Below are 55,832 nucleotides of genomic sequence, written 5' to 3' on the forward strand. Positions count from 1 at the left end.
GGACACGGGCACCTGGGCGCACCCACTGCGCTTGGCGGCACGCGCGACGGCCGTCACCTGTTCACATCCGGGCGCGGAGCTTCATACGCGGCGGGCGCGGAGCCTCCGTACGCGGCGGAGCTCCACTAGCCCCGACACCGGCTCCCCTTTCCGCGCCGGACACGGGCACCTGGGCGCACCCACTGCGCTTGGCGGCACGCGCGACGGCCGTCACCTGTTCACATCCGGGCGCGGAGCTTCATACGCGGCGGGCGCCGCCCTCGGCTGGACGGACGTACTGCGGTTCGCCGCACGCGGCGGCGGCCATCGGCTCATGGGCGGGCGCGGAGCCTCCGTACGCGGCGGAGTTCCGCCAGCCCCGACACCGGCTCACCGCTCCGTGAACTCCCCATGTCGCCCCGCGCCCGCGGTGAAGCGGGCGGCGCCCTTGGAGGCCTCGGGCAAGGAGTGCAGGCCGTGTCGCAGCTCCGCCGCCAGCGCCTCCTGTTCCGACAGGCCGACCTGTTCGAGGGCGGAGAGCCGGTCGTGCCGCAGGCAGGTCTGCGGGAACGCCGCGATCTCGGCGGCGAGGCGCTCGGCCGTGGTGCGCGAGGTGCCCGTGGGGACCGTGCGGTTGACCAGGCCCATGCCGAGCGCCTCCGCCGCGTCCACCGGGCGGCCCGTCAGGATCAGGTCCATGGCGCGGCCCTCACCGATCAGGCGGGGCAGCCGTACGGTCCCGCCGTCGATGAGCGGGACGCCCCAGCGGCGGCAGAAGACGCCGAGGACGGCGTCCTCGTCGGCGACCCGCAGGTCGCACCAGAGGGCCAGTTCGAGGCCGCCCGCGACGGCGTGTCCGGAGATCGCCGCGATCACCGGCTTGGACAGGCGCATCCGGGTCGGGCCCATGGGGCCGTCACCGGCCCCGTCCTCCGTCACGTCGTTGCCGTCGGCGGTGCCGATGGCCTTGAGGTCCGCGCCCGCGCAGAACGTGCCGCCCTCACCCCACAGGACGGCGACGGCTGCCTCGGGGTCGGCGTCGAAGGCGCGGAAGGCGTCGGCGAGGGCGCGGGCGGTCGGCCCGTCGACGGCGTTCCGCGCGGCGGGGCGGGACAGCACGATGGTGGTGACAGGGCCTTCGCGTTCAGTACGTACGGACATGGGGGCCAGCCGACCACGGGCTCGGACTTCGGACAAGACGACGTATGCGGGACCAGTAGGGCTGGCCGGGCCGGTCGGCCCTACGGAAGAGCCCCACCCCTCTGAGCTTGAGGGGTGGGGCTCTTCCGCGGGCGCCGGTCAGGCCTTGCGGGCCCGCGTCGTCTTCTTCGCGGCGGCCTTCTTGGGAGCGGCCGCCTTCTTGGCGGCGGTGCTCGTCCTGACCGTGGCCGTCTTCTTCGTCGCCGTGGCGCTCGCGGCGACCGCCTTCTTGGTGGTCGCCTTCTTCGTGGTCGCCTTCTTCGCCGGCGCCTTCTTCACCGAGCCCCGCCCCTGCGAGGGCAGCGCGTCGCTGATCCGGTCCGCCGAGATGATCTCCCGGAGGAACTTGCCGGTGTGGCTGGCCGGCACCCCCGCGACCTCCTCGGGCGTGCCCTCGGCGACGACCAGGCCGCCGCCGTTGCCCCCTTCGGGGCCCATGTCGACGACCCAGTCCGCGGTCTTGATGACATCGAGGTTGTGCTCGATGACGATGACCGTGTTGCCCTTGTCGACCAGGCCGGACAGCACCGTGATCAGCTTGCTGATGTCCTCGAAGTGCAGGCCGGTGGTCGGCTCGTCGAGGACGTAGACCGTCCGGCCCGTGGAGCGCTTCTGGAGCTCGGACGCCAGCTTCACGCGCTGGGCCTCGCCTCCGGAGAGGGTGGGCGCGGACTGGCCGAGGCGGACGTACCCGAGGCCGACGTCGTTGAGCGTCCTCAGGTGGCGGGCGATGGCGGGCACGGCCTCGAAGAAGGCGAGCCCCTCCTCGATCGGCATGTCGAGGACCTCGGCGATGGACTTGCCCTTGTAGTGCACGTCCAGCGTCTCGCGGTTGTAGCGCGCGCCGTGGCAGACCTCGCAGGGCACGTACACATCCGGCAGGAAGTTCATCTCGATCTTGATGGTGCCGTCGCCGGAGCAGTTCTCGCAGCGGCCGCCCTTGACGTTGAAGGAGAAGCGTCCGGGGAGATAGCCCCGCACCTTCGCCTCCGTGGTCTCCGCGAAGAGCTTGCGGACGTGGTCGAAGACGCCGGTGTACGTCGCCGGGTTCGACCGCGGGGTGCGGCCGATGGGCGACTGGTCGACGTGCACGACCTTGTCGACGAGGTCGTCGCCCTCCACGCGCGTGTGGCGGCCGGGGACGGACCGGGCGCCGTTCAGCTCCCTGGCCAGGTGCGTGTAGAGGATGTCGTTGACCAGCGTCGACTTGCCGGAGCCCGAGACGCCCGTGACGGCCGTGAGGACGCCGAGCGGGAAGGAGACGTCGATGTCCCGGAGGTTGTTCTCACGGGCCCCGTGCACCGTGAGGTGCCGGGTGGGGTCGACGGGGCGGCGCACGTCCGGAATCGGGATGGCCCTCTTGCCCGAGAGGTACTGCCCGGTGATCGACTTGTCGTTGGCGAGCAGCTCCTTCATGGAGCCGCTGTGTACGACCTCGCCGCCGTGCTCGCCCGCGCCGGGGCCGATGTCGACGACCCAGTCGGCGACCTTGATCGTGTCCTCGTCGTGCTCGACGACGATGAGCGTGTTGCCCATGTCGCGCAGGCGTACGAGGGTCTCGATGAGCCGGTGGTTGTCGCGCTGGTGCAGGCCGATGGAGGGCTCGTCCAGGACGTAGAGCACGCCGACGAGGCCGGAGCCGATCTGGGTGGCCAGGCGGATGCGCTGGGCCTCGCCTCCGGAGAGGGTGCCCGCGGCGCGGTTCAGCGAGAGGTAGTCCAGGCCGACGTCGACCAGGAAGCGCAACCGCTCGTTGACCTCCTTGAGGACCCGCTCGGCGATCTTCTTGTCGCGGACGCCCAGTTTCAGCTCGGCGAGGAAGTCCGCGCAGTCGCTGATGGACATCGCGGAGACCTCGGCGATGGACTTCCCCATGACCGTGACGGCCAGGACGATCGGCTTGAGGCGGGTGCCCTCACAGGTGGGGCAGGGCACCTCTCGCATGTAGCCCTCGAAGCGCTCACGGCTCGCGTCGCTCTCGGCCTCGCTGTGGCGGCGCTTGACGAAGGGCACGGCGCCTTCGAAGGCGGTGGTGTAGACCCGCTCGCGGCCGTACCTGTTGCGGTAGCGCACCTCGATCTGCGTCTTGTGGCCGTACAGCAGGGCCTTCTTGGCGCGCTGCGGCAGGCCGGCCCAGGGCATGTCGGTGGAGAAGCCGAGGGCGTCGGAGAGCGCGTTCACCAGCCGGGCGAAGTAGTCCTTGGTGTGGCCGTGGGACCACGGGTGGATGGCGCCCTCGTCGAGCGACTTGTCCTCGTCCGGGATGATCAGCTCGGGGTCGACCTCCATGCGCGTACCGATGCCCGAGCAGTCGGGGCAGGCGCCGAAGGGCGAGTTGAAGGAGAAGGAGCGCGGCTCCAGCTCCTCGAAGGACAGGTCGTCGTACGTGCAGTAGAGGTGCTCCGAGTACATGCGCTCGCGCTCGGGGTCGTCCTCGGGGAGGTCGACGAAGTCGAGCACGACCATGCCCGCGGAGAGGCCGAGGGCGGTCTCCACGGAGTCGGTCAGGCGGCGCTTGGCGGACTCCTTCACCGTGAGGCGGTCGATGACCACCTCGATGGTGTGCTTCTCCTGCTTCTTGAGCGTGGGCGGCTCGGAGAGCTGGATGGTCTGGCCGTCCACCCGCGCGCGGGAGTAGCCCTTCGTCTGGAGGTCGGCGAAGAGGTCGACGAACTCGCCCTTGCGCTCGCGCACCAGCGGGGACAGGACCTGGAAGCGGCTGCCCTCGGGCAGCTCCAGGACCTTGTCGACGATGGCCTGCGGCGACTGCCGGGTGATGGGGCGGCCGCACTCGGGACAGTGCGGCTTGCCGATGCGCGCGAAGAGCAGGCGCAGGTAGTCGTAGACCTCGGTGATGGTGCCGACCGTCGAGCGGGGGTTGCGCGAGGTCGACTTCTGGTCGATGGAGACCGCCGGGGAGAGGCCTTCGATGAAGTCGACGTCGGGCTTGTCCATCTGGCCGAGGAACTGCCGGGCGTACGAGGACAGCGACTCGACGTACCGTCGCTGGCCCTCGGCGAAGATCGTGTCGAACGCGAGCGAGGACTTGCCCGACCCGGAGAGTCCGGTGAACACGATGAGGGAGTCACGCGGAAGGTCGAGCGAGACGTTCTTGAGATTGTGCTCGCGCGCGCCACGGACGATGAGACGGTCGGCCACGCCGGTCCGCACCTTTCTAGAGAGAGTGACAGGGACGAAACCCCGTCTTTCACAGACTAGGGCGAGCCACTGACAACGCCGGGCTGCTTCCCTGGTTCACCTTCAGAACAAATCCGGACCGTGAAGAATGCCCGATGCCACTCCCGACCATATAGCACGCACATTCGATTTACGGGGTGACCTCGACACCTTCACCCGAACGTGTGACGCAGCTATCGTCGGACACATGATTGATCATGTGCGCGACCTGGCGTCTGTACGTGACGCGACCGAACGGCTGCTCAGCGCAGCCGCGGAACTGAACGACGACTCCGCCGCCGAGCCGTCACGGCTGCCGGGCTGGACCCGTGGTCATGTCCTGGCCCACCTCGCGCGGAACGCGGACGCGCTGGTGAACGTCCTGGCCGGACGCCCGATGTACGTCAGCGCCGAGGCGCGGGACGCCGACATCGAGCGGGACGCCCCGAGGCCCCTGGCCGTGCAGCTCGACGACGTCCGGGAGAGCATGGCCCGCTTCGAGGCTCAGGCCGCGCTGCCCGCCGACTGGTCCCGCACCATCACGATGCGCAATGGAGTGACCGACTCCGCGTCGAGGGTGCCGTTCCGGCGGTGGGTCGAGGTCGAGCTGCACCACGTCGACCTCGGCACCGGCTACGAGCTGGAAGACGTGCCGGAGGAGTTCGTACAGCGAGAGATCGCCTTCCTGGCCGCACGCTTCTCCGGGAACCCCGATGTGCCGCCCACTCGGATCACGGACGGCAGGCACGCGTGGAGCACCGGCCGCGAGGGCGAGCCCGAGGTCACCGTCTCCGGCCCCGCACCGGACCTGGTCGGCTGGCTCTCCGGCCGCCGCGACGGCTCGGCGCTGAAGGCCGAAGAGGGCCTCCTGCCGATCCTGCCCCCGCTATAGGGTGACGGCCATGACGTACAGCGGAGCGGTGAAGGTCGGCGGGGGCGCGGATGTGCACGAGCTGCCGGACCTGATGATTTCCAAGGTCGCGGTCGGCCCGATGGACAACAACGCGTACCTGCTGCGGTGCCGGGCCACCGGCGAGCAGCTTCTGATCGACGCGGCCAATGACGCCGAGACGCTGCTGACGCTGATCGGTGACGACGGCATCGCGTCCGTCGTCACCACGCACCAGCACGGCGACCACTGGCAGGCGCTCGCATCCGTCGTCAAGGCGACCCGCGCGCGGACGTACGCGGGCCGTGAGGACGTCGAGGGCATCCCGGTGCCGACGGACGTGCCGGTCGACGACGGCGACACCATCCGCGTCGGCCGGGTCGAGCTGACCGCCCGCCACCTGGTGGGCCACACGCCGGGTTCCATCGCGCTCGTCTACGACGACCCGCACGGCCATCCGCACGTGTTCACCGGCGACTGCCTCTTCCCGGGTGGCGTCGGCAACACCTGGAAGGACCCGAAGGCCTTCGCGAGCCTCATCGACGACGTCGAGACGAAGATCTTCGGGGCGCTCCCTGACGAGACGTGGGTCTACCCCGGCCACGGCGACGACACGACGCTGGGCGCCGAGCGGCCGCACCTCCCGGAGTGGCGCGCCCGAGGCTGGTGAGCACAGGCGGCGCGGGTCGGCCGAGGGGTACGCGTCACGCCCCGGCGGCGACCAGCGCCGCCACCCGCTGCACGGCGAAGGCGTACCCCTGGACGCCGCAGCCCGCGATGACACCGTCGGCGCGCTGCGAGACGTAGCTGTGGTGCCGGAACGCCTCGCGCTGGTGGATGTTGGAGATGTGCACCTCCACCACGGGCATTCCGTCACAGGTGTTGAGGGCGTCCAGGATCGCGACGGACGTGTGGGAGTAGGCCGCCGGGTTGATGACGATGCCCGCGTGGTGCTCGCGCGCCTCGTGGATCCAGTCGACCAACTCGCCCTCGTGGTTGCTCTGTCGCAGGTCCACCGTCCCGCCGTGCGCGGCCGCCGCCTCGGCGCACAGGGCCTCGACGTCGGCGAGGGTGTCCGAGCCGTAGATCTCGGGCTGGCGCTGCCCGAGGAGGTTCAGGTTCGGGCCGTTCAGGATCATGATCGGGGCGGTGGCGAGGCCACGGGTACCGGTACTGAGGGTCATGGAGGAGGTCTATCACGCCTCCCGCGCGCGGGAACTCGCTGCGCCCCCGGGGAGTACGGCCCTACGCTGCCCCGCATGATCGCCGAGCCGCTGTACCCGCCCAAGCCCTCACCCGGTGACCGCATCGCCGTGATCTCCCCCTCCAGCGGTCTCCCGGAACTCTTCCCGCTCCCCTACGAGCTGGGCCTCGGACGGCTCCGCAAGCAGTTCGGACTCGAACCGGTGGAGTACCCCTCGACACGGAAGATGGGCGCGACACCGCGGGAGCGGGCCGACGACATCCACGCGGCGTTCGCCGATCCGACGATCAAGGCTGTCTTCGCGAGCATCGGAGGCGACGACCAGATCACCGTACTGCCACACCTGGACCGGGAGTTGATCCGCGCGCACCCGAAGCCGTTCTTCGGCTGGAGCGACAACACCAACCTGCTCGCCTGTCTCTGGCAGTGCGGCATCGTCGGCTACCACGGCGCGTCCGTGATGTGCGAGCTCGGCCGGCCCGGCGCGATGGCGCCCCTGACCGAGGAGTCGCTGCGCGCCGCGCTCTTCACCTCGGGGCCCTACGAACTCCGCCCCGCCGACCGCTACCGCGACGTCGACCTGCCCTGGGAGGACCCCGCGACGCTCGCGCAGGAGCCGCCGACCGAGCCGGGCGGCGGCTGGTGCTGGCACCGGCCGGAGCGGGTCGTGGAGGGCCGTTCCTGGGGCGGCAACCTGGAGATCCTCTCGTGGCTCCTGATGGCGGACCGTGAGATCGCGGGGGACCTGTCGGTGTACGACGGGTGCGTGCTGTTCCTGGAGACCTCGGAGGACCTCCCGAGGGCAGAGGACGTGTTCTGGATTCTGCGGAGCATGGGTGAGCGCGGGCTGCTGCGCCGCTTCCCCGCCCTCCTGATGGGCCGCGCCAAGGCGTGGTCCTTCACGCGCCCCCACGACGCGGACGCGAAGGCCGCGTACGCGCGTGAGCAGCGGGAAGCCGTACTGCGGGCGCTCGACGCGTACGCCCCGGACACCATGGCGGTCTTCGACGTGGACCTCGGGCACACCGACCCCCAGGTGGTGATGCCCTACGGAGGCGCCGTACGGGTCGACGGGCCGGGGCGGCGCATCACCGTGACGTACTGAGCGACCCGATCACCTCCGTGCGCCCCCCGTAACCGGTCGTCACTCTGGGTAGTTGTCGCGGCATGCGCACCACTGAACCACCCTCCTTGCCGCGGCTCGCGGCGGCCTCGCTCGCCGGGACCGCCATCGAGTTCTACGACTTCTTCATCTACGGGACGGCTGCGGCGCTGGTCCTGGGCCCGTTGTTCTTTCCGACGTTCTCCCCGCTGGCGGGCACGCTCGCCGCCTTCGCGACCTTCGGCGTGGGCTTCGTGGCGCGGCCGTTGGGGTCGGTCCTCTTCGGGCACATCGGGGACCGGCGCGGGCGGCGGCCCGTACTCGTCGGTTCGCTGCTCCTCACGGGCCTCGCCACGGTCGCCGTCGGCTGCGTACCGACGTACGAGTCGATCGGGATCGCCGCTCCCCTGCTCCTCCTTGTGCTGCGCTTCGTGCAGGGGCTCGGTCTCGGGGGCGAGTGGGGTGGCGCCGTGCTGCTGACGGCGGAGCACGCGCCCGCCGAGCGGCGCGGGCTGTGGGCGAGCTTTCCGCAGATCGGGCCCCCGGTCGGCTTTCTGCTGGCCAACGGCATCATGCTGGTGCTCTCGGTGACCCTCTCCGACGCGCAGTTCGCGGCCTGGGGGTGGCGGGTGCCGTTCTGGGCGGCGGGGGTGCTCGCGGCGGCCGGGCTCGCGCTGCGCACCTCGCTCGCGGAGAGCCCCGACTTCCTGCGGGTGCGCGAGCACGCGCGCGTGCCGCTCGTCGAAGTGGTCCACGGGCACTGGCGCCTGGTGCTCCTGACGGCGGGCGCGCTCGCCGTCGGGTACGCCGTCTTCTACGCGGTGACGACCTGGTCGCTCGCCTACGGAGTGGAGCGGCTCGGCGTGAGCCGCACCGTCATGCTGGCCTGCATCATGGCGGCCGTGGTGGTGCAGGGCGCCCTGACGCCCGTGGTGGCCGTGCTCGGCGACCGGTACGGGCGGCGGCCGCTGTGTCTGCTCGGGTGCGCCGCGTCCGCGCTGTGGATGTTCCCGATGATCGCGCTGCTCTCGACCGGGCAACCACTGCTGATCTTCCTCGGCTTCCTGGTGGCGATGCTCGCCTTCATCACGATGTTCGCCGTGATCGCCGCGTATCTGCCCGAGCTGTACGAGCCACGGGTGCGCTGCACGGGCGCCGCGGTCGGCTACAACCTGGGCGGGGTGCTCGGCGGCGCGCTCACGCCCATCGTGGCGACGGCGGTGGCGCGCGGGGACGGCACTCCCTGGGGCGTGGCCGCGTATCTGTCGTGCATCGCCCTGCTGAGCCTCGGGTGCTTCGCGCTGCTCCCGGAGACACGGCCGGTGCGCGAGGTGGCGGCGCCGGTCGCGGGCTGACCCGGCCTACGGTGTGACCGCCAGTTCCAGGTATGCCGCGAACAGCACCAGGTGGACGCCGCCCTGGAGCGGTGTGGCGCGCCCCGGCACGACCGTGAGCGTGCCGACGATCACCGTGAGGACGAGCAGCACCATGTGGGTCGCGCCCAGGCCGAGCACGAGCGGCCCCGACAGCCAGACGGAGGCGACAGCGACGGCCGGGATGGTGAGGCCGATGCTGGCCATCGCCGAGCCGAGGGCGAGGTTCAGGCTGGTCTGCACGCGGTCGCGGCGGGTGGCGCGCACGGCCGCGATCGTCTCCGGGAGCAGCACGAGCAGCGCGATGATGACGCCGACCACGGCATGCGGCATGCCCGCGTTCTCCACGCCCGTCTCGATCGTCGGTGACACGCCCTTGGCGAGTCCGACCACGCCGATCAGGGCCAGTGCGAGCAGGCCCAGGCTGAGCAGTGCCTGCCGGGAGGAGGGGCCCTCGGCGTGGCTGTCGGCGTCGATGACCTGGCCCTGTTTGGTGAGGGGCAGGAAGTAGTCGCGGTGCCGCACGGTCTGGGTGGTCACGAACAGGCCGTACAGGATGAGCGAGGCGACGGCGGCGAAGGTGAGCTGGCTGGGGGAGAACTCCGGGCCCCGCCTGGTGGTGGTGAACGTCGGCAGGACCAGGCAGAGGGTGGCCAGGGTGGCGACGGTCGCGAGGGCGGCGCCGGTGCCCTCGGGGTTGAAGACGGCGACGCGGTGGCGCAGGGCGCCGATCAGGAGGCAGAGCCCCACGATGCCGTTGCAGGTGATCATCACGGCGGCGAAGACGGTGTCGCGCGCGAGCGTGGAGCTCTTGTCGCCGCCGTCGGCCATGAGGGTGACGATCAACGCCACCTCGATGATCGTCACCGCGATGGCGAGGACGAGTGAGCCGAAGGGCTCTCCGACGCGGTGCGCGATCACCTCGGCGTGGTGGACGGCTGCGAGCACCGCTCCCGCGAGGACCAGTGTCACCACGGCGACGACCACGCCCGGCAGGTCGCGCCCCCAGGTGAGGGCGAGGAGGACGACCGCGAGGATCGGGACCACGGTCGTCCACTGCATGCCGAGCGCCCGGAGCCGAGTGACCATGACTCGATGCTGCCCCGGGCGCTCAGGTGTCGCTACTCGGTGCCGCCCCGCTGAGGAGGCGGCTAGGAGGCGGTCAGGCCTCGATGCTGTCCTTGGAGGTCTCCCCCGCGGCAGCGGCCTCGGCCGCCGCCTTCTGCGCCTGCTTCTTGGAGGCGATGAGGCTGGTGATCGTAGTGATCACCAGGACACCACAGATTACGGAGAGCGAGAGGGGGATGGAGATCTCGGGGACATGCACCCCGGACTCGTGCAGGGCGTGCAGGACGAGCTTCACGCCGATGAAGCCGAGGATCACCGACAGGCCGTAGCTGAGGTGGACCAGCTTCCTGAGCAGTCCGCCGATGAGGAAGTACAGCTGGCGCAGACCCATCAGGGCGAAGGCGTTGGCGGTGAAGACGATGTACGGGTCCTGGGTGAGGCCGAAGATCGCCGGGATGGAGTCCATCGCGAAGAGCACGTCGGTGGTGCCGATGGCGAGCATGACGACCATGAGGGGCGTCATGATCTTCTTGCCGTTCTTCCGGATGAAGAGCTTCGTGCCCTCGTACCGGTCGGAGACGCCGAACTTCTTCTCGACGGACTTCAGGAGGCGGTTCTCCTCCCAGTCCTCTTCGTCCTCGTCGGCACGCGCCTCCTGGATGAGCTTCCAGGCGGTGTAGATCAGGAACGCGCCGAAGATGTAGAAGACCCAGGAGAAGTTGGCGATGACCGCGGCGCCGGCGGCGATGAAGATCGCGCGCAGGACCAGGGCTATCAGCACACCGAACAGCAGGACACGCTGCTGGAGATGGGACGGCACCGAGAACTTCGCCATGATCAGGATGAAGACGAAGAGGTTGTCGACGGAGAGCGACTTCTCGGTGATGAAGCCCGCGAAGAACTCGCCGGACGCCTGGCTCTCACCCGCGACCAGCAGGCCGACGCCGAAGAGCGCCGCGAGGACGATCCAGACGACCGTCCATATTCCGGCTTCCTTGATCGACACGTCATGGGGCTTGCGCCCGATGAAGAAGTCGATCGCGATCAGGGCACACAGACCTAGAACGGTCGTTACCCACAGCATCATTGAAACGTCCACTGCGCCTCCGGCGTCGTACGGCTACTGATCAGCGTCGTCGCTGCCGGAGGTCTCTTCCACCCGAGGCGTCACCGCCGTGAGTCGGGCCGACGCCCCGGGACCGATGGCGGTCCGTATTGACGGGTACGTCGCAGCCGGGAGTACTCCCCTCCGCTGACAGAAGAGTACGTGAAACACCAAGGGTTGGTAAAGGCGATGGCAAATAAAACCCAAGAGCCCAGCTCGGGAGGCGACCAAAGCCGCTTTCCCGTCGGCTTCAGCTGCCCACTTCAACCGTCCGCTCCACCGCTCCACCGCTCTGGCGTTCCACCGCTCCAGCGTTCTTTCTACCCCCGACGCGGGACCCTCAGCGGCCGCCGGTGCGGCGGGCCGCGGCGACCCGGTCCAGGACCTCCCGCAGGACCTGGCTGCCCGGCGGGAAGACCGGCGGGTCGTACGTCCAGGTGTGACCGACCCACGGGTCGGCGAGGTGGTCGTCCGGGACCGGGGTCAGGCGCAGGAGCGCGCGCCATAGGGGGTCGAGCAGCGGGCCGTACTCGGCGGCGTCCTCGCGGTCGGCGACCATCATGAGGTGGACGCCGACGGCCGGGCCCTCGTCCGCGAGGTAGCGCAGCTGGGTCACGGCCCGGTCGTCGAAGCCGTGCGGGAAGTCGTTGACGATCAGGAGCTGCTCGGCGGTGTCCAGGTCCGGGGGGAGCGCGTCGGCGGCGCCGCCGCGGATCGCCATCTGGACCAGGTCGACGCGCTGGGTGAGCGCGGCGAGGACCGCGGAGACACCGGCCGCGCCGGAGGCCGGGGGTCCGGCGAGGACACCGGCCGACACGAGCGGCGCGAACGCGGACGCGGCGGCGCCCGCCGCGTCGATGACGTGCACCTGGAACTCGCCCGCCGGATAGGCCGCGAGCAGCCGGGCCGCGTGGGCGACCGCGGTGTCCACGGCGAGGCGGCGCAGCTCGGCGGAGTCGGTGAAGTGGTTGGTGAGGGCCTTGCCGCTGTCGATCCACAGGCCGCGCTCCAGCGGCAGCCGGACGAGCATGGGGATCCGCAGGTCGGTGCGCTCGGGGAGGTGGAGGTCGCCGAGGCGCAGGGCCATCGGGATCTCCATGGGCGCCCGGTAGGCGTGCCAGACGGGGTTGCTCCATGCCGCGTACGCCGGGGGCAGGGCGGGCTCGACGACGTCGGCCTCGGCGGCGAGCTGCGCGAGGTCGCGGTCGAGGGCCGCCCTGGCCTGGCCGACGAGGTCGCTGTGTTTGGCGCGGGCGCGCTCACGGGCGGCGTCACCGGCGCCGCCGATGCGGCTGCGCGGGTCGTCGAGGACCTTGTCGAGCTCCTGCTCCATGCGGGAGTCGGCGAAGTCGACGGCGCTTCGGTACGCGGCCGTGGCGCGGGCCAGGTCTTCGAACATGCCCCACACCTGGTTGTAGAGCCGCTCCTCCATGGACCAGCCGGTGGCATCACCCGCGACGGGCTGCGCGGACTCCCCGGGCCGGGCCGGGGGCGCGGCGGACGGTGCCGACGACGGGGGCGCGGCGGCCTGTCGTCCCGGGTGGGTGTAGTCGACGGGACCGCTCGGCGGGCCGGCGGGACCGCTCGCCGGTCCGCCGGAGGCGCCGCCGCCGCCCGGCTGTCGCGCGGGTGAGACGGGTTGGCCTTGGGTCGGCAACGGCTGGCCTTGGGTCGACGTGCGCTGGCCCTGGGGCACGGGCGGCTGCCCCTGGGACGCCGGTGTCTGGGGGTGGGGTGGGGTTGGCGTGGCCCGCGGTGCTGTGCGTGGTCGGGGGGCGTCGGAGGAGCGGGGTGGCGGCGTGGCCACGGAGCGGGCCAGGCCCAGGGCCACGGCGTCGTTGATGGCGCCCGCCAGTTCGCGGGCCTCGGGGAGGCCCTGGTCGGCGAGCATCTCGGCGAGGCCGCCCGCGTACCCCTGGCCGACGGCGCGGACCTTCCAGGCGCCCTGGCGGCGGTAGAGCTCCAGGGCGACGACGGCGGACTCGGCGTCGAGGTCGGTGATGGTGTAGCTGGCGACTTCGGTGCCGTCGAGCCCGGTGACCGCGACGAAGGGAGCGGCCAGGGCGCGGAAGCTCGCAGGGCCCGCCACGCCGCCGGGCAGCGCCAGCAGGACGTTGACCCGGTGGACGGTGGCCGGCAGGGCGCCGAGGTCCACGGCGAGGCGGTGGTCGGCCGCCGCCTGCTTGGAGACTTCGAGGCCCGGCAGGGTGGGCGAGCCGGGGTGGGCAACCCATTCCACGCCGCGGACCTTGCCCTGGTCGTCGCCGAGCGTGGCCCCCGCCACGATCGGTCGGCCGGCCGAGACGCGGATCTCCAGGCGGGTCCCGGGCAGCGGATGGTTCTGCCCCCGCACCAGCTCGGCCGTCATCGCGTTCGTTCCCCCTCGTACGTACGGATGGTGCTTACAGGTGCGGCAGGATCGACGGCATCAGGTCCTGGAAGGTGCGGCCGTTGGCGGGGTTGCCGATGGCCGTCATCTGCCAGCCCGCGCCCGCGCGGTGGACCTTCGCCATGATCTGGGCGGTGTACTGGCCGCCGCCGTCGAGGGTGTAGCGCGCGAGCTCCTGGCCGTTGGTCTCGTCGACCAGGCGGCAGAACGCGTTCTGCACCTCCTGGAAGGTCTGGCCGGTGAAGGAGTTCACCGTGAAGACGATCTGGTCGATGTGGACGGGGATCCGCTGCAGGTCGACGAGGATCGCCTCGTCGTCCCCGCCCTGGCCGACACCGCCGACGAGGTTGTCACCGGTGTGCCGCACGGAGCCGTCGTCGCTGACGAGGTGGCGGAAGAAGACGACGTCCACCGGCTGCTTGTCCGCGAACAGGACCGCCGAGGCGTCCAGGTCGACCTCGCGGGTGCGGGTGCCGAACAGACCGCGGCGCGGGGCCGCCTGCCATCCGAGTCCCATGCGCACCGCGGACAGGGCGCCCCCGTCGTCCTTCTGCAGGTTGATGGCCTGACCCTTGGTCATGTTGACCGTCACGCGCTGTCCCCTCTCGAACTACCTGGGCAACCGCCTCTTGCGGTTGCCCAGCACCCTATGCAGTGCGGCTCGCCCGGCCGCACCGCGGGCCGCACATTGTGGCGGTCCTGCAACAGACCGGCCAGTACGCCGTTTCCCCTGCCCCGGGCGTGCTTCTAGGCCTGGCCCGCCTCCTTCATCTGCCGCAGCTCCTTCTTCATCTCCGACACCTCGTCGCGCAGCCGCGCGGCGATCTCGAACTGCAGGTCGGCGGCGGCCGCGCGCATGCGCGCGGTCATCTCCTCGATCTGCTCGGCCAGCTCGGCCGCGGGGCGGTCGGTCGGGACGGTCTGCCCGCCCTTCTTGCCCTTGGCGGAGGTGGCCGCCTTGCCGGCCTTGGCCGTCTCGCCGCCGAGCGAGGGCACCGGCGCCTTGGCGCCCTTGCCGGCCTTCGGCTTGCGGTAGTCGGATCCGAGGAGCTGTTCGGTGTCGACCTCTTCGCGCGCGATCGCCGACACGATGTCGTTGATCTTCTTGCGCAGCGGCTGCGGGTCGATGCCCCGCTCCTTGTTGTACGCGATCTGCTTCTCCCGGCGGCGGTTGGTCTCGTCGATGGCCTTCTCCATCGCCGGGGTGATCTTGTCGGCGTACATATGGACCTGACCGGAGACGTTGCGCGCCGCGCGGCCGATGGTCTGGATCAGGGAGGTCCCCGAGCGCAGGAAGCCCTCCTTGTCGGCGTCGAGGATCGCCACCAGGGAGACCTCGGGCAGGTCGAGGCCCTCACGCAGGAGGTTGATGCCGACCAGGACGTCGTACTCACCGGCGCGCAGCTCGCGCAGCAGCTCGACGCGGCGCAGGGTGTCGACGTCGCTGTGGAGGTAGCGGACCTGGATGCCCAGTTCGAGGAAGTAGTCGGTGAGGTCCTCGGCCATCTTCTTGGTGAGCGTGGTGACCAGGACGCGCTCGTCCTTCTCGGTGCGCGTGCGGATCTCGTGCACCAGGTCGTCGATCTGCCCCTCGGTGGGCTTGACGACGACCTCGGGGTCGATGAGGCCGGTGGGGCGGATGATCTGTTCGACGAAGCCGTCGCCGCGCGAGAGCTCGTACTTCCCCGGGGTCGCCGAGAGGTAGACCGTCTGGTCGATGCGGCCCAGGAACTCCTCCCACTTCAGGGGGCGGTTGTCCAGCGCGGACGGCAGCCGGAAGCCGTGGTCGACGAGGGTGCGCTTGCGGGAGGCGTCGCCCTCGTACATCGCGCCGATCTGCGGGACCGTGACGTGCGACTCGTCCAGGACGAGGAGGAAGTCCTCGGGGAAGTAGTCGAGGAGGGTGTTGGGGGCGGTGCCGGGGGCGCGGTCGTCGAAGTGCATCGAGTAGTTCTCGACGCCGGAGCAGGAGCCGATCTGGCGGAGCATCTCCAGGTCGTACGTGGTGCGCATGCGCAGGCGCTGGGCCTCCAGCATCTTGCCCTGCTTCTCCATCTCGGCGAGGCGGTCGGCGAGCTCCTTCTCGATGCCGTTGACCGCCTTCTCCAGGCGCTCCGGGCCCGCTACGTAGTGCGAGGCCGGGAAGACGTACAGGTGGTCGTCGTCGCTGATGACCTCGCCGGTGAGCGGGTGGAGGGTGGAGAGCGCCTCGATCTCGTCGCCGAACATCTCGATGCGGACGGCCAGCTCCTCGTAGACCGGGAAGATCTCGATGGTGTCGCCGCGGACGCGGAAGGTGCCGCGGGTGAACGCCAGGTCGTTGCGCGTGTACTGGATGTCGACGAAGCGGCGCAGCAGCTGGTCGCGGTCGATCTCGTCGCCGATCTTGAGCGAGACCATCCGGTCCACGTACTCCTGCGGGGTGCCGAGGCCGTAGATGCAGGAGACGGAGGCGACCACGATCACGTCGCGGCGGGTCAGCAGCGAGTTCGTCGCGGAGTGGCGCAGGCGCTCCACCTCCTCGTTGATCGAGGAGTCCTTCTCGATGTAGGTGTCCGACTGCGGGACGTACGCCTCGGGCTGGTAGTAGTCGTAGTACGAGACGAAGTACTCCACCGCGTTGTTCGGCAGCAGCTCGCGGAATTCGTTCGCCAGCTGGGCGGCCAGCGTTTTGTTCGGCGCCATCACGAGCGTGGGGCGCTGGAGCTTCTCGATCATCCACGCGGTGGTGGCCGACTTGCCGGTGCCGGTCGCGCCGAGGAGGACGACATCCTTCTCACCTGCGCGGATGCGTCGCTCCAGCTCGGCGATGGCCGCCGGCTGGTCGCCACTGGGCTGGTACGGACTGACGACCTCGAAAGGTGCCACCGTGCGTTCGATCTTGGATACGGGCCGCATGGAATCCACCGTACGACCCCGCACTGACAACCGGGCCGGATCGGCCGCCGGGCAGCGCTACATCACCGGTTCTGCGGGGTGCGCGAGCCGGGCCGCCGACCGGAGCCGCGGCGGGGCCCCGGGACGTGCCGGTCGCCCGAGCGCGGGACGGGGTAGGGCCGGCCGGGGCGCCCGCCCCTCGCGCCGCTCCTGGTGTTTGTCCGGTGGCCGCCCATCACCATCAGCGGGTCGAACATCACGATCACGCCCGCGAGGAGCAGGAAGGCGAGCGGCCCGATCATCATCGGCGCGAGGATCTCGGCGGACGAGTCGCCGGGCGGCGCGGCGTCCGAGCCGTGCAGATGGACGCTGAGGGCCGCCATCCCGGTGTAGTGCATGCCGCTGACGGCCAGGCCCATGACGAGGCTCGCGCCCAGGCTCCACAGGAAGCCCCGCACCTGCGCGGCCGCCCAGAGCGCGGCGGTGGCGGCGACCATGGCGATCACCACGGACGCGGCGACGGTGAGCGTGTTGTACTCCAGCGTCCCGCGCAGACGCATACCGGCCATTCCCAGGTAGTGCATCGATGCCACGCCGAGGCCCATGATCGTCCCGCCGGTGAACAGGGCCGTGCCGGTCGCGCCGCGGTAGCCGACGATGAAGATGCCGACGCCGACCATGACGATGGCGACGGCGAGGCTGGCGAAGGTCAGCGCCTTGTCGTAGTGGATGGGCGCCTCTTCGACGGTGAAGCCCATCATCGCCACGAAGTGCATGGTCCATATCCCGGAGCCGATCGCGGCCGAGCCGAGCGCGAGCCAGCCGGGCCGCCAGGAGTGCGCGACGAGCAGCGATCTGGTCGTGCAGCGCAGTCCGAGCGCTCCTCCGAGGCAGGCCATGACGTAGGCCACCACCGGTGTGACGACTCCGTAGGTGAACCCGTCGACCGTGCCCTGCATGCGCGGTAGCCCTTCCGCCTGTTGTGCCCAAACGCTCTAAAACGCCGTATTTGCCCCCTACCGTCGGCCATCTGAAAGACCGCCGGCTGAGGCAGAGAGTAAAGCTCACGCCGGGACGTCCGAACGATTTTCCGGCAAAGAATCGCGTTTCCCGCGCGCGGGGTCCTCGACTTTGGTGACTCCGTTCAACCTGTGGCCATCCTGCACCTGTTTCTCGTTGGCCGTGGACTGTCACTCTCGACCGGTCCGCGATCTCACGACGCGAGGAGTACCCGTGTACGCACGCGCTGCCGCTGCCGCCACCGCCGCCCTCCTGGGGGCCGGGGCACTCGTCCTCCCCTCCGCCACCGCCTCCGCGCAGACGCCCGCGGCGACGCGCACCGGTGAGCACGACAGACCGCTGGTCGTCGCCCACCGCGGCGCCTCCGCCTATGCCCCGGAGAACACCTTCGCGGCCATCGACAAGGCCCGCGACATGGGGTTCCGCTGGGTCGAGAACGACGTCCAGCGCACCAAGGACGGCGAGCTCGTGATCATGCACGACGACAACCTGAAGCGGACGACGAACGTCGAGGAGGTCTTCCCCGGCCGTGCCCCGTGGAAGGTCGCCGACTTCACGGCGGCGGAGATCGCGAAGCTCGACGCGGGCAGCTGGTTCAGCCCGAAGTACGCGGGCCAGCGCGTGCCGACCCTGAAGCAGTACATGCGCCGGGTCTCGCACAACCACCAGAAGCTCGTCTTCGAGTTCAAGAAGCCCGAGCTCTACCCGGGCATCGAGAAGCAGGGCCTGCGTGTGCTCCGCGAGACGGGCTGGCTCGACAAGCACCACGTCAAGAGCAAGCTGGTCATCCAGAGCTTCAGCGCCGACAGTGTGAAGACCGTGCACGCGCTGCGGCCCGATGTGAAGACGGGCTTCCTCGGCACCCCCGCGGTCGCCGACCTGCCCGCGTACGCCAAGTTCTCCGACCAGATCAACTCGACGCACACCTCCATATCGGCCGGTTACGTCTCCGCGATCCACGCGCTCAAGGGCCCGCACGGCAAGCCCCTGGAGATCTTCACCTGGACCATCAACGACGCCGCGAACGCGGTGCGCGCGGCGAGCTTCGGCGTGGACGGGATCATCACCAACACGCCCGACGTCGTGCGCGAGGCGCTGCGGGACGACTGACGCACACCGCCGGCGGGCCGCGTTGTCAGTGGGCGGTCGTACGGTGGTCGGCATGGACCAGGACCAGCGTCAGGCCGTGTGGACCGTCGTCGGCAGCGACATCGGCCCCCTGCTTCTCGCCGCGACCGGCGAGGGGCTCGTCACCGTGGCCTTCCACGCCACGGACGACGTGCGGGACAGGACTCTGGAGCGGCTCGGCTCCCGGCTGGGCGCCGAGCCGCTCCGGGCCCCGGACTCGCCGCTGCTCGCCGAGCCGATACGGCAGCTCGCGGCCTACTTCTCGGGCGAGCGGCGCGACTTCGAGCTGCCGCTGGACTGGTCGCTGATATCCGGCTTCAACCGCCAGGCGCTGCGCGAGCTCGCCTCCGGCGTGCCGTACGGCGCGGTGGTGGGCTACGGCGACCTGGCCCGCCGCGTCGGCCGGCCGGGCGCCGCCCAGGCCGTCGGCATCGCGATGGGCGCCAATCCACTGCCGGTCGTGGTGCCGTGCCACCGCGTGGTGGAGAGCGACGGAGGCATCGGCGGCTTCGGCGGGGGCCTGGAGACCAAGCGGCTGCTGCTCGCGCTGGAGGGGGTGCTGCCCCGGCCGCTGTTCTGACGCCACAGCTCGGCTCCCGGCACCGTCCCCCCGTAGCGACCCTGTTTCGTGCACGCGAACGCCCTGGCACACTGCGTCAGTGACTTCGACCCTCGACGCCCCTGACATACCAGGGCCGGAGGCGCTGCCCGCCCTCCGCCGCCGTACGAACGCGGTACTGATCGCCAGTCAGATACTGGGCGGGCTCGGGGTGCCGATCGGCATCGCCCTGGCCCCGATGCTGGCCACCGATGTGAGCGGGACGGAGGCACTGTCCGGCCTCGCCCCGACCGCTTCCGTGGCGGGTACGGCCCTGCTCTCGCTGCCGCTCGCCGCGCTGATGAACTCGCGCGGACGGCGTGCCGGGCTCGTCCTCGCGTATGTGATCGGCGCGCTGGGCGCGGGGCTCGTCGTGCTCGCCTCGGTCGTCGAGAGCTTCGCCCTGCTGCTGCTCGGCATGGCGGCCTTCGGGGCGGGCTCGCTGGCCACGCTGCAGGCGCGGTTCGCCGCGGCCGACCTCGCCGAGCCCGACCGGCGCGGCCGGGCCATCTCGCACGTCATCTGGGCCACCACGATCGGCTCCGTGCTCGGACCGAACATCTCCGCGCCCGCGAGCCGGATCTTCACCGGCACCTCCATTCCCGAGGAGGCCGGCCCGTTCCTCTTCGCCGCCGGGATCTTCGCGGTCGCCGCGCTGGTGGTGGCGGTGCTGCTGCGGCCAGACCCGCTGCTCACCTCCCGCGCGCTGGCCCCGCAGGACAGCGGGACCGCTCAGAGCCGCTCGCTGAAGGCCGGTGTCGCCGCGGTGGCCGCCTCGCCGATGGCCCGCCTCGCGCTGGTGACGGTGGCCGCGTCGCACACGGTGATGGTCTCGATCATGGTGATGACCCCGGTCGACCTGGGGCACCACGGTGCGAGCCTGCAGCTGGTCGGCCTGGTCATCAGCGGCCACATCGCGGGCATGTACGCGTTCTCACCGGTGATGGGCTGGCTCGCCGACCGGTTCGGCCGCCTCTCCGTGATCGGCCTGGCGGTGGGGCTGCTGTGCTGCGCCGCGCTGCTCGCCGGCACGGCGGGACCCAGCCACGGCCAGACCGCCGCCGGGCTCTTCCTGCTGGGCCTCGGCTGGTCCGCCGGCCTGGTCTCCGGCTCGGCGCTGCTCACCGACTCGGTGCCGCAGCCCGCCCGGGCCGCCGTGCAGGGCCTTTCGGACCTGACGATGAACGCGGCGGCGGGCATCGGCGGCGCGGTCGCGGGCCTGATCGTCGCGCGGGCGAGCTACGGCTGGCTCAACCTCGTCGGGGTCTGCGTCCTGCTGCCGATGGCCGCGCTCGCCGTGCGCAGGGCGCTCAAAAAGCCTGACTCCAAGGCCTGACTCTCCGCTCTCGGGGCGCTCAGATCTCAGGGAGGGCGATCAGGTCTCAGGGCGGTCAGGGCGGTCAGGGCAGCGTGATGTGGTACGCCTTGCGCAGCGTCTCGTGCACCGTCCACGTCGTGCGGTCGCCCTCGCGCAGCACGGCCGCGTCGCCGGGGCCGATCTCCAGCGTGTCGCCGCCCTCGACCTCGACGGTGGCGCGGCCGCTGACGACCACGAACAGCTCATTGGCCTCGGTGTCGGTGACCACGCCCGGCGTGATCTGCCAGATGCCGCGCAGCTGCTTGCCGTCGGCGGACTCCCACAGCACCTTGCCCGTCACCACCGGGTCGCCGGAGACGATCTGCTCCGGGTCCAGCGGCTCGGCCTCCAGCTCGACATCCGGAATGTGCACGGCGAAAGACGCGACAGCTTGATCATTCGTGGTCATGGCCGGTCACCCTAGCCGGGGGTCGTACGGAGCCCGCGCGGACCCCCGCCGAGGTCAGCCTCAGGCGCGCCGGAAGGGTTTGGCGGGGTGCGCCGCCCGCCAGGGATGAGGGGAGACCCGACAGGCAGGAGGCAGGCCCGTGCTGGTGGTGTCCGACGAGGTACGGACGGCTGTCGCGCAGCGGCGCCCCGTGGTGGCCCTGGAGTCCACGATCATCGCGCACGGCCTGCCGCGGCCGCGCAACCTCCAGGTGGCGAAGGAGCTCGAAGCGGTCGTACGTGATGAGGGCGCTGTCCCCGCGACGATCGCGGTCCTGGACGGGCGCCCCCTTGTGGGCCTGGACATGGGTCAGTTGGAGCGGGTCGCCAACGAGGAGGGCATCCGCAAGCTGGGCCACCGCGATCTGCCGCTCGCCGTCGCGGCGGGCATCAGCGGGGCGACCACGGTGTCGGCGACGGCGCTGCTGGCCGCGCGCGCCGGGGTACGGGTGTTCGCCACGGGCGGGCTCGGCGGCGTACATCGGGAGTGGACGCAGACGCAGGACGAGTCGGCCGATCTGGGGCTGCTCGCCCGCACCAGGATCACGGTGGTGTGCGCGGGCGTGAAGTCGATCCTGGACGTGGCGGCGACGTTGGAGCGCCTGGAGACGCTGGGGGTCGCGGTCGCGGGGTACCGGACGGACCGTTTCCCCGGCTTCTACCTCGCCGACTCCGGTCACGGCGTGGACTGGACGCTGCGTACGCCCGGGGAGGTCGCCGGGGTGATGCGGGCGCAGGACGCGCTCGGCGGGCCCGACGCGGCGCTGATCGTGGCGAATCCGGTGCCGGAGGCGGAGCAGCTCGATCCCGCGCTCCACGCGCGCGTGCTGGACGAAGCGCTCCGGGCGTGCGAGGAGCGGGGCGTCACGGGGCAGGCGATCACGCCGTTCCTGCTCGACGAGCTGATGCGGCGCACCGCAGGGGCTTCTTTGGAGGCCAACCTCGCGGCGGTGCGCGGCAACGTACGGCTCGCGGGGCGGGTCGCGGCCGCGTGGGCCGGGCAGTGACGGTGCGGCCGGCTCCGCGCCCGGCCGGGGGGCTGCTCGTCGTCGGGGACGTCGTCACGGACATCGTCGCGCGGCACCGTACGCCGCTCGCGCCGGGCACCGACACGGCCGCGGCCATCCGCGCCGTGCCGGGAGGCGCCGGGGCCAACGTGGCGTGCTGGGCCGCGTATTGGGGGTGCCCCGACGTACGCCTCCTGGGGCGGGTCGGCGCCGACTCCGCGGCGTGGCACGAGGCGGCGCTCACGCGCGCGGGGGTGCGGCCGCGGCTCGTCGTCGACCCCGAGGTGCCGACCGGGACGGTGATCTGTCTGGTGGACGGGGGTGCGGGGGCCGAGCGGACGTTCCTCACGGACAGCGGGGCCTCGCTGCGGCTCTCTTCCGCCGACTGGTCGCCCGCGCTGCTCGACGGTGTGGCCTGGCTGCATCTGTCCGGCTACCTCTTCTTCGCCGCGCCGAGCCGGGCGGCGGCCGGCGCCGCGATGGCTGCGGCACGCGCGCGTGGTGTGCCGGTGAGTGTCGATCCGGCGTCGGAGGGGTTCCTCAAGGAGGTGGGTGTGGAGCGGTTTCTCGCGGCGGTGGAGGGAGTGGCGGTGCTGTTGCCCAGCAGGGGGGAGGCGGAGTTGCTCGCGGGGGTGTCCGGGGCGGAGGCCGCCTCGGTGGAGCTGAGCCGCCGCTTCTCCGTGGTGGCGGTCACCTCGGGGGTGAGCGGGGCGGTGGTGGCTCGGGGTGGTGAGGTGCTGGGGCGGGTTTCCGCGGTGCGGGCGGGGGTGCGGGACACCACGGGGGCGGGTGACGCGTTCACCGGTGCGTTTCTTGCCTCGCGGCTGGCGGGGGCGGGGCTCTTGGGGGCGGCGAAGGAGGGGTGTCGGGCGGGGGGTGTGGCTGTGGGGCGGGTGGGGGGTCGGCCGCCGGGCGGGGTGCGGGGGTGTGGTTCTGGGTAGGGGCGGGGCGGGGCGGGGCGGAGGGTGGCGGCCTGCTTTGGGCTGCGGGTTGTGGGGGCGGCTGATCGCGCCGTTCCCCGCGGGCCCTCCGGGGGGCCTGGTCCCGTGTTTGAAGTGCCGGTCGTCTTGGGCTCGTCGCGCAGTTCCCCGCGTGCGCCCTGCCGGGGGGCTGGCCCCGTCTTCACAGTGACGGTCCTCTTGGGCTGGTCGCGCCGTTCCCCGCGCCCCTGCCGAGGGGGCTGGCCCCGTCTTCACAGGACGGTCGCCTTGGGCTGAGCGCGCCGTTCCCCGCGCCCCTGCCGGGGGGCTGGCCCCGTCTTCACAGTGACGGTCGCCTTGGGCTGAGCGCGCCGTTCCCCGCGCCCCTGCCGAGGGGGCTGGCCCCGTCTTCACAGTGACGGTCCTCTTGGGCTGAGCGCGCCGTTCCCCGCGCCCCTGCCGGGGGGCTGGCCCCGTCTTCACAGTGCCGGTTCTCTTGGGCTGAGCGCGACGTTCCCCGCGCCCCTGCCGGGGGTGCGGGGAACGGTTCTTGTGGAGGGTTACTGCTTTCTTCCCCAGGTCGAGATCAGGGGGGAGGTCGCCACGTCCATGGAGGGTGTGGCGATGTTCGACAGGTGGTTGTCGAGGTCGTCGGGGGTGGTGAGGCCCGCTGCGATCAGATCCTGGCGGAGTTGTTGGAGGGTCGTGGTCTCCAGGGCCGCGCAGGCGGGTGAGGCCAGGGGAAAGTACGCGTCGGACTCCACGTGGCGCAGGCCCGCCTCGCGCAGCAGGCGGGGCAGGCGGCGGCCGTACGCGAGGTCGGCGCCGCGTTCCGCGAGCAGCGTGCGCACGGCGCGGCGGAGCCGGTTGGCCAACTCCTGCGCCGGACCGTACTCGTCGGGGCAGGCCAGCGGCTGGAGCGCGGGGTCGGCCTCCTCGATCAGGAGCCTGCCGCCGGGCCGCAGCGCCCTGAGCATCGACTTCAAGGCCCCCTCCTGGTCCGCGACGTCGGCCAGGACGAGCCGCGCGTGCACGAGGTCGAACCCCTCGATGGGCGGCGGGTCGGCGGCGACGTCGTGCGTGCGCACTTCGAGGGGCGAGCGCGCGGCCCGCGTCTGCCAGGACGTGTCGATGTCCGTCGCCAGGACCCTGCCGGTGGGGCCGACCCGCTTGGCGAGCCAGGAGATCACGGAGGTGCCGCCCGCCCCCACCTCCCAGCAGCGCCAGCCGGGGCCGATGCCGAGGCGCTCGATGTGTCCGAAGGTCGTGGGGTCGAAGAGGGCGGCATAGGCGGCGAAGCGCTGCTTGTCCTGGGCCTGCCGGGCGTCGGAGAGCTGACGGGGGTCGGGGAGCTGCCGAGGGTCGAGAAGGTGGCCGTCGATTCGCGTCATGCCAGGATCATCCCAGTTGTCCCGCTTGCTCCCGGGAGGCAGAACCGGTCATTTCGGAGCGGAATGCTCCGTTCCCACAGGCCTCAGCGGAGTTCGCGACCGTCCTGGCAGACTGACACGTCACGTCATCAGCGCGAGGAGCCCCACATGTCGATGGCAGGCAACCTGCGAAAAGTCGGAGGCCTGGGCAAGGTCGGAGGCCTGGGCAAGGTCGGAGGCCTGGGCAAGGTCGGAAGCCTGCGGAAGGTCGGAAGCCTGCGGAAAGTGGCCCGCCTGGGCCGCCGCGGCGCCCGCGTCGACCTGAGCCACCCGGCCCGCTCCCCGCTGGGCTCGTCGGTGGTGAACTGCGTGACGTACCGCGAGGGGGTGCGCCAGCCCCCCGGCCGCGACCTGGTGGAGGCGGTGGAGCGCATCCGCAAGACGGACGACGGCTTCGTCTGGCTGGGTCTGCACGAACCGACGGAGCAGGAGTTCGCCGGCATCGCCGACCTCTTCGACCTGCACCCGCTCGCCGTGGAGGACGCGGTGCACGCGCATCAGCGCCCGAAGGTGGAGCGGTACGACCACACGCTGTTCGCCGTGTTCAAGACCGTCTGCTACGTGGAGCACACGGAACTGACCTCGACCAGTGAGGTGGTGGACACCGGCGAGATCATGGCCTTCGTGGGCCGGGACTTCGTCATCACGGTCCGCCACGGCCGGCACGGCTCGCTCGGCCCGCTGCGCGAGGAGCTGGAGGCGTCGCCCGAGCAGCTGGCCCAAGGACCGGCCGCCGTACTGCACGCGCTCGCCGACCATGTCGTGGACGACTACCTCGCGGCGACGGACGCTGTGCAGTCGGACATAGACCAGGTAGAGACGGCCGTCTTCGCGCCGGACGGCGAGCGGCTCGACCCCGGCCGCATCTACCAGCTCAAGCGTGAACTGCTGGAGCTGAAGCGGGCGGTGGTGCCGCTGGGCCGCCCGCTCCAGGTGCTCGCCACCCAGCCGATGCGGGTCATCGCCCCGGAGATACAGGCGTACTTCCGGGACGTCGACGACCACTTGAAGCGGGTCACCGAGCAGATCGCCGCCTTCGACGAGCTGCTGAACTCGATTCTCCAGGCGCACCTCGCACAGGTGACGGTCGCGCAGAACGAGGACATGCGGAAGATCACCGCCTGGGCGGCGGTCATCGCGGTGCCGACGATGGTCTGCGGTATGTACGGCATGAACTTCGATCACATGCCCGAACTGCACTGGCGGTTCGGGTACCCGCTGATCATGAGCTTCGTCGCGGCGGTCTGTTTCACGCTGTACCGCGGGTTCAGGAGGAGCGGCTGGCTGTGATACCGGGGCGGGGCTACCCCTGGGCGTACACGCTCTCGACCCAGCCCGCGAGCTGGTCGTCGGAGAGGTGCTTGGCCAGGTCGGCCTCGCTGATCATGCCGACGAGCCGTTTGTTCTCGATCACCGGCAGGCGGCGGATCTGGTGGCCCTGCATCTCCCGCAGGACCTCGTCGACATCGGCGCCCGAGTCGATCCAGCGCGGCGTGCCCTTCGCCAGGTCGCCCGCGGTGACCTGTGACGGATCGTGCCCCATGGCCACACAGCCGACCACGATGTCGCGGTCGGTGAGGATGCCGCAGAGCCGTTCGCTCTCGTCGCCGATGGGCAGCGCGCCCACGTCGAGCTCGCGCATCAACTGGGCGGCGCGGTCCAGGGTCTCGTGCCTGGGGATCCACTGGGCCCCCGGGTGCATGATGTCTCCGGCGGTGGTCATCGGTACCTCCCGTTGCCGGGCAGTGTCCGGAGCGGCGCGAGCGCGCCGCTGGTCCCGGCGCCCCCATTCTCCTGGCGCCCCCGACGAGCCGCATCCGGAGCCGGGCGTCGTGAGCACCGAGCGTCGAGCACGGGGCACGGAGCACCGGGCACGGAGCACGGAGCACCGAGTGCCTCAGGGCGCGAACGTGATGACCTTGCGCGGGGTGACGCGGACGATGACGCGAATCTCGTCGTCCTTCTCCGCCGGCGGGTCGATGCCCAGGTACTTGTGCGAGAGCTCGTACGGCAGCCGCTTGCCCTCGTCCGGCAGGATCTCGGCGGTGCCCCGGATCTCGGCCGAGGAGTACGGGTTCGTGAGGTCGTAGACCGAGAGGCTGATCCGTGGGTCGCGTTCGAGGTTGCGGACCTTCTGGCGTCCCGCGGTGGCGGAGAAGAGGATGGCGTCGCCGTCCCGTTGGATCCACACCACCGAGTTCTGCGGGGCGCCGCCGGGGCCCAGGGTGGCGACGCTGGCGAAGTTCTTGCCGTCGAGGAGGGTGCGGACGGATTCGCCGAGGACGACGGGGCTCGCGTTCGTGTTCGCGTTCGTATCGTTCGAAGTCATGGTCGCAGCCTATCTATATGCACGTGCATATAGATAGGGCTTTCGCGGAAGTAATCGGAACCCGCCCCGGAGTCAGCCGCTCCACGCCGGCCGGCGCGGATCGTCCGCCCGTACCACCACGTCGGCCACGGCCGCGGGGTCCGTCTCCGTCTCGTACCGCTCGAAGGCCGGAAGTGTCCATCGCTCCCCCTCCGGCGTACGTCGCCGCAAGGCGCCCGGTGAGAGGCGTACGTGCACCGTCAGGTCGAACGGGAACCAGTGGCCGAGCAGCAGCGGTCCGTGCAGCAGGAGCACGCCGCCGGGCGGGAGTCGGACGTAGGAGCTGCGGGTGGCGCGGTCGGCCGCCGGGTCCCAGAGGTCGGGCAGGACGCGGCCCGTGCCGTCCGGGTCCAGCGGCCCGAGGACCTCGCGCCACAGCGCGCCGGTGTCGAACCACCCGCTGTAGTACGCCTCCACGTCCTGACGCCCGTACTCCAGCCGCAGCGAGGCGGGCCGCAGGAAGCCCTCCGTGGCGACCACGAGCGGGGTCCGCCCACGCAGGCGCAGCGCGTCGCCCACCCGCCGCGCCAGTTCGCCGGTGCCGCTCGCGGGCGCCCCGTCCACGGCGACGCGCGGCCAGGGGCTCCCGTCGTCCGTCTTCAGGTCGAGCAGGCGGTCGGCGAGGGTGTCGGCCAGGCGTTCCCAGGTGATCGGTTCGAGTCGCACAGGTTCATGATGCCGTCACCCCTCCCTACCGGATCGGCAATTGACTTGTGGGGATGCGGACCGCCGTGCAGGATCACTCGCGGCCCGTCCATCCGACGTAACGGCCTTATCCACCGCGGGAGTTGCCATGATCGACGGACCGTACTTCGTCCTCACCGTGCTGGGCGCGCTCGCCTGCGGGCTCACCGCCGGCGCCTTCGCCGCGTTCTCGGCCTTCGTGATGAAGGGCCTGGCAGCCCTGCCCCCGGCGCAGGGCATCGCCGCGATGAAGTCGATGAACGTCACCGCGGTCGGCCCCGCGTTCATGGCCGTGTTCCTGGGCGCGACGGGGCTCTGCGCGGTGCTCGCCGTCGTGACGTTCGTCCTCTGGCCGGAGGAGGGCACCTTCGAACTGCTGCTCGGCTGTGCGCTGCATCTCTTCGGCTCGTTCGGCGTGACCGTCGCCGCCAACGTTCCCCGCAACGACGCCCTCGCCAAGGTCGACGCGGACAGCGAGGCGGGCGCGGCGTACTGGCGTACGTACGTACGTGAATGGAGCGCCTGGAACCACGTGCGCGGCGTGGCCTCGCTCGCCGCGTCGGCGTGTTTCATCCTGGCCCTGACCTGATAACCCCGGCCGGTCTCAGGGCTTGCGCCCCACCGCCCCGTACCCCGGCGTCGGCCCCTCCCCCGCGTCCGGCGCGCGCTCGCCCAGCTCCGGCTTCCACTGGTCGATGATCGCGACTCCGGGGTCCACCATCTCGTACCCCTCGAAGAAGCGGGTCACCTCGGCGCGCGTACGCAGCGCCAGCGTCATGCCGCGCGCCTTGTACAACTCCCCGGCCTGCTGCGCCGTGTCCGGTGTGAACTCGCCCGTGCCGTGCGACAGCATCAGATGGCTGCCGGAGGGCAGTGCCCGCATCAGGCGGTCCACCAGGTCGTACGCGCCGTCCTCGTCCGCGATGAAGTGCAGCAGCGCGACCAGCGACAGGGCGACCGGCCGGTCGAAGTCGAGGACGCGCGCGGCCTCTTCGAGGATCTTCTCGGGCTCGCGGAAGTCCGCCTGGATGTACTCGGTGACGCCCTGCGGCGTCGAGCGGAGCAGCGCCTCGGCGTGGGCGAGGACGATGGGGTCGTTGTCGCAGTAGACGACACGCGTCTCCGGGGCGATGCCCTGGGCGATCTGATGGAGGTTCGGTTCGGTCGGTATGCCCGTGCCGATGTCCAGGAACTGCCGTACGCCCTGGGTCGTGAGCCAGCGCGTGGCGCGCTGCATGAACGCGCGGTTGGCCCGCGCCATCGTCAGGACGCGCCCGTCCATGGCGACGAGCTGGCGGCCCATCTCCTCGTCCACCGGGTAGTTGTCCTTGCCGCCCAGGAACCAGTCGTACATCCGTGCGGGGTGCGGCTTGCTGGTGTCGATGTACGACGGGTCGGTCATGGCAGCTCCACGGGTAAGCGGCGGTCGGAGAGGGACGCGGTGGTCACGGCAGAGGGAGTGGTCATGACAGCAGGAAGTCCGCTTCGCCCGCCTTCGCCCCCTGGATGAACGCGTTGATCTCCCCGTGCGTGTAGATGAGCGCGGGGCCGTCGGGGTCGGCGGACTGGCGCACCGCGACCCTGCCGTCGGCCAGCTTCATGGCCTCCAGGCAGTTGCCGCCGTTGCCGCCGCTCCACGGCTTGTGCCAGCCGTCGTTGCCGAGGTCACGGGCGGGCATGCCGTTGTAGATCCGGGACTCGCCGCGTTCGGTGCGCGAGTCGTCGCGGGCTCCGGGTGAACGCGGACCGGCGGGGCGGCTTCCGGCTCGATGTCGGTCCATGTCACAGCTCCTTGCGGACGTCCCGGAGGATGTCCTTCGTGCGTTGTGCCGTGGCGGCCTGCGCCGCCATGCGGTCCATGACCTCCAGGTGGGTGGCCACCTCTTTGCGCGCGTCCAGGTAGACGGCGCCGGTCAGGTACTCGCTGTAGACCATGTCGGGCAGCTCCGCCATGGCGAAGCGGAAGAGCACGAACGGTCCGTACGTTCCGGGGTGCGGGCCCGCCGCGAACGGCGCGACCTGCAGCGTGATATGGGGCATCTCGGTGGCTTCGAGCAGCCGGTCGAGCTGCTCGCGCATCACCTCGGGGCCGCCCACGGGCCTGCGCAGCGCGGTCTCGTCCATCACGACCCACAGCCGGGGCGCGTCCTCGCGGGCGAGCAGCGCCTGGCGCTCCATGCGCAGCGCCACGTACCGCTCGATGTCCGCGGGGCGGGTCTGGCCGATGGCACCGGAGCGCATCACGCCGTGCGCGTACTCCCTGGTCTGGAGCAGGCCGGGCACGAAGTGCGGTTCGTAGGACCTGATGAGGCTGGCGGCGCCCTCCAGGCTGACGTACATGCTGAACCAGCCCGGCAGGATGTCGTGGAACCGCTGCCACCAGCCCGGCTTGTTGGCCTCCTCGGCGAGCGACACGAAGGCCTCGGCCTCGTCGTCGGCGACGCCGTAGGCCTTCAGGAGCAGCTGGAGATACGGGATCTTCAGCGCGACCTCGGCCGTCTCCATGCGGCGGACGGTGGCCGGGGCGACGCGCAGGATCTTCGCCGCCTCCTCGCGTTTCAGACCCGCGCTCTCGCGCAGATCCTGCAGGCGACGACCGAGGACGACCTGGCCTACCGTCGGCGCGGACCGCGGTTCGCTCACGTCTCCTACCTCCACCTGACTCCGCGTCGCCACTGACTCGCACCGCACCGCGAGCTGTTGCGAACAGTTGCGAGCAGTGTGCCATGCGCCGTCTCGGAGGAACACGCCACTGTGCACATTTCAGAGTGGGTCTTGCCAAGGTGTTCTGGGCGGGGCGATAGTGGAGAGCGTGACTCCGCCCGCGCCGTTAGGAACCGAAGCCGTCGGAGGCCGTCTCGGCGTTCTCGCCGAGACCCGGCCCGAAGACGCCGCCGAGGTCTGCGTCAGTTTCGCCCTCGCCCCGAGACCGGGATCCGTAGCGCAAGCCAGAAGGCTGATGCGCGCACGGCTCGGCGACTGGGCGGTGCGTGACGACGACGCCTGCGACGCGGCGGCACTCATCCTCTCCGAACTGGTCACCAATGCCGTGGTGCACACCGCGAGCCGGCGGATCATCTGCGTGCTCTGCGCGGATTCGGAGAAGCTGCGCATAGCCGTACGTGACGAAGGCTGCGGTTCAGGGATGCCGCGCCCGGTGCACAGGGGGGCCGACGATGAGCACGGGAGGGGATTGCTACTCGTCGACGCGGTGAGCAGTGCGTGGGGCGTCCACGACGCGGGGCCCGGGATCGGGCGAACGGTGTGGGCGGAGTTGCGGCGGACGCCGACGGAAGCGGTGTCGGCGTCCGCGTAGGCCGAAGAAGTTTCGCGTAGACCGAAAGACGTGACGGCACGACCGGTTGCGACGGCGCGGACCAGAACGATGGCGCCGACGTATACGGGGAACACGCGTGCGGAGAACAGGTACGGGTACGGGTGAGTCGAGCGTGGCAGTGACGCGGGCGGGGGGCATGTGAGCGCGGGTACGGTGTGGCCGTTGGATCTGAACACCTTGGTCCGGCTCTCCCGGCGACGACGGCGCGCCGGAGCCCCGCCACCACCGCCCACGCGGCTCGATCTGCCCGAGGGAATGACCCAGCCGCTCGGATGCGACGCGGTGGCGGTGCCCGCGGCGCTCGGGCCCCGGCTGATGTCCCGGCTGCCCCGCGTGGGCTGTGTGTACGAGGACGGGCCGCGCTGGTGGTGGATCGTGCCCGCCGACTCCGACGTCGCCATGGAGTGGCCCGCGCCGGTCGCCTACTCGGCGGGCGCGGTCGTCCGGGACGGCGGGCGACGGCGCCCCGTGCTGATCAATCGTCCGGAGGGTGACGTCCCCTACACGCCGCCGATTCCGCTGTATCTGGCGTTGTGCCGGGCGACGGGGACGACGCCCGGGTGGTCGCGCGTGCGGGGCGCTCCGCTGGGTTGAGCGGTCTCTCGGTCGGTTCCTTCCCTGCGGATCGCCCGTGGCTGGTCGCGCAGTTCCCCGCGCCCCTTACGGGGCCCGTTCGGGTGTCCGAAGGGTGTCGCTCACGCCGCCGCGCGGGTCTCCTCCGGCTCGCGCACGATCACCAGGAAGGCGTCCGAGGCGAGGTCCATCACGACCTCCGCGGGCCGGCCCTCTTGGCGGCGGGCCCGGGCGAACTCCTCCGCGGGCCACGACCCGCGGGGTCCGCCCGCCGGAAACCGCTCCAACACCACTCGTGCGTTCATCATGTTCCTGTCCCCCGTACCGTTCCGGTCCGTACGCGGTCCGAAGACCCTGTACTGAGGAGAACGCGCGCAACCCGTTCGAAGGCTCGCGATGTAACCGGACCGAGACGGAGTTGCGGCATTTCCCAGGGTTCTCCCCGGGAGCGGCCTCCTCCTGCGAGGCGCTGGGGAGTCTCAGTCCTCGTACTCGTCGTGGTACCGCACCCGCTCGCTGCCCGCCGGGGGGCCCAGCGCCGACGCCCGTCCCCTGGGCCGCTCCCACTCCTCCTGCCGGCCGAGCGCGGTCAGGTCGAGGAGGCTGGTGGTGGAGCCGATGCCGTCCAGGCCCCGGGCGAACGTCGCGTACGTGTGGTGGACGCGGTCGCCGGACCGCAGGAAGCAGTTGATCGCGGGCACGTCGTGCGGCTCCTCGGCGAAGGACGCCTGGAAGTCGTGGTTGAAGTCGCCGCCGTTCGTCGAGTACCAGGGCACGGTCCAGCCCATGCGGGCCTTGAAGGTGAGGAGCGCGGTGTACGGGGCGCGGGAGACGGCGACGAAGTTCGTACCGCGGGCCCGCAGATGCGCGAGGTGCCCGATCTGGTCGAGGAAGGCGGAGCAGCTGCGGCAGCCCGCGTCCCACTCGGGGGCGAACATGAAGTGGTAGACGATCAGCTGGTCCCGGCCGTCGAAGAGGTCGAGCAGCGTCGCCTTCCCGTCGGAGCCGTCGAAGTAGTACTCCTTGTCGACCTCCACCATCGGCAGCCCGCGCCGCGCGGCGTTGAGCGCGTCGCGCGCGCGGGTGACGGCCTTCTCCTTGGCCAGCAACTCCTCACGCGCGACGAGCCACTCCTCGCGTGTGACGATGTCCGGAAGTCCCATGGCGTGTCTCCTCCACCCTTCGGGCGTGTACCTCTGTGAAGGGTGGACCGGCGGGGTGTGCGGAACTCATCGCTCGCGGACGCGAAAAGCCGAAAAAAGTTGAGAACACCCCTGCCCCGCAGGTCAGATGCCGGGGCAGGACGCGGCCCGCGATCACCCCTCGTACTCCTGGACGCGTCCGCCACGGCTCCGGTCGACCAGTTCGGGCAAAAGTTCCCCCAACTCCCGTACGGTTTCCCGCACATCGATGGTGAGCAGTTCGCGGTCGCGCAGCAGGACCCTGCCGTCCACGATGGTGGTGCGCACGTCACCGGAGCGCGCGCTGTGTACGAGGGTCGCGGCGAGGTCGTGCACGGGCTGTGTGTGCGGCCCCGTCAGGTCCACGAGGATGATGTCGGCCCGCCGCCCCTCGGCGAGGCTGCCGATCTCCCGGCCGAGTCCGACGGCCCGCGCACTCTGCAGCGTGGCGTGGTCCAGGGCCTGGCGGGCGGTGAGCCAGGTCGGGTCGTTCTCCGCGTGCTTCTGGACGAGGGCGGTGAGCGTCATCGACTCCCATACGTCGAGGGTGTTGTTGGACGCGGCGCCGTCCGTGGCGAGGCCGACGGGGATGCCGGCCTCGCGCAGCGCCCGCACGGGCGTGGTGTCCCAGCCGAACTTCAGATAGCCGCGGGGCGCCGAGGCGACGGCGACGCGTCCGGCGGCACGTTCGGCGGCGCGGCGCAGTACGGGGAGGTCGCGGGCGGTGTCGAGGCCGGTGGCGTGGGCGATGAGGAGATCCACGTCGAGGAGCCCGGCGCGCTCCAGGACCTCGATGGGCGTGCGGCCGTGGCGGGCCAGGCTGTTCTCGGTCTGCTCGCGGTTCTCGGCGGCGTGGATGTGTACCAGCAGATCGTGTTCGCGGGCGAGTTCGGCGGTGGCGGCGAGATCGGTGTCGTCGACGGTGTAGGGGGCGTGCGGGGCCAGGCAGGTGGTGAAGCGCCCGTCGGCGGTGCCGTGCCGGCGCAGCGCGAAGTCGAGGGAGGCGGCTCGCCCTTCGGGCCCCTGGGAGCTGAAGTAGGCCTGGCCGAGGACGGCGCGCAGACCGCTCTCCTCGGTGACGTCGGCCACGGTGTCCATGGCGAAGTAGTGGTCGGCGAAGGTGGTGACGCCGCCGCGGATCATCTCGGCGCAGGCGAGCCGCGCGCCGAGCTCGACCGTGCGTTCGGTCAGATTGGACTCGATGGGCCAGATCCAGTCGTTGAACCACGCGTGGGCGGGCAGATCCTCGGCGAGGCCGCGCAGGGCCACCATCGGCGTGTGCGTGTGGCAGTTGATGAGGCCGGGGAGGGCGACCGTGCCTCGGCCGTCGATTTCCCTGGGGTGGTCGGTGGGGCCCGCGGCAGCCGGGGCGTCCATAAGGGCCGTGGCCTCCGTGGGGGTGATGGAGGCGATGACTCCGTCACGTACGAGGATCGTGGCGTCCTCGATGAAGACGATCTCACCGTACGGGTCGTGGGTCAGGGCGGTGCAGCCGGTGATGCGGAGATCGGCGGGGCCCGGCGCGGGAGGCGGGGAGGGCGGCGGTGTGGGGGGCGACGGTGTGGGGGGCGACGGTGTGGGGGGCGGCGGTGCGGGGGGCGGCGTCATTTCTTCACGGTAGTGCGAGTGCGTACGTCATGGCCTGGGTCAGCTCCGCAAGGAGAAGGCGGAGGGGCCGGAGCTCTTGGCGGGGCCAGTTCCGGGCTCAGCCTCGCGGAAGCACGGTCGACAGCACGCCAGGCAGCGGATACCAGTCCGACGACACGATGCTGGCATGCCGCCCCGCGAGCAGCGCGACCCGCTCCTTCGCCTGCGTCTCGGTCGGACGCGTCCCGTCGATGGCCGGGGCGACACTGTGGGCGTCGGTCATGACGACGAGATAGCGCCGGTCGGCGTACCACCGCGTGTCGATGCCCCCGCCCGCGTACGCGGAGGCGTCCCCGTCGAACAGCACGAACCACGGACGGATCGACGCGTCCGCGTACCGCCCGCGCGGATCACCCGCCTCCGCGCCCAGCACGGCGGGGAAGGCGGCGGCCTCACCGAGGCGGCCCGCCGCGGCGAGGTCGCGCAGATGCGTGGCGTACTCGCGGTCGGTCCACAGGGTGTCGGCGGGGTTGCCCTGCTCGACCGTGCCGGGTATCAACTCGACCACGAACTTCCCGGCCAGCTCGGAACGCCGGGGCCAGCCCTTGGCGCGTACGGCGTCGTCGAGGGTGGCGTGCCCGGCGGCCAACTGGCCCGGCCGGTACAGGGCGTCGCCCAGGGCAGTCGTCAGGAGCGCGTCGAGTTCGGCGGGTCCGCGCCCGCGTCTGCCCTGGAACCCGTCCTTCAGTTCGACCTTGACCAGGATCGGGCGGTGGCCCGGATGGGCGTCGTGCCAGCTGCGCATGTCCCTCAGGCACCCGGCCAGGTTCTGGTCGCGCGGCTTGGTGCGCAGCTCGCCGGGGTTCTGGGCGTTCTCGCAGTTGTTGTCGTTGCCGAGCGGGTTGCTGTGGGACACCCGCCATCCGCTGCCGAACACGTTGGTCCACACGTCGAGTTCCAGCATCCCGGCACCGGAGTCGAGGGCGTCGGCGAAGTAGGGGTACTTCGACTTCTCGTACGCGTTGTGCAGCCCGACGCCGGTCGTGGCCGAGTACGCGGAGCCCGGCGCGGGATCGTCGGCGGCGACCGCGGCGCCGCTCCCGCCCCCCAGGACACCCCACGCGAGGACCGCTCCCGCCACCAGCCCGACCACTCCCCTGCGCACCGCCACGCCCACCGCCCCCTCGCACCCACTCCGGCCAAGTCATGGGCAACGTAGGGGAGTCGAGTGACGTGAGGGAAGACGGCGTCTTACGGCTTTGGGATGCCGGGGTTGATCGTGACACGATGCCGCGCTGTGAGTGAGTACTGGGGGTACGAGGGTCGGCAGGGGTGAGAGCGACGGCTACGACCGTTATGGCTATGGCTACGGCTACGGCTACGGCTGCGGTTGACGCGCCGGAACGGGAATCCGTGCCGCCGGTGGCCGACGGCTGGGCCGACCTGCCCGGCGACACGGCCCTGAGCATCCGCGTCCCCGAGGCGAACCCCCTGGTGAGTGCCGGCTTCCCGGCCCATGTGACGGTGCTCTACCCGTTCCTCAACAAGTCCCGCTTCTCCGCGTCGACCCACGCCGACCTGACGGACCTGTTCGCGGCGCACGCGCCCTTCACGCTCACGTTCACCGGGTTCCGCCGCTACCCGGGCGTCCTCTACCTCCCGCCGGACCCCGACGCCCCGGTCCGCGCCCTCACCACGTCCCTCACCGCCCGCTGGCCCGAGGCGGTCCCCTACCGGGGCATCTTCACCCCGCCCCTCGCACCCCACCTGACACTCGCGAACCACGAGGGCCCGGAGACGTACGAAGCCGCCTACGACGCCCTGGAGGCCCGGCTCGCCCCTCACCTGCCGCTCGTCAGCCAGATCAGCTCGGTGCACCTGATCGTGACGGACGGAGCGGGTGGCGGCTGGCGGGACCTCATGACGTACCGCCTGGGAGGGGCGGACGGACCCGCGCTCTGCGACGAGCGTGCCGAGCGGGCGTGAATCCGCCGGGCGGAATTCAGGACTTACCGCCGGAAGAGCGGCTGGTGGGGCGGGTGCGTCCGCTACGGTTTGCGGCCGATATAGGTCTACGAAGACGACGAGTCCCCAGCGCGTGACAGGGGTTGACGTCCGTACCCTCACCCTCACCTTCCACCGAAAGGGATCGTCCCGTGGCTCTCAGCCTCTCCCGCATCACCCGTACCCGACTCGCCGTAGCCGGCGCCGCGACCGCGGTCCTGGCGGTCGGCGCGCCGGCGGCGTACGCCTCGCTGGACGGCGAGTCGCGTCCGTCGTCCTCGGCGGCGTCCTCCGCGACGTCGTCCTCCGCGTCGACGGTCACCCGGGGCAAGCCTTTCGTCGAGACCCGGCTCTTCTTCGGCACGGAGCGCCCCGACGGCGGCCCCGCCGTCACCGACAAGCAGTTCATGGCCTTCATCGACAAGGAGGTCACGCCGGGCTTCCCCGAAGGGCTGACCATCCAGGACGGGCGCGGGCAGTGGCGCGACTCCAACGGCAGGATCGAGCGCGAACGTTCGTACGAGCTGATCCTGCTGTATCCGACGGGCGAGGCGCGCAAGCGGGACGTGCTGGTCGAGGAGATCCGCAGCGACTACGAGAAGGCGTTCGCGCAGGACTCGGTGGCGCGGCTGGACGAGCGGACCAGGGTGGATTTCTGAGTCTTCTGAGTATTCCGTGACTGACTCCTGAGTCGCCGCGTCACGTGCCGGGTCAGTGACCTGGGGCGGTCGGAGCCGTCGGGGTGACCGTGAAAGCCGACGTGGTCGGGGAGGCCGCACGCACGGCTGTCTCGATCAGCTCCGCCACCTCGTCGAGCGCGGCGACAAGGGTGCCGGCGTCAGGTCCGGCGCCCGCCGCCATCGAGGCCAGCGCACCGTCCACGCCCCGCACCCCGGCGCGCTCCAGGAGCCGCTTCTCATTGGTGACCCATTCGCCGCGCGCCGCGAGGACCGCGTGGGCGCCCTGCATCGCGGCCGTGGCGAGGGCGCCCGCGACCTCGGTGTACCTGCCGCGCGGGGCGTTGTTGTCGCGGGCGTAGCCGAGGGTCATGCGGGCGCGGTCGAGCCAGACGGGCGGAGCCGTGCGGCGCAAGGCGTCGGGATAGGCGGGCCGTGGCAGCTCGCCCCTCAGCACCTGGTTGACGGCGAGCTCGGCGACGACCAGGTAGCTGGGGATCCCGGCGAGGTGGAACATCAGCGGCTCCCAGTGGAACCGCCCCTGCTCGGCCTCCCTCAGCTCGTGCTCGACCACGTCGAGATCGCGGTAGTGCACGTCGACGCGGCGCCCGGCGACGGTGAGCCACGCCCCGCCGTTGAAGACCCCGCCGCCCCACTCGCCGAGCCCGGAGACCTCGCCCTCCCAGCCGAAGTCGCGCAGCGCGGCCGGTTCGAAGGAGGGCCCTCGGTAGTAGACGGCGGTGTCCCAGTCACTGTCGGCCGTGTGCGTGCCCTGCGCGCGGGAGCCGCCGAGGGTGACGGCCTCGACGCCGGGAAGCCCGGCGAGCCGGTCGGCGACATGGTCGAGAAAGGCTCGCTCCGTCATGGCGTGCACGTCCCGAGGCGCCTCAACGCTCTCGGTAACGCTCTCGGTGCTGACCAGTGATGAGCTTTCCCGCCTGGATGACGGTGCCGTGCTGCACACCACCGCTGATGGTGTTGTACGTGACGTCACCCCGAGGCTCTCCCCCGCCACCCTCAGAGGCCAACTCGGCCAGCAGTACCCGCAGTTCCGCGGCAGCGGCCGGATCGGCGGCGAGTCTGCGCCGGAGCCGCGAACGCCACTCCGCCTGCACATCGGCCGCCATGTCCGCGTCTTCGGTCTCCCGCGCGGCGACCAACTCGGCCCGCGCCTCGTCCAACTCCCCGGCGACAGCGTCGTCCGCGCCCCCGGGCTCCTCGCCCCGCGAGAAGAACCCGGCGACCCGGTCCCGGGCCTGCGCCCACCCGTCGGCCACCATCTGCTGCACGAGCGCCGCCGCCCCGGCGGCAGCCAACGCGGTCAACTCAGCGTCCACAAGGCCTCCCTCTCCGCGTCCGAGACCTTCACGGTAACGCGCCCCACCGACAATTCTCCGACTGCCGTGGAACAAGCCGTCCTTCCTCCGGCCTCTGGATGACGTACCGCTGCGGTCACCCCCCGAGCACCCCCGCCACCGCCCCCACCACGTCCTCGTCCGCCTCCCCCTCCGGCCACCAGTCCTCCGCGCCCGGCTCGCTTCGGTACGGGTACCAGCGGGCGTCGTGGCCGTAGCGGATCTGGAGGGAGGCTTCGAGGTTCGTGAGGGTGTTGCGGTGGATCGTCATGCGGGGGAGGTCTGCCGCCGCGAGGGCGCCTCGGGCGCGGTCGAAGGGGCCGGCCGGGGGGTCCCAGAGGGATTCCAGGACCGCCAGGCCCTCCTCGCCGCCCTGGCGCCAGGCCGCTGCCGCCCGTGAGAGGTCGGCGGGGGTGCTGCCCACCGAGCGGGCCAGGTCGGCGAATTGGCGGCTGAAGGTGCGGCGGCCCGTGAGGCCGGGGTGGGAGGCCGCCAGGCGGACCGCGTCGTGCCGGGGGGACGTGGCCGTGAAGGGGTCCGTGCCCGTGGTGAGGAAGGCGTGGGCCCTGGTCGCCGCGTCCGTGATCAGGAACTCCAGGGATGTCGGATCCGGGGCGCCGGGGAGCGAGGGCAGCACCGGGGGCTCACCGGGGCGGGCCGGGGGCGCCTGTGGGGGCGGGAGTGCGGGGCGGTACTCCGTGGCCAGGGCGGACCTGGCCAGGATGCCGGGCAGGGTCGGTACGGACGAGGAAGGTGGGGGTGGGGCGGCCGCCTGCTGTTCCGCCGCCGACTTGTGCGCGTTGCGGCGGGACAGCTCGTCCAGCAGGTCCTGCTCCTCGCCGCCGCGCAGCAGCAGGAGGACGAAGGGGTCGGCGTCCAGGAGGCGGGCCGTCTGGTAGGCCAGTGCGGCCGCGTGCTTGCAGGGGTGGCCCCGGTCCGGGCAGGTGCAGGAAGGTGCCATCTCGCGTGTGCCTGGCAGGAGTTGGACGTCCGCCCGGTTCGCCGCCTCGGCCAGGGCATGCGGCATGTCCTTGTCGAGCAGGGCCGCGATGTGCGCGGGGTCCGTGGCCACCGCGTCCAGGAAGCGGTCCCAGTGTTCGGGGAGCATCGTCCGCAGGCGGATCTCCGCGCGGTAGGGGCGGGGGCGGCTGCCGTGGACGTACGCGACGATGCGGCCCGGTGCGACGGTGATCGTGTCGACCGCGCCTTCGCGGGCGTACGCGCGGCCGCGCGCCAGGCGTGCCGGGTCCAGGGCGCTCTCCTCCAGCGCGTCGATCCACGCGTTCCCCCACCAGGACGTGGCGAAGGGCGCCTGGGGGTCGGCATGCGCCGGCAGGGCGGGGAAGACACGGCCGCTGCCCATGCGGCTGGTCTCGCTCATGCCGCTGGCCCAGCCCAGGCCGCCACGACCGGATCCGGCCCTCGGCTTCACGTCGTCCTCCTCAGCGACACCAGGTCCGCCAAATCCGCGTCGGACAGCTCGGTGAGCGCCGATTCGCCGCCCTCGCCGAGCACCGCGTCCGCCAACGCCTGTTTCGCCGCGAGGAGTTCCGCGATGCGGTCCTCGACCGTGCCCTCCGTGACCAGGCGGTGGACCTGCACCGGCTGGGTCTGGCCGATGCGGTACGCGCGGTCGGTGGCCTGCTCCTCGACGGCCGGGTTCCACCAGCGGTCGTAGTGGACGACGTGGCCCGCCCGGGTCAGGTTCAGGCCCGTGCCCGCCGCCTTCAGGGAGAGGAGGAAGACGGGGATCTCGCCCGACTGGAACCGGTCCACCATCTCCTCGCGCCGCGCGACCGGCGTGCCGCCGTGCAGGAGCTGGGTCCCGATGCCCCTGGACGACAGGTGTGTCTCCAGGAGGCGGGCCATCTCCACGTACTGCGTGAAGATCAGGACAGCGCCCGCGCTCTCCGACTCCGTGAGGATCGTGTCGAGGAGTTCGTCGAGCAGCTCCAGCTTGCCCGAGCGGGGGCGGCCCGACCGGGTGGTGAGCGCGCCGTCCTTCAGATACTGCGCCGGGTGGTTGCAGATCTGCTTCAGCGCCATCAGCAGCTTCATCACCAGGCCGCGGCGGGCGATGCCGTCCGAGGCCTCGATGCGGGCCAGCGTCTCGCGCACCACCGCTTCGTAGAGCGAGGTCTGTTCGCGGGTGAGGGTGACCGGGTGGTCGGTCTCGGTTTTCGGGGGCAGCTCCGGGGCGATTCCCGGGTCCGACTTCTTGCGTCGGAGGAGGAAGGGGCGTACGAGACGGGACAGGCGGGCCAGCGCCTCGTCGTTCTCGGCGGTCTCGCCGCCCTCCACCAGGCGCGCGTGCCGGGCGCGGAATGCCTTCAGGGGGCCGAGAAGCCCGGGAGTCGTCCAGTCGAGCAGGGCCCAGAGCTCGGAGAGGTTGTTCTCCACGGGGGTGCCGGTGAGTGCGACGCGGGCCGGGGAGGGGATCGTGCGCAGCGCCTTCGCCGTCGCCGCGTGCGGGTTCTTGACGTGCTGCGCCTCGTCCGCGACCACCAGCCCCCAGGGCGTGGCGGCCAGTTCGGGAGCGCTCGTACGCATCGTGGCGTACGTGGTGAGGACGAAACCGCCGGTCAGCCCGGCGAGCGTGCGGGCCGGGCCGTGGAAGCGGCGCACCGGTACGCCCGGCGCGAACCGCTCGATCTCCCGCTGCCAGTTGCCGAGCAGCGAGGCCGGACAGACCACGAGCGTCGGCGCGGGGTGGGCGCGGTGGAGGTGGAGGGCGATCAGCGTGATCGTCTTGCCGAGGCCCATGTCGTCGGCGAGGCAGCCGCCGAGGCCGAGCGAGGTCATGCGGTCCAGCCAGGCCAGGCCTCGGAGCTGGTAGTCGCGCAGGGTGGCGTGCAGGCCGGGCGGCTGGTCGACCGTGTCGAGGTCGTCCGTCACACGCTCGCGCAGTCTCGCCAGCGCGCCGATGGGCACGGCGGGGACCTGCTCGCCGTCGACGTCCGCCGTGCCGGTGAGCGCGACCGACAGGGCGTCCACCGGGTCGAGCAGGCCGAGGTCGCGCTTGCGTGCCTTGCGTACGAGTTCGGGGTCGACCAGGACCCATTGGTCGCGGAGGCGGACCACCGGGCGGTGCGCCTCCGCGAGCAGGTCGAGCTCCGCCTCTGTCAGTGGGTCGTCCGGCTGGTCGCCGAGCGCCAGCTGCCAGCGGAACTGGAGGAGTTCCTCCGTCTTGAAGAAGTCGAAGTTGTCGGCGGCGGTGCCGGGTGCGGGGCGGACGACGGCCGTCGCGGTGAGGCCGCGCGTCAGCTCCCGCGGCCAGTGGACGGCCACGCCTGCCGCGCCGAGCCGGCCTGCCGTCACGCCAAGCAGGTCGTACAACTCGTCCTCGCTCAGCGGCAGCACGTCGGGGCGCGGCCGCTCCAGGAGCCTGGCGAGCGGCGGCCATACGCGGGCGGCACGGCGCAGCGCGAGCAGCGTGTCGACCCTGGCCCGCGGGCCGAAGTGGTCGGCGGCGCCGCCCGCCCAGAGTTCGGGGACGTCGGTCACGAGCGAGGGGTCGGCGAGGCTGTGCACCTGCACGATGGCGGCTGCGGGGCTGGAGACGGCTGCGTGGGGGATGCGTTCTTGGGCGGCGGTCGCGGCGCGGGCCTTGGTGCCGGTCGCGGCGCGGGCCTCGGTGCCGGTCGCTGTGCTGGCCTCGGTGCCGGTCGCGGCGCGCGCCTTGATGCCGGTCGCGGCGACGGCCTTGGTGCCGGTCGCTGTGCTGGCCTTGGTGCCGTTCGCGGCGCGCGCCTTGATGCTGTCTGCGGCGGCGGCCTCGGTGCCGGTCGCGGCGCGCGCCTTGATGCCGTTCGCGGTGCTGGCCTCGGTACTGGCCGCGGCGCCGACCTCGATACCGGCCGCGGCACTGGCCTCCGTACCGGTACCGGCCTCGGTATCGGCCGCGGAACCGGCCGCGCCGTCGGAACCGGAGCCGGAGCCGGAGCCCGGCCTCTCCCCCGCGTCGAACACCTCGTGCGCCCGCAGGTCGAGCCGCAGGGACACCCGTACTCCGGCGTCCATCCCGGCCGCGACCTCCGCCGCCCACTCCCGCGCGCCCGGCAGCCGCTGCGGCTCGCGGGCCGCGAAGGGGGCGCCGACCGCGTGCGCGGCCGCGGGGGTGCGCGGCAGGGCGTCCACCACCGCGTCCACGAATGCTCTGACCAGGGCGAGCGGCTCCGGCAGCAGCAGTGATCCGCTCCCCGGCAGGGGTACGGCGTGCGCCTCGGCGGGCAGTGCGGCGGCGATGGCGCGCAGCTGTGCGACATCGGCCTCGTCGAGCGGTCCCGCGCGCCACGCGTCCAGGTCCCCCGCGGTGAGGCCGGGCAGCAGCCTGCCCCGCGCGGCGAGGTGCAGCGCATGCCGGGCGGCCGCGGCCCAACAGGCGGCGGCCGGGTGCGGGTGCCCGTGCGCGGTGCGCAACAGGAGCGGCACGGCGTCGACCACCGGTAGGAACAGCGCGGGCACGGTACGAGGGCGGGCGCCCTTGCCGTGCTTACGGGCGACAACGAGGTCACCCCGCATGGCACCCGTACCGGCCTCGCGGGCCGAGCCCGGCCCGCCCGCGCCGGACTCCCGGACCAGGTCCGGTCCGCCCCGCACACCACCGGTACCTGACTCCTCGCCCCAGCCGTGCTCGCCGTCCTGCCCGCCGCCCTCGCCGGACTCCCGGACCAGAGCCCGCTCGCCCCGCCGGTCACCCCTACCGGACTCCGGTACCGGACCCGGCCCACCCCGCCCGGCGCCCTCACCCGCTGCTCCCCCAGCGGCAGCAAGGCCCTCGCTCCCCGCGTCCTCAAGCGCCGCCACCCCCGGCAGCTCTCCCCCGTCCGGCCGCCAGAATGCGATCCGGCCCTCCCTCGGCACCTCCGCCGGCAGGAAGACGGCCGCGCAGGAACGTACGAGAAGGGCATGGTCAGCCGACTTCACCGCCTCCTCCTCCGCCGCCTCCGACGTCATCGCCGCCACCTCGCTCAGCCCCTGCTCACGCCACCTGTCCCCCACGTTCGCCACCCTAGGCGAGACCACTGACAACCCCCGGCCGGGCAGCCCGACGACCTCTCGCCCGGGCCGTCCCCTCAGCTGCGGCTCCCGACAACCGTGCCCCGCCATAACCCGCGTGAACACTGGAAGGAAAGTTTCCTAACAATAATTCAGCCCACGTTCTTGACGCGCACATGCCGTGTCGCCAGGATTCCCCGAGACGGCCCGGCACCCCCACGCCAACCGAGGAGACGGACATGTCGCCCACCCCCCGCGCCATGAACTCCCGTACGCCCAAATCCCCCGCGCGCAAGGTCCGCTGGGGCATCCCCATCGCCGCAGGCGCCTCGCTCGCCCTGATCGGCGGCGTCCTGCTCTGGTCCCCGGCCGAGAAGGCCGACGCCTCCCCCAACGCCGAGTCCATCGCCGAGTCCAACGCCGAGTCCAGCGCCGGCTTCACCGCGGTCGCCGCCGGTGACATCGCCGAGCAGTGCACCGCGAGCAGCAGCAGCTGCAAGCACCCCAAGACCGCAGCCCTGGTCAAGCAGATCAACCCGTCCTTCGTGATGACCATGGGCGACAACCAGTACGACGACGCCCGCCTGAAGGACTTCAAGAACTACTACGACAAGACCTGGGGCGCCTTCAAGAGCAAGACCCGCCCCGTCCCCGGCAACCACGAGACCTACGACCCGGCCGGTCCGCTCAAGGGCTACAAGTCCTACTTCGGGTCCATCGCCTACCCCGACGGCAAGAGCTACTACAGCTTCGACCAGGGCAACTGGCACTTCATCGCCCTCGACTCCAACAGCCTCGACGACGACGGGCAGATCGACTGGCTGAAGGCCGACCTCGCCGCCAACTCCAAGAAGTGCGTCGCCGCGTACTGGCACCACCCGCTCTTCTCGTCCGGCGGGCACGGCAACGACCCCGTCAGCCGACCCGTCTGGAAGCTCCTCCACGACAACAAGGCGGAGCTGGTCCTCAACGGCCACGACCACCACTACGAGCGGTTCGCCCCGCAGGACCCGGACGGCAAGGCGGACTCGAACGGCATCGTCGAGCTCCTCGGCGGCATGGGCGGCGCCAACCCGTACGACATCGAGGAGGTGCAGCCCAACAGCCAGAAGCGGATCACCAAGACCTTCGGCGTCATCAAGCTGAACTTCACCGACACCGGGTTCTCCTGGAACCTCGTCGCCACGGACGGCTCCATGAAGGACACCAGCCCGTCGTACACCTGCCGCTGAGACGAACGAACGCCATGTATCTGGCCACCACCGCCACCACCGCCACCACCGACGCGGTCGCCAAGGCCTCGAAGAAATCCGAGACCCGGCGCGGCCGCGTCGCCGCACCCGTCCTCGCGCTCGGTGCGGTCAGCCTGGTCACGGACATCTCCTCCGAGATGGTCACCGCCGTCCTGCCGCTCTACTTCGTCCTCCAGCTCGGCCTGACCCCGCTCCAGTTCGGATTCCTCGACGGGCTCTACAACGGCGTCACCGCCCTGGTGCGGCTGGCCGGCGGGTACGCCGCCGACCGCGGCGGACGGCACAAACTCGTCGCCGGCGGCGGTTACGCCCTCTCCGCGCTCTCCCGCCTCGGGCTCCTCCTCGCGGGCGGCGCCACCGCCGGTATCGGCGCGGCACTCGCCGCCGACCGCATCGGCAAGGGCGTACGGACCGCGCCGCGCGACGCGCTCATCTCGCTGAGCAGCCCGCCCGACGCGCTCGGCCGCGCGTTCGGCGTGCACCGGGCCATGGACACCACGGGCGCGCTCCTCGGGCCGCTCGCCGCGTTCGCGCTGCTGTGGGCGACCGCGGACGCCTACGACGCCGTGTTCGTGGTGAGCTTCTGCTTCGGGGTCCTCGGGGTGCTGACGCTGATCGCGTTCGTGCCCGGCCACCGCGAGCAGACGGCCCGCCGAACGAAGCCGCCGGGCCCGGCCGCGCCGCGCCCCAAGGCGCTCGGCCTGCTCCGCGTCCCCGCCTTCCGGCGCGTCCTCGTCGCCGCCTCGCTGCTCGGCGCGGCCACCATCGGCGACGCGTTCCTCTACCTCCTCCTCCAGCGGCGGCTCGACTTCGCCGTGTCGTGGTTCCCGCTGCTGCCGCTGGGCGCCGCCGCGGTCTATCTGCTGCTCGCCGTTCCCGCCGGGCGGCTCGCCGACCGCGTCGGGCGCCGCGTGCCCTTCCTCGCCGGGCACGTGGCACTCCTCGGCGGTTACGTCCTGCTGCTGGCGCCCACCGACGGCTGGCCGCTCCTGATCGGCGTACTGCTCCTCCTCGGCGTGTTCTACGCCTCCACCGACGGCGTCCTGATGGCCCTGGCCACGCCCGTGGTGCCCGGTGAGCGGCGGGCCGGCGGCATGGCCGTGCTGCAGACCGGACAGGCCCTCGCCCGGCTGCTCGCCGCCGCCGGGTTCGGCGCCGCCTGGACGCTGTGGGGCGTCGGCACGGCGCTGACCTGCGCGGTCATCGCATTGGCCGGGGCGCTCGCGGGGGCGGCCGCGCTGCTTCCCCGTACCGAGCCGCACCCCCGCGCTGAGCCGCATCCCCGTACCGCGCCGCATCCCCCTACCGAACCGCTACCCCGTACCGCGCCGCATCCCCCTACCGCGCCGCATCCCCCTACCGCGCCGCATCCCCCTACCGCGCCGCATCCCCCTACCGCGCCGCATCCCCGTACCGAAAGGTCCCCATGACTTCGTCCGCATCCACCGCGCCGCGGTCGCTGCGCTCGCGGATCGTCGCGGTCGCCGTGGCCGCCGCCGTCCTCGCGGGCGTCGCCGTCGCGTACACCCTGCACGCGGCGCAGCGCGCGCAATCCGCCGACGCCGTCTCGGAGTTCGGCCTTGACCGGGGGCAGCTGTACTTCCGCAGCACGGAGGCGGGCGCGGGCCGTGTCGCCCGCCTCCCGGCACCCGGCGAAGCCTCGGCCCGGACGGGCCAGGCGGGCCAGGCGGGCCAGACAGGCCGGGCGGGCCGGACCGCCCGGACCACCGGCGGCCCGTCCTGCGAGCGTTTCTACGCCGCCGCCCGCACCGGCCTGTGCCTGCAGCGCCGCTCCGGGATCCCGCCCAAGTCGTACGCAGTGATCCTCGACGACCGCCTCCGCGAGAAGCGCCGCATCGCGCTGACCGGCATCCCCAACCGGGCCCGCGTCTCCGCGTCGGGCCGGATGCTGTCCTGGACGATGTTCGCCACCGGCGACTCCTACGCGGGCTCCTCCTTCTCCACCCGCACCTCGATCCTGGACACCCGTACCGGCTACCTCATCAAGAACATGGAGGAGATCCCCCTCACCCTCGACGGCCGCCGCTACCACTCCCCCGACGTCAACTACTGGGGCGTTACCTTCACCAGGGACGACAACCGCTTCTACGCGACCGTCTCGACCAAGGGCAAGACGTACCTCGTACGCGGCGACATGAAGAAGTGGGCGGCGACCTCCGTGCGCGAGAACGTCGAATGCCCCTCCCTCTCCCCCGACAACACGCGCCTCGCCTTCAAGAAGCGCGTACGGGAGGGGACGCGCGATCCGTGGCGGCTGTACGTCCTCGACCTTCGTACGATGCGTGAGCAGCCGCTCGCCGAGCGGCGGAGCGTCGACGACCAGGCCGCCTGGCTGGACGACGGCACACTCGCGTATGCCCTGCCGGGCGAGGACGGACGGAAGTCGGACATCTGGTCGACGCCCGCGGACGGTTCGGGGAAGCCGGTTCTGTTGGTACGGGGCGGAAGTTCACCGGCGGCGGTGCGCTGAGAGGTAGACGGCGCGGCGCCTCACCGGGGGCGTCCTAATCCGGATGCGCGCGCGAAGGCGATCACGCATGATCAGCGTCCGTCATCCGTCATTCGTCCCTTGGAGAGCCCTTGACTTCCGTTCCGATCGGCCTGCGCCAGGCCACCGAGCCCGACGGTGCCGCTGTCGCCGACGTCTATCTGCGCTCCTACGACGCCGCGTTGCCGACGGTGCGGCGGGCGCATACCGACGACGAGGTGCGGGAGTTCTTCCAGTACGTCGTCGTGCCGCGCGGCGGAACGTGGATCGCGGAGGCGGCGGGCGAGGCCGTCGGCATGATGGTGCTCGACGGGGACGAGCTGAGCCAGCTCTACCTCGCCCCCCAGTGGCGGGGGCACGGCGTCGGTGACCGTTTCGTGGCGCTGGCCAAGGAGCGCAGCCCCGAGGGGCTCGCGCTGTGGACGTTCCAGGTCAACGCGCCGGCGCGGCGGTTCTACGCACGCCATGGGTTCGTCGAGGCGGAGCGGACGGACGGTTCGGACAACGAGGAGCGGGAGCCGGACATCCGCTGCGTCTGGCGTCCGCGCTAGCCGACGGCCCGTCGGGCGAGGCCCAGTGCGTACTGCGGCCACCACCTGCCGGCCCGCGGCCCGCCCCGGCAGGTTCCGTCGGACTCGCCGGGCCGTTTGATCCACAGGTAGGCGTCGAGTGCGGCGTCGCCGGTGGCGGTGGTGGGCGGGGTGCCGAGCGCGCGGCCGGGCGGATTGCACCAGGCGGCGTCGCCTTGGTAGGGGCCGTTGCCGTTGCGGCTGCTGTCGATGACGAAGTGCTTGCCGCCGCCGAGTGCGGCGGCGAGCCGATGGCCGTACCGTGAACTCGCTTCGTTGGTCTGGAAGTTGGATACGTTCAGCGCGAAGCCGTCGGCTCGGTCCATCCCGGCGCTGCGCAGTGGGGCGACCAGGCGTCGCACATCGGGGATCCAGCCGGCGTTGCCCGCGTCGAGATACACCTTGGTGTTCGGGTGGCTCTTGAGGCGCTGGACCGCGTAGGCGAGCAGCCGGTACCGCTCTCGGGCGTCCGCTCCGCGGCAGCCGGCCACCATGTGCGCGACGGCGTCCGGTTCCACGATCACGTACGTGCCCGTGGCGCCGAGGCCCTTGGCGAACTCGTCGATCCACCGACGGTAGTGGGCGGCGTCGCGGGCACCGCCGGACGAGTAGGCGCCGCAGTCCCGGTGCGGGATGAAATAGGCGACGAGAACCGGGATGCGCCCCGCCTTGGCCGCCGCCTCGACATGGGTCCGTACGACGGCACCGGGCCCGCCCTCATTCAGCCACACGGCCTGCGGCCGCCCGGCGATGCGCTCAATGAGCAGAGCATCATCAACCCGCCCTCGCGCACGCCACTCGGCGACCTGCCTCACGGCGGCACTATCCGGGTCGACCCAGAAGAGAGATGCGTCTTTGGGTGGGGCGGTGGGCTTGGGTGTGATGGTGGGCTCGGGGGAGGTGGTGGGTGCCGGTGTGGTGGTGGGCTCGGGGGAGGTGATGGGCGCAGGTGTGGTGGTGGGCTCGGGGGAGGTGATGGGCGCAGGTGTGGTGGTGGGCTCGGGGGAGGTGGTCGCCTCGGGCGGGACTGTGGGCTCGGGCTGGGCTGTGGGCTCGGGCGAGGCGGTGCCTTCCGTCGGAGCAGTGGTCCCGGGCGAGGCAGCGACGTCCGTCGGGGCAGTTGCCCCGGGCGAGGCGGTGGGCTCGGGCGAGGCAGTGGGCTCGGGCGAGGCAGTGGGCTCGGGCGAGGCAGTGACCCCGGGCGGGGCCACAGCCTCAGGCGAGGCAGCAGCCCCAAGTGAGACGGTGGCCCCGGGCACGACACCAGCCGCAGGCAAGACCCCGGCCGCCACCGTGCCCCAAACGGCTCCCACGCCCGAAAGGAGTACGACCGTGAGAACCACCCGAAGAAGCGGGAATCGGCGCCGCGGGCGGAGGCGGCGAGAAGGTGGCTGGGACACCGGACGGCTCCACGTGCTCGGCGCCGGTCCTGCCCGACGCGTTCTCCGGAGTCTGCGGCGGTCGCGACCCGGCGGCGACCCGAACTCCGCCCGAACGGGGGAAGATCACCCTGACGGCAGCGTGTCCCGAGCGGCCCCGTTGACGACGGGCATCCCGCGCTTGGACCACGGTTAGCGGTGGACCAAGCCCGTCCGACAGGACCCGACAGGACCCAGCCGAACCCGCCTGAACCCGACCGGACCTAGCCGAACCTGACTGGACCCAGCTGAACCCAACCGGACCCAGCCGAACCCGACTGGACCCAGCTGAACGCAGCCCGACCGGACCCAGCCGAACCCGACCGAACCCGACCAGACTCAGCCGCACCGCACCGCACCACACCGCATCACACCGCCACACACAACCATCACCCCCGGAACCGATCCGTCACCGCAGCCAGCTCGTCCGCGACCCCGCGAGCGCCCGCGTTGTGCCCCACGTCATTCACAAGGATCAACTCGCTCCCGGGCCACGCCCGCTGAAGCCGCCACGGGATGCCGACAAGGTTGCCGAAGTCCAGACTGCCCTGCACCATCACACCCGGAATCCCCCGGAGGGACCCCGCGGCGCGCAGGACTACCTCGTCGCCGCCCAGCCAGTGGTCGTTGGCGAAGTAGTGCGTGACGGTGCGGGCGAAACCGGCGCGGAAGGCCGCGTCCTCGTAGCGGGGGACGGACCGCGGCGGTGCCGGTTCGAACGCCGTCTCCCAGTCCGTCCAGGCCCGCGCGGCGGCGCTCCGTACCGCAGGGTCCGGTGACTCCAGGAGCCGGTTGTAGGCGGCGGCGAGATCCCCGTCCCGGTCCTCCTTCGGCACACCGTCCCGGAAGGCCCGCCACGCCTCGGGGAAGATCTTCCCCAGCCCCCGGGTCAGGAGACCGACCTCCGCGCGGCTGCCCGTGGCCAGCCCCGTGAGGACCAGCTCCGAGACCCGCTCGGGATGCGTCTGCGCGTACCGCAGCCCGAGCACCGAACCGAACGACGCGCCCCACACCAGCCACCGCTCGATGCCCAGGTGCCGCCGCAGCAGTTCGAGGTCGGCGAGCAGATGCGGGGTCGTGTTGACGCTCATGTCGGTCGCCGGGTCGCTCGCGTGCGGCGTGGAGCGGCCGCTGCCCCGCTGGTCGAGCAGGACGACCCGGTACGCGTCGGGGTCGAAGTACCTGCGGAAGAAGGGCGTACAGCCGGATCCGGGCCCGCCGTGCAGCACCACGGCCGGCTTGCCGCGCGGATTGCCGCAGGCCTCCCAGTACACGCGGTTGCCGTCGCCGACGTCGAGCATGCCGTGGTCGTAGGGTTCGATGTCCGGATAGAGGCCCATCGCGGCACCCTAACCGGGGCCCGCGTCAGACCGCCTTCGGATTCCGCATCCGCCCGTAGGCGTAGACGCAGCCCGCGAGCGCCAGGTCGGAGAGCAGCATGAAGCCGATCGAGTACGAGTCCTTGGCGCTGTGAATGGCGCCCATGAGCAGCGGCGGCAGGAACCCGCCCAGGCCGCCCACCGCGCCCACGATGCCGGTGACGGAGCCGACCTGCGGTTGCGGGGTGACCTGCGAGACTAGGGCGAAGACGCTGCCGCTCGCGGTGCCGAGGCCCGCCGCCATGACGAGGAAGCAGATGGTACCGATCGGGTCCAGCGTCGGGTCGAAGGCCTGTACGACGGCGAAGAACGCGACCACCGCGAGGGCGACGGAGGTGACGGTGGCCGGGTGGAACCGGTCGGAGAGCCAGCCGCCGATGGGCCGGAAGACGACGGTGACGAGCGCGAATCCGGCCGCCTTGGTGCCGGCGTCGGTGGGCGAGAGGTCGTACCAGGTCTTCAGATACGTGGGCAGGTACACCCCGAAGGCGACGATCCCGCCGAAGCCGATGGCGTACAGCGCCGACAGTTCCCAGGTGGCCCGCAGCCGGCCGGCCTGCCCGAGCCGGGTGGTGAGCGCGGTGGTGGGCGCGGGCCGGTCCGGGCGGTCGGTGATGAGCACCGCCGCGAGCAGCGCGAACGCGGCGAGGGCGATGGCCACGATGACGAAGGGCAGATTGGCGCCGTGTTCGGCGATGCGCGGCGTGAAGTAGCCGGAGAGCGCCACTCCGCCCATCCCCATGCCGAAGACGCCGAGCGCGAAGCCTCTGCGGGCGGGCGGGAACCAGGAGTTGACGAGGGGGATGCCGATGGCGAACGTCGTTCCGCCGAGGCCCAGCAGGAAGCCGACGCCGAGCATCGCGACGTAACTGTTCCTGGCCGGGATGATCAGCAGCACCGGCACGATGGTCAGCGCCGAGACCAGCGGGAACATCAGCCGGGCGCCGTAGCGGTCGGTGAGCGCACCGACCGGCACGCGGCCCAGCGAGCCGACGATCACCGGCACGGCGACGAGGAGCGACTGCTCGAAGGAGCTGAGTCCGAGGCGGTCCTTGAAGTCGCTGCCGAGCGGCGCCACCAGGTCCCAGGCCCAGAAGGTCAACGTGAAGCCGACGGTCGCCACGGCCAGGTTGCGGTAGGCGGCGGCGGAGGGTCTGGCCGCGAGAGTCTCGTCCACGCCCTCACGCTAGGAATCACCGTGCGCCGCGGCTCACTCTGCTGGGCCGTCCGGGTGCAGCCCCGCTTCGATGGCCGCCGTACGCAGCACGTCCCGCAGCATCGCGGGCGTGAGCCGTCCGGTGAACGTGTTGCGCTGGCTGACGTGGAAGCAGCCGAAGAGGTCGAGCCCCTCCCCCTCGGGGCCGCCCTCCAGAACCACGTGCGCCCCATGTCCGAACGCCGGCCGGGGCCTCGGCACCTGCCAGCCCGCCGCCGCGAAGGCGGGCAGCGCGGCCTGCCAGCCGAAGCCGCCGAGCACGATCACCGACTTGAGCGTCGGGGCGAGCAGCTTGAGCTCGCTCACCAGCCAGGAGCGGCAGGTGTCGCGCTCTCCGGTGGTGGGCTTGTTCTCGGGCGGGGCGCAGTGCACCGGCGAGGTGATGCGCGTGCCGTAGAGGGTCAGGCCGTCGTCGACGCTCTCGGCCGTGGGGCGCGAGGCCAGGCCGACGTCGTACAGCGCCGGGTAGAGGAACTCCCCCGAGCGGTCGCCGGTGAACATCCGCCCGGTGCGGTTGGCGCCGTGCGCGGCGGGCGCGAGACCGATGATCAGCAGCGAGGCGTCGTGCGGTCCGAATCCGGGCACTGGGCGCCCCCAGTACGTCCAGTCGGCGAAGGCCGCGCGTTTGGTGCGCGCGACCTCCTCGCGCCAGTCGACGAGGCGTGGGCAGGCGCGGCAGCCGGTGATCCGCTCGTCCAGTTCGCTCAGGCCGTCCATGCCCTCCACCGTACGTAACGACCGTACGTAACGTACGAACGTACGCAGGTATGTGCGTACGTTAGGTACTTGACGTACGTACATACGTAAAGTACCTAACGTACCCTCAGGTCATCGCCGCCCCCAGCGCCACGAACCCGCAGATCAGCAGGAACAGCACGGCAAGCAGCGGCCACACGAACCGCATATATCTGTCGTAGCCGACCTTCGCGAGCGCCACGCCGCCGATGGTCACCGCCGTCGTCGGCACCCACAGGTTCATCCAGCCGCTGGCCGCCTGCCAGGCCGTGACGACGACGGCGCGGGAGACCCCGGCGAAGTCGGCGAGCGGGGCGAGGATCGGCATGGCGAGCGTGGCGTGGCCGGAGGTGGAGGGGATCAGGAAGGCGAGCGGCAGGTTCACGATGAAGACGATGACCGCGAAGAGCCCGGACGACGTGCCCTTCACCACCCCCTCGATGGAGTGGAGCACCGTGTCCGTGATCTTCGAGTTGTTCATGATCGTCGTGACGCCGCGGGCCAGCAGGATGACCAGCGCGGGCGAGACGAAGTCGGCGGCGCCCTGGATGATCGTGGAGCTGAGTCTCTGCTCGCCCATCCGCGCGACGAGCCCGACGAGGACGGCCGCGCACAGGAACAGGGCCGCCAGCTGCGGGAAGGACCAGCCGAGTTCGAAACCGTACGGAGTGGCGTCGGCGTCGCCGGTGAGCGCGCTCGACCAGGGGACGACCGAGAAGATCATGAACGCGAAGACGAGCGCCGTCGCGACGAGTACGGCCTTGTGCAGACGGGTCAGCTCCGGCACCTCGCTCGCGCCGGCGGCGGCCCGCTCGCGGTCGCGGTCGCCGGGCAGGAAGCCGGACAGGGAGCGCTCCGGGTCGCGCCGCACGCGCTGGGCGTAGCGGACGACGTACGCGACCGTGACCCCGGTCAGGACGATCCACATGGCGAAGCGGAGCACGATGCCGTCGCCGAGCGAGATGTCGGCGGCGGAGGAGGCGACGCCCGTCGCGAAGGGGTTCACGGTCGAACACAGCACACCGACGCCCGCGCCGAGGATGATGGCGCCGACGGCGGTCATACGGTCGTAGCCGAGGGCGAGCATCAGCGGCACGATCAGCCCGTAGAAGCCGAGCGTCTCCTCGGCGAAGCCCTCGACGGTGCCGAGGACGGAGAAGACGACCATGACACCGGCGATGAGCAGCGCCCCGCGCTCGCGCAGCCGGTGCGCGAGCCGCCCGATGCCCCGGTCGAGCGCCCCGGTCGCGAAGACGACGGTGATGAAGGCGCCGATGGCGAGCACGAAAAGGAACACGCCCGCGCTGCCGTACAGCGAGCCGGCGTTGTCGGGCGCGACGAGCGAGGTTGCCTCGTCCTGGATGCCGTAGAGGCCGTTGACGGGGGACAGGAACAGATCGTTGAGGCGGTCGACGAAGGACTGTCCGGAGTCGACGCGGTGGTAGGTGCCCTGGAGGGGGGCGCCGGAGTCGTTCCGGTCGTACTGCCCGGAGGGGATGAGGAAGGCGAGCAGCCAGACGGCGACGGTGACGACGGCGAGGACGGTCAGAGCGCTGGGGAAGGTGTACTTCCGCTTCCCCCGCTCTCCGGAGGGCCCTTCGTCTCCGGAGGGCCCTTCGGCCGGGTCCCCGCCGACCGGCGTCCCGGTGGCACTCACGCGGCCCCGCCTCCCGGCTGAACGTCGGCCGCGTACTCCCTTACGGCCTCCCCTACGGCCGCGTACTCCCGTACGAAGGCGCACCGCGCGGCATGGTCGGTGAGCGGGACGCCGATGGGCTTGAACGAGCGCAGATCGTGCGCCTCCTCGACCGGCTCGGCCGGAAACCCGGGAAAGGCGATCGAGGGAATCGCGGCGAGCCGTTCGAGGTCGGCCCGCAGTCCGCCCATCAGACCGTCGACGGTCGCTTCGAAAGACGTCATGGGCAGCACCCTTGCGAGTCGTGAGTCGTAGGTCGCATCTGGACCGTTTTATTGTGATTGGCCCGAATTATCGACGGCCGCGCTCAGCGGATTCCGGACGGCTCGCCGGGAGCCGGGCATGCCGCGCCGGAGCCGGACTAAGGTCGGTACATGGCTTCGGAGACTTCAGGAGGCGGCAAGGGCCGCGCCCCGGGCGGCGGCGCGCCGGCGGGCGAGGGCTCGGTGCGCGTCGACAGCTGGATCTGGTCGGTCCGCCTCGTCAAGACACGCCCGATGGGCGCCGCCGCCTGCAAGGGCGGCCATGTGCGGGTCAACGGCGAGCGCGTCAAGCCCGCGTACGGCGTGCGCGTGGGCGACGAGGTGCGGCTGCGGCAGGCGGGCGGCCGGGAGCGGGTCGTCATCGTCAAGCGCGTCATCCGCAAGCGCGTCGGCGCGCCGGTCGCCGCCGAGGCGTACGTCGACAACAGCCCGCCGCCCCCGCCGCGCGAGGCCGTGGCCCCCGCGGGCATCCGCGACCGGGGCGCGGGCCGCCCCACGAAGCGGGACCGCCGCGAGATGGAACGCCTGAGGGGCGCGGAGGGCTAGACCGCCAGGCCTTGCGGCCTAGCGGCCTAGCGGCCTGGCGGCCTTCGGGCCCCGAGGCTGCTGGTCGCGGAAAAGTCCCGGCAACACGCCGTCATGTACGGCGTGTTGCCGGGACTTCTCTGCGATGCGATGCGGTGCGGTGCGGTGCTGGGTGAAGCGAGGCGAGGTGAGGCGATGTGACGCGATGCGCGCCTTGTCGCTGCGGTCGGTCTCGTCTCACGCCCGGACGCGGGCGATCAGCTTCGTCGTCTCGTCGCGCCGCGCCCACGCGATCCACGCCAGCGGCGGGATCAGGATCAGCGGCGTGGCCGCGTTCTCCCCGCCGAGCGCCGTGACGGTCACGATGAACGCGCCGGCCATCAGGCCGATGAACGCCGTCGCGGCCAGCGAGGAGAGCAGCGGGATCAGCAGCGCGATGCCGCCGAGCAGCTCCAGCGCGCCGATGGTGTACATGCCGGGCGCGCCCCAGCCGAGCTTGTCGAAGGACTCGACGGCGGTCGGGTGCGCGATCAGCTTGGGCACGCCGCTCGCGACACCGAAGAACACGGCGAACAGCACCTGCAAGGTACGCAGCGTGATGCGGGCGCCACGGCCACGGGGGCCGGTACGGGCGGTGGTGACTGCGGTGGCGTTGGCCGTGGCGGTGGCGGTGGCGGACATGCTGTCTCCTCGGTGAGCGGATCGGGCGGGCCTCGCCTCCGGGCTGTCGGCCTGCCGCGCTGTTGTGCTGTCACCGGTATAGACAGGACCGCGCCACGAAACTCATCGCTCCCGCCCGAAAATCCTGGTCGTCTCAGCCAGCCGCCACGGCCACCGGCACCGCCCGCACCCAAGTGCCGTCCTCGGTCAGGTACTTGTCGACCTTCAGGCCCTCCTCCGCTAGCGCCGCCTCGAACTGGGCGCGGGTGAGCGGCCGGGCGCGGAACGTCTGCGTCCATACGGCGTCCGGAAAAACGTACTCCGCCCGCACCTCGTTCACACCGTCTCCGACGGGCTCCGCCGAGACGATGCGGATCGTGTAGCCGCCCGGGTCGACGCGCTCCCTCGGCAGATTCGTGTGGTAATCCTCGCCCTCCCGCTGGATCAGCACGCAGCCGCCGTCCGTGACATGGCTTCGGCAGGCCCGCAGCATCCCGCGCCGCACGGCCACGTCTCCCGTGTGCACGAGGAACGACGCGAGCATCACCACGGCGAACTTCTCGTCCAGGTCGAGC

The 55,832-nt window shown here is 71.6% G+C and carries 53 protein-coding genes (1 of these 53 only partly in view); 20 read left to right on the forward strand and 33 right to left on the reverse strand.

Going from position 1 to position 55,832, the window contains the following annotated elements:
- Positions 1-369 precede the first annotated feature (369 nt).
- Positions 370-1,140, reverse strand: coding sequence for a crotonase/enoyl-CoA hydratase family protein (locus ACWDVB_RS22575; protein WP_451516865.1), 771 nt, complete (start codon positions 1,138-1,140; stop codon positions 370-372).
- 138 nt (positions 1,141-1,278) lie between these two features.
- Positions 1,279-4,338: an excinuclease ABC subunit UvrA gene (uvrA, locus tag ACWDVB_RS22580; RefSeq protein WP_451516864.1), complete on the reverse strand. Its 3,060-nt coding sequence runs from the start codon at positions 4,336-4,338 to the stop codon at positions 1,279-1,281.
- A 226-nt stretch (positions 4,339-4,564) separates the two neighbouring features.
- Between uvrA and ACWDVB_RS22585 the strand changes: the two genes are divergently transcribed.
- Positions 4,565-5,248 (forward strand): maleylpyruvate isomerase family mycothiol-dependent enzyme, encoded by a 684-nt coding sequence (locus ACWDVB_RS22585; protein WP_451516863.1) that lies wholly within the window; start codon positions 4,565-4,567, stop codon positions 5,246-5,248.
- Between the two features lie 10 nt (positions 5,249-5,258).
- On the forward strand, positions 5,259-5,915 hold the full coding sequence (locus tag ACWDVB_RS22590) for an MBL fold metallo-hydrolase (RefSeq protein ID WP_451516862.1): 657 nt from the start codon (positions 5,259-5,261) through the stop codon (positions 5,913-5,915).
- Positions 5,916-5,949: 34 nt separating this feature from the next.
- Here ACWDVB_RS22590 and aroQ read toward each other — a convergent pair whose 3' ends face one another.
- Positions 5,950-6,429, reverse strand: a complete 480-nt coding sequence (gene aroQ, locus ACWDVB_RS22595) for a type II 3-dehydroquinate dehydratase (protein WP_451516861.1) — start codon at positions 6,427-6,429, stop codon at positions 5,950-5,952.
- A 75-nt stretch (positions 6,430-6,504) separates the two neighbouring features.
- On the opposite strand from aroQ, the gene ACWDVB_RS22600 reads away from it, so the two are divergent.
- Together ACWDVB_RS22600 and ACWDVB_RS22605 are read left to right on the forward strand one after the other, a co-directional pair.
- Positions 6,505-7,554, forward strand: coding sequence for a S66 family peptidase (locus ACWDVB_RS22600; RefSeq protein WP_451516860.1), 1,050 nt, complete (start codon positions 6,505-6,507; stop codon positions 7,552-7,554).
- 62 nt (positions 7,555-7,616) lie between these two features.
- Entirely contained in the window at positions 7,617-8,906 is a 1,290-nt protein-coding gene (locus tag ACWDVB_RS22605) for an MFS transporter (protein ID WP_451516859.1), read from the forward strand.
- A 6-nt stretch (positions 8,907-8,912) separates the two neighbouring features.
- On the opposite strand, the gene ACWDVB_RS22610 is transcribed toward ACWDVB_RS22605, so the two are convergent.
- The 6 genes from ACWDVB_RS22610 to ACWDVB_RS22635 form a co-directional block, all read right to left on the reverse strand.
- Complete coding sequence (locus ACWDVB_RS22610) at positions 8,913-10,013, reverse strand: calcium:proton antiporter (RefSeq protein WP_451516858.1); 1,101 nt, start codon at positions 10,011-10,013, stop codon at positions 8,913-8,915.
- Positions 10,014-10,086: 73 nt separating this feature from the next.
- Complete coding sequence (locus tag ACWDVB_RS22615; protein ID WP_451516857.1) at positions 10,087-11,091, reverse strand: TerC family protein; 1,005 nt, start codon at positions 11,089-11,091, stop codon at positions 10,087-10,089.
- A gap of 346 nt (positions 11,092-11,437) precedes the next feature.
- Complete coding sequence (locus ACWDVB_RS22620) at positions 11,438-13,465, reverse strand: TerD family protein (RefSeq protein ID WP_451516856.1); 2,028 nt, start codon at positions 13,463-13,465, stop codon at positions 11,438-11,440.
- A gap of 34 nt (positions 13,466-13,499) precedes the next feature.
- Entirely contained in the window at positions 13,500-14,078 is a 579-nt protein-coding gene (locus ACWDVB_RS22625) for a TerD family protein (protein WP_451516855.1), read from the reverse strand.
- 155 nt (positions 14,079-14,233) lie between these two features.
- Entirely contained in the window at positions 14,234-16,384 is a 2,151-nt protein-coding gene (uvrB, locus tag ACWDVB_RS22630) for an excinuclease ABC subunit UvrB (RefSeq protein ID WP_451516854.1), read from the reverse strand.
- Between the two features lie 62 nt (positions 16,385-16,446).
- A complete protein-coding gene (locus tag ACWDVB_RS22635; RefSeq protein WP_451516853.1) occupies positions 16,447-17,322 on the reverse strand; it encodes an MHYT domain-containing protein in 876 nt (291 codons plus the stop codon).
- A 274-nt stretch (positions 17,323-17,596) separates the two neighbouring features.
- Here ACWDVB_RS22635 and ACWDVB_RS22640 point away from each other — a divergent pair, with 274 nt between their 5' ends.
- From ACWDVB_RS22640 to ACWDVB_RS22650, 3 genes are all read left to right on the forward strand, one after another.
- Positions 17,597-18,493: a glycerophosphodiester phosphodiesterase family protein gene (locus ACWDVB_RS22640; RefSeq protein ID WP_451516852.1), complete on the forward strand. Its 897-nt coding sequence runs from the start codon at positions 17,597-17,599 to the stop codon at positions 18,491-18,493.
- Positions 18,494-18,545: 52 nt separating this feature from the next.
- Positions 18,546-19,091, forward strand: coding sequence for a methylated-DNA--[protein]-cysteine S-methyltransferase (locus ACWDVB_RS22645; protein ID WP_451516851.1), 546 nt, complete (start codon positions 18,546-18,548; stop codon positions 19,089-19,091).
- A 79-nt stretch (positions 19,092-19,170) separates the two neighbouring features.
- A complete protein-coding gene (locus ACWDVB_RS22650; protein ID WP_451516850.1) occupies positions 19,171-20,445 on the forward strand; it encodes an MFS transporter in 1,275 nt (424 codons plus the stop codon).
- A gap of 64 nt (positions 20,446-20,509) precedes the next feature.
- On the opposite strand, the gene ACWDVB_RS22655 is transcribed toward ACWDVB_RS22650, so the two are convergent.
- Entirely contained in the window at positions 20,510-20,875 is a 366-nt protein-coding gene (locus ACWDVB_RS22655) for a cupin domain-containing protein (protein WP_451516849.1), read from the reverse strand.
- Positions 20,876-21,014: 139 nt separating this feature from the next.
- Between ACWDVB_RS22655 and ACWDVB_RS22660 the strand changes: the two genes are divergently transcribed.
- The gene (locus ACWDVB_RS22660) at positions 21,015-21,920 is read left to right on the forward strand and encodes a pseudouridine-5'-phosphate glycosidase (RefSeq protein WP_451516848.1); all 906 of its coding nucleotides are present in this window, start codon (positions 21,015-21,017) and stop codon (positions 21,918-21,920) included.
- Positions 21,917-22,861, forward strand: a complete 945-nt coding sequence (locus ACWDVB_RS22665; protein ID WP_451516847.1) for a carbohydrate kinase family protein — start codon at positions 21,917-21,919, stop codon at positions 22,859-22,861. The genes ACWDVB_RS22660 and ACWDVB_RS22665 overlap by 4 nt, the downstream gene beginning before the upstream one ends.
- A 539-nt stretch (positions 22,862-23,400) precedes the next feature.
- On the opposite strand, the gene ACWDVB_RS22670 is transcribed toward ACWDVB_RS22665, so the two are convergent.
- Complete coding sequence (locus tag ACWDVB_RS22670; protein WP_451516846.1) at positions 23,401-24,231, reverse strand: methyltransferase domain-containing protein; 831 nt, start codon at positions 24,229-24,231, stop codon at positions 23,401-23,403.
- Between the two features lie 147 nt (positions 24,232-24,378).
- On the opposite strand from ACWDVB_RS22670, the gene ACWDVB_RS22675 reads away from it, so the two are divergent.
- Positions 24,379-25,560 carry a magnesium and cobalt transport protein CorA gene (locus ACWDVB_RS22675; protein WP_451516845.1) on the forward strand — a complete coding sequence of 394 codons (1,182 nt, stop codon included), beginning with the start codon at positions 24,379-24,381 and terminating at the stop codon, positions 25,558-25,560.
- A 13-nt stretch (positions 25,561-25,573) separates the two neighbouring features.
- On the opposite strand, the gene ACWDVB_RS22680 is transcribed toward ACWDVB_RS22675, so the two are convergent.
- The 3 genes from ACWDVB_RS22680 to ACWDVB_RS22690 all read right to left on the reverse strand — a co-directional run bounded on the left by ACWDVB_RS22680 (position 25,574) and on the right by ACWDVB_RS22690 (position 27,304).
- Complete coding sequence (locus ACWDVB_RS22680; RefSeq protein ID WP_451516844.1) at positions 25,574-25,993, reverse strand: CBS domain-containing protein; 420 nt, start codon at positions 25,991-25,993, stop codon at positions 25,574-25,576.
- 174 nt (positions 25,994-26,167) lie between these two features.
- On the reverse strand, positions 26,168-26,599 hold the full coding sequence (locus ACWDVB_RS22685) for a PPOX class F420-dependent oxidoreductase (protein WP_451516843.1): 432 nt from the start codon (positions 26,597-26,599) through the stop codon (positions 26,168-26,170).
- Positions 26,600-26,671: 72 nt separating this feature from the next.
- Positions 26,672-27,304, reverse strand: a complete 633-nt coding sequence (locus ACWDVB_RS22690; RefSeq protein ID WP_451516842.1) for a uridine kinase — start codon at positions 27,302-27,304, stop codon at positions 26,672-26,674.
- A 127-nt stretch (positions 27,305-27,431) separates the two neighbouring features.
- On the opposite strand from ACWDVB_RS22690, the gene ACWDVB_RS22695 reads away from it, so the two are divergent.
- Positions 27,432-27,911, forward strand: coding sequence for an anthrone oxygenase family protein (locus ACWDVB_RS22695; RefSeq protein ID WP_451516841.1), 480 nt, complete (start codon positions 27,432-27,434; stop codon positions 27,909-27,911).
- A 15-nt stretch (positions 27,912-27,926) separates the two neighbouring features.
- Here the strand turns inward: ACWDVB_RS22695 and ACWDVB_RS22700 are convergent, their stop codons facing one another.
- From ACWDVB_RS22700 to ACWDVB_RS22710, 3 genes are all read right to left on the reverse strand, one after another.
- Positions 27,927-28,724 carry an SAM-dependent methyltransferase gene (locus ACWDVB_RS22700; RefSeq protein ID WP_451516840.1) on the reverse strand — a complete coding sequence of 266 codons (798 nt, stop codon included), beginning with the start codon at positions 28,722-28,724 and terminating at the stop codon, positions 27,927-27,929.
- Positions 28,725-28,785: 61 nt separating this feature from the next.
- Positions 28,786-29,001, reverse strand: a complete 216-nt coding sequence (locus tag ACWDVB_RS22705; RefSeq protein ID WP_423598578.1) for a DUF397 domain-containing protein — start codon at positions 28,999-29,001, stop codon at positions 28,786-28,788.
- Positions 29,002-29,104: 103 nt separating this feature from the next.
- Positions 29,105-29,965, reverse strand: a complete 861-nt coding sequence (locus ACWDVB_RS22710) for a helix-turn-helix domain-containing protein (protein ID WP_451516839.1) — start codon at positions 29,963-29,965, stop codon at positions 29,105-29,107.
- 169 nt (positions 29,966-30,134) lie between these two features.
- On the opposite strand from ACWDVB_RS22710, the gene ACWDVB_RS22715 reads away from it, so the two are divergent.
- On the forward strand, positions 30,135-30,638 hold the full coding sequence (locus ACWDVB_RS22715) for an ATP-binding protein (protein WP_451611987.1): 504 nt from the start codon (positions 30,135-30,137) through the stop codon (positions 30,636-30,638).
- A 183-nt stretch (positions 30,639-30,821) separates the two neighbouring features.
- The gene (locus ACWDVB_RS22720; protein WP_451516837.1) at positions 30,822-31,253 is read left to right on the forward strand and encodes a hypothetical protein; all 432 of its coding nucleotides are present in this window, start codon (positions 30,822-30,824) and stop codon (positions 31,251-31,253) included.
- 101 nt (positions 31,254-31,354) lie between these two features.
- Here ACWDVB_RS22720 and ACWDVB_RS22725 read toward each other — a convergent pair whose 3' ends face one another.
- From ACWDVB_RS22725 to ACWDVB_RS22740, 4 genes are all read right to left on the reverse strand, one after another.
- Entirely contained in the window at positions 31,355-31,537 is a 183-nt protein-coding gene (locus ACWDVB_RS22725; RefSeq protein ID WP_451516918.1) for a hypothetical protein, read from the reverse strand.
- Between the two features lie 174 nt (positions 31,538-31,711).
- Complete coding sequence (locus ACWDVB_RS22730) at positions 31,712-32,395, reverse strand: DUF899 domain-containing protein (RefSeq protein ID WP_451516836.1); 684 nt, start codon at positions 32,393-32,395, stop codon at positions 31,712-31,714.
- 153 nt (positions 32,396-32,548) lie between these two features.
- On the reverse strand, positions 32,549-34,021 hold the full coding sequence (locus tag ACWDVB_RS22735; RefSeq protein ID WP_451516835.1) for an amidohydrolase: 1,473 nt from the start codon (positions 34,019-34,021) through the stop codon (positions 32,549-32,551).
- 97 nt (positions 34,022-34,118) lie between these two features.
- Positions 34,119-35,171, reverse strand: coding sequence for a phosphatidylinositol-specific phospholipase C domain-containing protein (locus ACWDVB_RS22740; RefSeq protein WP_451516834.1), 1,053 nt, complete (start codon positions 35,169-35,171; stop codon positions 34,119-34,121).
- A gap of 191 nt (positions 35,172-35,362) precedes the next feature.
- Here ACWDVB_RS22740 and ACWDVB_RS22745 point away from each other — a divergent pair, with 191 nt between their 5' ends.
- Positions 35,363-35,986: a 2'-5' RNA ligase family protein gene (locus ACWDVB_RS22745; RefSeq protein WP_451516833.1), complete on the forward strand. Its 624-nt coding sequence runs from the start codon at positions 35,363-35,365 to the stop codon at positions 35,984-35,986.
- Between the two features lie 170 nt (positions 35,987-36,156).
- The gene (locus ACWDVB_RS22750; RefSeq protein WP_451516832.1) at positions 36,157-36,663 is read left to right on the forward strand and encodes a DUF3574 domain-containing protein; all 507 of its coding nucleotides are present in this window, start codon (positions 36,157-36,159) and stop codon (positions 36,661-36,663) included.
- 52 nt (positions 36,664-36,715) lie between these two features.
- Here ACWDVB_RS22750 and ACWDVB_RS22755 read toward each other — a convergent pair whose 3' ends face one another.
- From ACWDVB_RS22755 to ACWDVB_RS22770, 4 genes are all read right to left on the reverse strand, one after another.
- Positions 36,716-37,546, reverse strand: coding sequence for a nucleotidyltransferase domain-containing protein (locus ACWDVB_RS22755; RefSeq protein WP_451516831.1), 831 nt, complete (start codon positions 37,544-37,546; stop codon positions 36,716-36,718).
- A 22-nt stretch (positions 37,547-37,568) separates the two neighbouring features.
- The gene (locus ACWDVB_RS22760) at positions 37,569-38,018 is read right to left on the reverse strand and encodes a hypothetical protein (protein WP_451516830.1); all 450 of its coding nucleotides are present in this window, start codon (positions 38,016-38,018) and stop codon (positions 37,569-37,571) included.
- A 115-nt stretch (positions 38,019-38,133) separates the two neighbouring features.
- On the reverse strand, positions 38,134-39,468 hold the full coding sequence (locus tag ACWDVB_RS22765; RefSeq protein WP_451516829.1) for an SWIM zinc finger family protein: 1,335 nt from the start codon (positions 39,466-39,468) through the stop codon (positions 38,134-38,136).
- Entirely contained in the window at positions 39,465-43,037 is a 3,573-nt protein-coding gene (locus ACWDVB_RS22770) for an SNF2-related protein (protein ID WP_451611988.1), read from the reverse strand. Before ACWDVB_RS22770 ends, ACWDVB_RS22765 begins: the two co-directional genes overlap by 4 nt.
- A gap of 236 nt (positions 43,038-43,273) precedes the next feature.
- Between ACWDVB_RS22770 and ACWDVB_RS22775 the strand changes: the two genes are divergently transcribed.
- The 4 genes from ACWDVB_RS22775 (at position 43,274) to ACWDVB_RS22790 (ending at position 47,347) form a co-directional block, all read left to right on the forward strand.
- Entirely contained in the window at positions 43,274-44,266 is a 993-nt protein-coding gene (locus ACWDVB_RS22775) for a metallophosphoesterase family protein (protein WP_451516828.1), read from the forward strand.
- A gap of 14 nt (positions 44,267-44,280) precedes the next feature.
- A complete protein-coding gene (locus tag ACWDVB_RS22780) occupies positions 44,281-45,717 on the forward strand; it encodes an MFS transporter (protein WP_451516827.1) in 1,437 nt (478 codons plus the stop codon).
- A complete protein-coding gene (locus ACWDVB_RS22785) occupies positions 45,714-46,778 on the forward strand; it encodes a TolB family protein (RefSeq protein ID WP_451516826.1) in 1,065 nt (354 codons plus the stop codon). The genes ACWDVB_RS22780 and ACWDVB_RS22785 overlap by 4 nt, the downstream gene beginning before the upstream one ends.
- A gap of 110 nt (positions 46,779-46,888) precedes the next feature.
- Positions 46,889-47,347: an N-acetyltransferase family protein gene (locus ACWDVB_RS22790; RefSeq protein WP_451516825.1), complete on the forward strand. Its 459-nt coding sequence runs from the start codon at positions 46,889-46,891 to the stop codon at positions 47,345-47,347.
- On the opposite strand, the gene ACWDVB_RS22795 is transcribed toward ACWDVB_RS22790, so the two are convergent.
- The 6 genes from ACWDVB_RS22795 to ACWDVB_RS22820 form a co-directional block, all read right to left on the reverse strand.
- The gene (locus ACWDVB_RS22795) at positions 47,344-48,249 is read right to left on the reverse strand and encodes a glycoside hydrolase family 6 protein (protein WP_451516916.1); all 906 of its coding nucleotides are present in this window, start codon (positions 48,247-48,249) and stop codon (positions 47,344-47,346) included. The genes ACWDVB_RS22790 and ACWDVB_RS22795 overlap by 4 nt on opposite strands.
- 923 nt (positions 48,250-49,172) lie before the next feature.
- Positions 49,173-50,123: a prolyl aminopeptidase gene (gene pip / locus ACWDVB_RS22800; RefSeq protein WP_451516824.1), complete on the reverse strand. Its 951-nt coding sequence runs from the start codon at positions 50,121-50,123 to the stop codon at positions 49,173-49,175.
- A 25-nt stretch (positions 50,124-50,148) separates the two neighbouring features.
- Positions 50,149-51,339: an MFS transporter gene (locus ACWDVB_RS22805; RefSeq protein ID WP_451516823.1), complete on the reverse strand. Its 1,191-nt coding sequence runs from the start codon at positions 51,337-51,339 to the stop codon at positions 50,149-50,151.
- A gap of 33 nt (positions 51,340-51,372) precedes the next feature.
- Entirely contained in the window at positions 51,373-52,095 is a 723-nt protein-coding gene (locus ACWDVB_RS22810; RefSeq protein ID WP_451516822.1) for a uracil-DNA glycosylase, read from the reverse strand.
- A 106-nt stretch (positions 52,096-52,201) separates the two neighbouring features.
- Complete coding sequence (locus ACWDVB_RS22815; RefSeq protein ID WP_451516915.1) at positions 52,202-53,662, reverse strand: YfcC family protein; 1,461 nt, start codon at positions 53,660-53,662, stop codon at positions 52,202-52,204.
- 104 nt (positions 53,663-53,766) lie between these two features.
- The gene (locus ACWDVB_RS22820) at positions 53,767-54,033 is read right to left on the reverse strand and encodes a hypothetical protein (protein WP_451516821.1); all 267 of its coding nucleotides are present in this window, start codon (positions 54,031-54,033) and stop codon (positions 53,767-53,769) included.
- Between the two features lie 150 nt (positions 54,034-54,183).
- Between ACWDVB_RS22820 and ACWDVB_RS22825 the strand changes: the two genes are divergently transcribed.
- Positions 54,184-54,618 (forward strand): RNA-binding S4 domain-containing protein, encoded by a 435-nt coding sequence (locus tag ACWDVB_RS22825; RefSeq protein ID WP_451516820.1) that lies wholly within the window; start codon positions 54,184-54,186, stop codon positions 54,616-54,618.
- A 216-nt stretch (positions 54,619-54,834) separates the two neighbouring features.
- Here the strand turns inward: ACWDVB_RS22825 and ACWDVB_RS22830 are convergent, their stop codons facing one another.
- Both ACWDVB_RS22830 and ACWDVB_RS22835 read right to left on the reverse strand, forming a co-directional pair.
- Positions 54,835-55,278 carry a DoxX family protein gene (locus tag ACWDVB_RS22830; RefSeq protein WP_451519886.1) on the reverse strand — a complete coding sequence of 148 codons (444 nt, stop codon included), beginning with the start codon at positions 55,276-55,278 and terminating at the stop codon, positions 54,835-54,837.
- Between the two features lie 133 nt (positions 55,279-55,411).
- Positions 55,412-55,832: the 3' portion of a class I SAM-dependent methyltransferase gene (locus tag ACWDVB_RS22835; RefSeq protein ID WP_451519885.1), read on the reverse strand. The gene runs 296 nt beyond the window's last position; the window shows 421 of its 717 coding nt (coding positions 297-717); its start codon lies off the right edge, out of view; it ends in the stop codon at positions 55,412-55,414.

This window comes from Streptomyces sp. NPDC003379 (assembly GCF_053589195.1).

Excerpts from the sequence above, each read along its gene's own strand:
- ACWDVB_RS22575 (WP_451516865.1), bottom strand. The coding sequence starts at position 1,140 with ATGTCCGTACGTACTGAACGCGAAGGCCCTGTCACCACCATCGTGCTG.
- ACWDVB_RS22585 (WP_451516863.1), top strand. The coding sequence starts at position 4,565 with ATGATTGATCATGTGCGCGACCTGGCGTCTGTACGTGACGCGACCGAA.
- ACWDVB_RS22590 (WP_451516862.1), top strand. The coding sequence starts at position 5,259 with ATGACGTACAGCGGAGCGGTGAAGGTCGGCGGGGGCGCGGATGTGCAC.
- aroQ (WP_451516861.1), bottom strand. The coding sequence starts at position 6,429 with ATGACCCTCAGTACCGGTACCCGTGGCCTCGCCACCGCCCCGATCATG.
- ACWDVB_RS22600 (WP_451516860.1), top strand. The coding sequence starts at position 6,505 with ATGATCGCCGAGCCGCTGTACCCGCCCAAGCCCTCACCCGGTGACCGC.
- ACWDVB_RS22605 (WP_451516859.1), top strand. The coding sequence starts at position 7,617 with ATGCGCACCACTGAACCACCCTCCTTGCCGCGGCTCGCGGCGGCCTCG.
- ACWDVB_RS22610 (WP_451516858.1), bottom strand. The coding sequence starts at position 10,013 with ATGGTCACTCGGCTCCGGGCGCTCGGCATGCAGTGGACGACCGTGGTC.
- ACWDVB_RS22620 (WP_451516856.1), bottom strand. The coding sequence starts at position 13,465 with ATGACGGCCGAGCTGGTGCGGGGGCAGAACCATCCGCTGCCCGGGACC.
- uvrB (WP_451516854.1), bottom strand. The coding sequence starts at position 16,384 with ATGCGGCCCGTATCCAAGATCGAACGCACGGTGGCACCTTTCGAGGTC.
- ACWDVB_RS22635 (WP_451516853.1), bottom strand. The coding sequence starts at position 17,322 with ATGCAGGGCACGGTCGACGGGTTCACCTACGGAGTCGTCACACCGGTG.
- ACWDVB_RS22645 (WP_451516851.1), top strand. The coding sequence starts at position 18,546 with ATGGACCAGGACCAGCGTCAGGCCGTGTGGACCGTCGTCGGCAGCGAC.
- ACWDVB_RS22655 (WP_451516849.1), bottom strand. The coding sequence starts at position 20,875 with ATGACCACGAATGATCAAGCTGTCGCGTCTTTCGCCGTGCACATTCCG.
- ACWDVB_RS22670 (WP_451516846.1), bottom strand. The coding sequence starts at position 24,231 with ATGACGCGAATCGACGGCCACCTTCTCGACCCTCGGCAGCTCCCCGAC.
- ACWDVB_RS22675 (WP_451516845.1), top strand. The coding sequence starts at position 24,379 with ATGTCGATGGCAGGCAACCTGCGAAAAGTCGGAGGCCTGGGCAAGGTC.
- ACWDVB_RS22680 (WP_451516844.1), bottom strand. The coding sequence starts at position 25,993 with ATGACCACCGCCGGAGACATCATGCACCCGGGGGCCCAGTGGATCCCC.
- ACWDVB_RS22685 (WP_451516843.1), bottom strand. The coding sequence starts at position 26,599 with ATGACTTCGAACGATACGAACGCGAACACGAACGCGAGCCCCGTCGTC.
- ACWDVB_RS22695 (WP_451516841.1), top strand. The coding sequence starts at position 27,432 with ATGATCGACGGACCGTACTTCGTCCTCACCGTGCTGGGCGCGCTCGCC.
- ACWDVB_RS22700 (WP_451516840.1), bottom strand. The coding sequence starts at position 28,724 with ATGACCGACCCGTCGTACATCGACACCAGCAAGCCGCACCCCGCACGG.
- ACWDVB_RS22705 (WP_423598578.1), bottom strand. The coding sequence starts at position 29,001 with ATGCCCGCCCGTGACCTCGGCAACGACGGCTGGCACAAGCCGTGGAGC.
- ACWDVB_RS22725 (WP_451516918.1), bottom strand. The coding sequence starts at position 31,537 with ATGAACGCACGAGTGGTGTTGGAGCGGTTTCCGGCGGGCGGACCCCGC.
- ACWDVB_RS22730 (WP_451516836.1), bottom strand. The coding sequence starts at position 32,395 with ATGGGACTTCCGGACATCGTCACACGCGAGGAGTGGCTCGTCGCGCGT.
- ACWDVB_RS22735 (WP_451516835.1), bottom strand. The coding sequence starts at position 34,021 with ATGACGCCGCCCCCCGCACCGCCGCCCCCCACACCGTCGCCCCCCACA.
- ACWDVB_RS22745 (WP_451516833.1), top strand. The coding sequence starts at position 35,363 with ATGGCTACGGCTACGGCTACGGCTGCGGTTGACGCGCCGGAACGGGAA.
- ACWDVB_RS22755 (WP_451516831.1), bottom strand. The coding sequence starts at position 37,546 with ATGACGGAGCGAGCCTTTCTCGACCATGTCGCCGACCGGCTCGCCGGG.
- ACWDVB_RS22775 (WP_451516828.1), top strand. The coding sequence starts at position 43,274 with ATGTCGCCCACCCCCCGCGCCATGAACTCCCGTACGCCCAAATCCCCC.
- ACWDVB_RS22780 (WP_451516827.1), top strand. The coding sequence starts at position 44,281 with ATGTATCTGGCCACCACCGCCACCACCGCCACCACCGACGCGGTCGCC.
- ACWDVB_RS22785 (WP_451516826.1), top strand. The coding sequence starts at position 45,714 with ATGACTTCGTCCGCATCCACCGCGCCGCGGTCGCTGCGCTCGCGGATC.
- pip (WP_451516824.1), bottom strand. The coding sequence starts at position 50,123 with ATGGGCCTCTATCCGGACATCGAACCCTACGACCACGGCATGCTCGAC.
- ACWDVB_RS22810 (WP_451516822.1), bottom strand. The coding sequence starts at position 52,095 with ATGGACGGCCTGAGCGAACTGGACGAGCGGATCACCGGCTGCCGCGCC.
- ACWDVB_RS22820 (WP_451516821.1), bottom strand. The coding sequence starts at position 54,033 with ATGACGTCTTTCGAAGCGACCGTCGACGGTCTGATGGGCGGACTGCGG.
- ACWDVB_RS22825 (WP_451516820.1), top strand. The coding sequence starts at position 54,184 with ATGGCTTCGGAGACTTCAGGAGGCGGCAAGGGCCGCGCCCCGGGCGGC.
- ACWDVB_RS22830 (WP_451519886.1), bottom strand. The coding sequence starts at position 55,278 with ATGTCCGCCACCGCCACCGCCACGGCCAACGCCACCGCAGTCACCACC.